The organism is Nostoc sp. NMS8, from assembly GCF_017115045.1.
Lineage (GTDB): Bacteria > Cyanobacteriota > Cyanobacteriia > Cyanobacteriales > Nostocaceae > Nostoc.
In genome coordinates, this window is record NZ_JABXKK010000050.1 from 173,015 (window position 1) to 230,685 (window position 57,671).

42 protein-coding genes and 1 riboswitch (2 of these 43 running past the window's edge) are annotated in these 57,671 nt (G+C 42.3%); of the genes, 19 read left to right on the forward strand and 23 right to left on the reverse strand.

What is annotated here, in order from left to right; all coding sequences use genetic code 11:
• From HWQ39_RS09565 to HWQ39_RS09585, 5 genes are all read left to right on the forward strand, one after another.
• Positions 1 to 1,020 carry the end of a methyl-accepting chemotaxis protein gene (locus HWQ39_RS09565; protein ID WP_292843669.1) on the forward strand. It extends 1,911 nt beyond the left edge of the window, so 1,020 of the gene's 2,931 nt are visible here — the last part of the coding sequence; its start codon lies beyond the left edge, outside the window; the stop codon is at positions 1,018 to 1,020.
• Positions 1,021 to 1,110: 90 nt separating this feature from the next.
• Positions 1,111 to 7,083: a response regulator gene (locus HWQ39_RS09570; protein WP_292843670.1), complete on the forward strand. Its 5,973-nt coding sequence runs from the start codon at positions 1,111 to 1,113 to the stop codon at positions 7,081 to 7,083.
• 600 nt (positions 7,084 to 7,683) lie between these two features.
• Positions 7,684 to 9,777 carry a prolyl oligopeptidase family serine peptidase gene (locus HWQ39_RS09575; protein ID WP_292843672.1) on the forward strand — a complete coding sequence of 698 codons (2,094 nt, stop codon included), beginning with the start codon at positions 7,684 to 7,686 and terminating at the stop codon, positions 9,775 to 9,777.
• Positions 9,778 to 9,982: 205 nt separating this feature from the next.
• Entirely contained in the window at positions 9,983 to 10,558 is a 576-nt protein-coding gene (locus tag HWQ39_RS09580; protein ID WP_292843761.1) for a TIGR04376 family protein, read from the forward strand.
• Between the two features lie 85 nt (positions 10,559 to 10,643).
• The gene (locus tag HWQ39_RS09585; protein WP_292843673.1) at positions 10,644 to 11,207 is read left to right on the forward strand and encodes a GNAT family N-acetyltransferase; all 564 of its coding nucleotides are present in this window, start codon (positions 10,644 to 10,646) and stop codon (positions 11,205 to 11,207) included.
• Positions 11,208 to 11,215: 8 nt separating this feature from the next.
• Here the strand turns inward: HWQ39_RS09585 and hisC are convergent, their stop codons facing one another.
• Positions 11,216 to 12,301: a histidinol-phosphate transaminase gene (gene hisC, locus HWQ39_RS09590; protein ID WP_292843674.1), complete on the reverse strand. Its 1,086-nt coding sequence runs from the start codon at positions 12,299 to 12,301 to the stop codon at positions 11,216 to 11,218.
• Between the two features lie 339 nt (positions 12,302 to 12,640).
• Between hisC and HWQ39_RS09595 the strand changes: the two genes are divergently transcribed.
• The 3 genes from HWQ39_RS09595 to HWQ39_RS09605 all read left to right on the forward strand — a co-directional run bounded on the left by HWQ39_RS09595 (position 12,641) and on the right by HWQ39_RS09605 (position 18,088).
• A complete protein-coding gene (locus tag HWQ39_RS09595; RefSeq protein WP_292843676.1) occupies positions 12,641 to 14,737 on the forward strand; it encodes a TonB-dependent receptor in 2,097 nt (698 codons plus the stop codon).
• Between the two features lie 428 nt (positions 14,738 to 15,165).
• A complete protein-coding gene (locus HWQ39_RS09600) occupies positions 15,166 to 15,729 on the forward strand; it encodes a type IV pilin-like G/H family protein (RefSeq protein WP_292843677.1) in 564 nt (187 codons plus the stop codon).
• Positions 15,730 to 15,868: 139 nt separating this feature from the next.
• Positions 15,869 to 18,088, forward strand: a complete 2,220-nt coding sequence (locus HWQ39_RS09605) for a tetratricopeptide repeat protein (protein WP_292843679.1) — start codon at positions 15,869 to 15,871, stop codon at positions 18,086 to 18,088.
• A gap of 496 nt (positions 18,089 to 18,584) precedes the next feature.
• Here the strand turns inward: HWQ39_RS09605 and HWQ39_RS09610 are convergent, their stop codons facing one another.
• From HWQ39_RS09610 to HWQ39_RS09645, 8 genes are all read right to left on the reverse strand, one after another.
• On the reverse strand, positions 18,585 to 19,031 hold the full coding sequence (locus tag HWQ39_RS09610) for a tellurite resistance TerB family protein (RefSeq protein WP_292843681.1): 447 nt from the start codon (positions 19,029 to 19,031) through the stop codon (positions 18,585 to 18,587).
• 179 nt (positions 19,032 to 19,210) lie between these two features.
• The gene (locus HWQ39_RS09615) at positions 19,211 to 19,348 is read right to left on the reverse strand and encodes a hypothetical protein (protein ID WP_292843682.1); all 138 of its coding nucleotides are present in this window, start codon (positions 19,346 to 19,348) and stop codon (positions 19,211 to 19,213) included.
• Between the two features lie 380 nt (positions 19,349 to 19,728).
• Positions 19,729 to 20,622 carry a bile acid:sodium symporter gene (locus HWQ39_RS09620; RefSeq protein WP_292843684.1) on the reverse strand — a complete coding sequence of 298 codons (894 nt, stop codon included), beginning with the start codon at positions 20,620 to 20,622 and terminating at the stop codon, positions 19,729 to 19,731.
• Between the two features lie 75 nt (positions 20,623 to 20,697).
• Complete coding sequence (locus HWQ39_RS09625; RefSeq protein ID WP_292843686.1) at positions 20,698 to 23,076, reverse strand: sulfatase-like hydrolase/transferase; 2,379 nt, start codon at positions 23,074 to 23,076, stop codon at positions 20,698 to 20,700.
• 134 nt (positions 23,077 to 23,210) lie between these two features.
• Complete coding sequence (locus tag HWQ39_RS09630; protein ID WP_292843688.1) at positions 23,211 to 24,146, reverse strand: formylglycine-generating enzyme family protein; 936 nt, start codon at positions 24,144 to 24,146, stop codon at positions 23,211 to 23,213.
• Positions 24,147 to 24,827: 681 nt separating this feature from the next.
• Positions 24,828 to 25,748 (reverse strand): histone deacetylase, encoded by a 921-nt coding sequence (locus HWQ39_RS09635; RefSeq protein WP_292843690.1) that lies wholly within the window; start codon positions 25,746 to 25,748, stop codon positions 24,828 to 24,830.
• A 251-nt stretch (positions 25,749 to 25,999) separates the two neighbouring features.
• Entirely contained in the window at positions 26,000 to 26,230 is a 231-nt protein-coding gene (locus HWQ39_RS09640; RefSeq protein WP_292843692.1) for a DUF6737 family protein, read from the reverse strand.
• Positions 26,231 to 26,292: 62 nt separating this feature from the next.
• Positions 26,293 to 27,912 carry a cyclic peptide export ABC transporter gene (locus tag HWQ39_RS09645; protein WP_292843693.1) on the reverse strand — a complete coding sequence of 540 codons (1,620 nt, stop codon included), beginning with the start codon at positions 27,910 to 27,912 and terminating at the stop codon, positions 26,293 to 26,295.
• Between the two features lie 339 nt (positions 27,913 to 28,251).
• On the opposite strand from HWQ39_RS09645, the gene HWQ39_RS09650 reads away from it, so the two are divergent.
• Positions 28,252 to 29,907 carry a B12-binding domain-containing radical SAM protein gene (locus HWQ39_RS09650; RefSeq protein ID WP_292843694.1) on the forward strand — a complete coding sequence of 552 codons (1,656 nt, stop codon included), beginning with the start codon at positions 28,252 to 28,254 and terminating at the stop codon, positions 29,905 to 29,907.
• Here the strand turns inward: HWQ39_RS09650 and HWQ39_RS09655 are convergent.
• The 3 genes from HWQ39_RS09655 to HWQ39_RS09665 all read right to left on the reverse strand — a co-directional run bounded on the left by HWQ39_RS09655 (position 29,904) and on the right by HWQ39_RS09665 (position 31,901).
• Positions 29,904 to 30,305, reverse strand: a complete 402-nt coding sequence (locus tag HWQ39_RS09655; RefSeq protein WP_292843695.1) for a DUF1636 domain-containing protein — start codon at positions 30,303 to 30,305, stop codon at positions 29,904 to 29,906. The genes HWQ39_RS09650 and HWQ39_RS09655 overlap by 4 nt on opposite strands.
• A gap of 154 nt (positions 30,306 to 30,459) precedes the next feature.
• Entirely contained in the window at positions 30,460 to 31,671 is a 1,212-nt protein-coding gene (locus tag HWQ39_RS09660; RefSeq protein ID WP_292843696.1) for a hypothetical protein, read from the reverse strand.
• A 38-nt stretch (positions 31,672 to 31,709) separates the two neighbouring features.
• Positions 31,710 to 31,901, reverse strand: a complete 192-nt coding sequence (locus tag HWQ39_RS09665) for a CbtB-domain containing protein (RefSeq protein WP_292843698.1) — start codon at positions 31,899 to 31,901, stop codon at positions 31,710 to 31,712.
• Between the two features lie 377 nt (positions 31,902 to 32,278).
• Here HWQ39_RS09665 and hpnJ point away from each other — a divergent pair, with 377 nt between their 5' ends.
• The 3 genes from hpnJ (at position 32,279) to hpnI (ending at position 36,171) form a co-directional block, all read left to right on the forward strand.
• Positions 32,279 to 33,733, forward strand: coding sequence for a hopanoid biosynthesis associated radical SAM protein HpnJ (hpnJ, locus tag HWQ39_RS09670; RefSeq protein ID WP_292843699.1), 1,455 nt, complete (start codon positions 32,279 to 32,281; stop codon positions 33,731 to 33,733).
• A gap of 77 nt (positions 33,734 to 33,810) precedes the next feature.
• The gene (hpnK, locus tag HWQ39_RS09675; RefSeq protein WP_292843700.1) at positions 33,811 to 34,719 is read left to right on the forward strand and encodes a hopanoid biosynthesis-associated protein HpnK; all 909 of its coding nucleotides are present in this window, start codon (positions 33,811 to 33,813) and stop codon (positions 34,717 to 34,719) included.
• Positions 34,720 to 34,959: 240 nt separating this feature from the next.
• Positions 34,960 to 36,171 carry a bacteriohopanetetrol glucosamine biosynthesis glycosyltransferase HpnI gene (gene hpnI / locus HWQ39_RS09680; RefSeq protein WP_292843701.1) on the forward strand — a complete coding sequence of 404 codons (1,212 nt, stop codon included), beginning with the start codon at positions 34,960 to 34,962 and terminating at the stop codon, positions 36,169 to 36,171.
• Positions 36,172 to 36,302: 131 nt separating this feature from the next.
• Here hpnI and HWQ39_RS09685 read toward each other — a convergent pair whose 3' ends face one another.
• The 10 genes from HWQ39_RS09685 to HWQ39_RS09730 all read right to left on the reverse strand — a co-directional run bounded on the left by HWQ39_RS09685 (position 36,303) and on the right by HWQ39_RS09730 (position 49,211).
• Positions 36,303 to 37,916 carry an iron uptake porin gene (locus tag HWQ39_RS09685; RefSeq protein WP_292843702.1) on the reverse strand — a complete coding sequence of 538 codons (1,614 nt, stop codon included), beginning with the start codon at positions 37,914 to 37,916 and terminating at the stop codon, positions 36,303 to 36,305.
• Positions 37,917 to 38,085: 169 nt separating this feature from the next.
• A complete protein-coding gene (locus tag HWQ39_RS09690; protein ID WP_292843703.1) occupies positions 38,086 to 39,132 on the reverse strand; it encodes a Gfo/Idh/MocA family oxidoreductase in 1,047 nt (348 codons plus the stop codon).
• A gap of 140 nt (positions 39,133 to 39,272) precedes the next feature.
• Entirely contained in the window at positions 39,273 to 40,673 is a 1,401-nt protein-coding gene (locus HWQ39_RS09695) for a sugar porter family MFS transporter (RefSeq protein WP_292843704.1), read from the reverse strand.
• Between the two features lie 116 nt (positions 40,674 to 40,789).
• Positions 40,790 to 41,788 (reverse strand): ribose ABC transporter permease, encoded by a 999-nt coding sequence (locus HWQ39_RS09700; RefSeq protein WP_292843705.1) that lies wholly within the window; start codon positions 41,786 to 41,788, stop codon positions 40,790 to 40,792.
• On the reverse strand, positions 41,785 to 43,341 hold the full coding sequence (locus HWQ39_RS09705) for a sugar ABC transporter ATP-binding protein (protein ID WP_292843706.1): 1,557 nt from the start codon (positions 43,339 to 43,341) through the stop codon (positions 41,785 to 41,787). The genes HWQ39_RS09700 and HWQ39_RS09705 overlap by 4 nt, the downstream gene beginning before the upstream one ends.
• Before the next feature lie 439 nt (positions 43,342 to 43,780).
• Positions 43,781 to 44,809 (reverse strand): ABC transporter substrate-binding protein, encoded by a 1,029-nt coding sequence (locus HWQ39_RS09710; protein WP_292843707.1) that lies wholly within the window; start codon positions 44,807 to 44,809, stop codon positions 43,781 to 43,783.
• A gap of 73 nt (positions 44,810 to 44,882) precedes the next feature.
• Positions 44,883 to 45,884: an ABC transporter substrate-binding protein gene (locus HWQ39_RS09715; RefSeq protein WP_292843708.1), complete on the reverse strand. Its 1,002-nt coding sequence runs from the start codon at positions 45,882 to 45,884 to the stop codon at positions 44,883 to 44,885.
• A 960-nt stretch (positions 45,885 to 46,844) separates the two neighbouring features.
• The gene (locus tag HWQ39_RS09720; protein ID WP_292843709.1) at positions 46,845 to 47,741 is read right to left on the reverse strand and encodes an inositol oxygenase family protein; all 897 of its coding nucleotides are present in this window, start codon (positions 47,739 to 47,741) and stop codon (positions 46,845 to 46,847) included.
• A gap of 498 nt (positions 47,742 to 48,239) precedes the next feature.
• Entirely contained in the window at positions 48,240 to 48,563 is a 324-nt protein-coding gene (locus tag HWQ39_RS09725) for a DUF1815 family protein (RefSeq protein WP_292843710.1), read from the reverse strand.
• Positions 48,564 to 48,701: 138 nt separating this feature from the next.
• Entirely contained in the window at positions 48,702 to 49,211 is a 510-nt protein-coding gene (locus tag HWQ39_RS09730; RefSeq protein ID WP_292843711.1) for a gluconokinase, read from the reverse strand.
• Positions 49,212 to 49,410: 199 nt separating this feature from the next.
• Between HWQ39_RS09730 and HWQ39_RS09735 the strand changes: the two genes are divergently transcribed.
• From HWQ39_RS09735 to tmk, 5 genes are all read left to right on the forward strand, one after another.
• Positions 49,411 to 50,442 (forward strand): LacI family DNA-binding transcriptional regulator, encoded by a 1,032-nt coding sequence (locus HWQ39_RS09735; RefSeq protein ID WP_292843713.1) that lies wholly within the window; start codon positions 49,411 to 49,413, stop codon positions 50,440 to 50,442.
• A gap of 26 nt (positions 50,443 to 50,468) precedes the next feature.
• The gene (gene uxaC / locus HWQ39_RS09740) at positions 50,469 to 51,899 is read left to right on the forward strand and encodes a glucuronate isomerase (RefSeq protein WP_292843714.1); all 1,431 of its coding nucleotides are present in this window, start codon (positions 50,469 to 50,471) and stop codon (positions 51,897 to 51,899) included.
• A gap of 71 nt (positions 51,900 to 51,970) precedes the next feature.
• Positions 51,971 to 52,792 (forward strand): SDR family oxidoreductase, encoded by an 822-nt coding sequence (locus HWQ39_RS09745; RefSeq protein ID WP_292843715.1) that lies wholly within the window; start codon positions 51,971 to 51,973, stop codon positions 52,790 to 52,792.
• A gap of 2 nt (positions 52,793 to 52,794) precedes the next feature.
• Positions 52,795 to 54,078: a lactate racemase domain-containing protein gene (locus tag HWQ39_RS09750; RefSeq protein ID WP_292843716.1), complete on the forward strand. Its 1,284-nt coding sequence runs from the start codon at positions 52,795 to 52,797 to the stop codon at positions 54,076 to 54,078.
• An 86-nt stretch (positions 54,079 to 54,164) separates the two neighbouring features.
• Positions 54,165 to 54,800 carry a dTMP kinase gene (gene tmk, locus HWQ39_RS09755; RefSeq protein ID WP_292843717.1) on the forward strand — a complete coding sequence of 212 codons (636 nt, stop codon included), beginning with the start codon at positions 54,165 to 54,167 and terminating at the stop codon, positions 54,798 to 54,800.
• 646 nt (positions 54,801 to 55,446) lie between these two features.
• Here the strand turns inward: tmk and HWQ39_RS09760 are convergent.
• Entirely contained in the window at positions 55,447 to 55,635 is a 189-nt protein-coding gene (locus HWQ39_RS09760; protein WP_094353117.1) for a hypothetical protein, read from the reverse strand.
• Positions 55,636 to 55,762: 127 nt separating this feature from the next.
• On the opposite strand from HWQ39_RS09760, the gene HWQ39_RS09765 reads away from it, so the two are divergent.
• Together HWQ39_RS09765 and cobG are read left to right on the forward strand one after the other, a co-directional pair.
• Positions 55,763 to 56,140: a hypothetical protein gene (locus HWQ39_RS09765; protein ID WP_292843718.1), complete on the forward strand. Its 378-nt coding sequence runs from the start codon at positions 55,763 to 55,765 to the stop codon at positions 56,138 to 56,140.
• 418 nt (positions 56,141 to 56,558) lie between these two features.
• Positions 56,559 to 56,690, forward strand: a riboswitch (cobalamin riboswitch).
• Positions 56,679 to 57,671, forward strand: partial view of a precorrin-3B synthase gene (gene cobG / locus HWQ39_RS09770; protein WP_292843719.1) — the 5' portion only. It continues 657 nt past the right edge of the window; 993 of the gene's 1,650 nt are visible here — the first part of the coding sequence; the start codon lies at positions 56,679 to 56,681; its stop codon lies off the right edge, out of view. (Overlaps the previous riboswitch by 12 nt.)

The following is a 57,671-nucleotide window of genomic DNA, read 5'->3' on the forward strand; positions in this document are numbered from 1 at the left end:
GAGGAAGCTAAAGAAAACCTGCAACGTCAGGTGATTCGCCTCTTGGATGATGTGGAAGGAGCTGCTAGAGGTGATTTAACCGTCCAAGCGGAAGTGACAGCCGACGTACTGGGAGCTGTCGCTGATGCCTTTAACCTGACAATTCAAAACTTGCGGGATATCGTGCAACAGGTAAAAGTGGCGGCGAAGGATGTAACAAAAGGTGCAACCAACTCTGAAACTTTTGCCAGAGCCTTATCTAGTGATGCTTTGCGGCAAGCAGAAGAGTTGGCTGTGACGTTGAATTCTGTACAGGTAATGACTGACTCGATTCAGCGGGTAGCAGAGGCGGCGCGGGAAGCTGAAACCGTTGCCCGTGATGCTAGTACGATCGCTCTCAAAGGTGGCGAAGCAGTAGAAAATACCGTAGCAGGGATTTTGGAAATTCGGGAAACTGTGGCCGAAACCACTCGCAAAGTGAAGCGGTTGGCGGAATCTTCCCAAGAAATTTCTAAAATTGTGGCGTTGATTTCCCAAATTGCTTCGAGAACAAACTTGCTAGCACTCAATGCTAGTATTGAGGCGGCAAGAGCCGGAGAAGCGGGACGCGGGTTTGCGATCGTAGCAGACGAAGTGCGCCAGCTAGCGGATAAATCTGCTAAATCCCTGAAGGAAATTGAACAGATTGTGATGCAAATCCAAAGCGAAACAGGCTCAGTAATGACCGCGATGGAAGAAGGCACACAACAAGTAATTAAAGGGACAAAATTGGCAGAAGAAGCCAAGCGATCGCTCGAAAACATTATTCAAGTGGCGAATCGCATCGATATTCTTGTGCGCTCCATTACCAGCGATACTGTGGAACAAACGGAAACCTCCCGCGCCGTCGCTCATGTAATGCAATCAGTAGAACTGACTGCCCAAGAAACCTCTCAAGAAGCACAGCGAGTTTCAGGTGCCCTACAACACTTAGTAGGTGTATCCCGCGACTTAATCGCCTCCGTTGAACGTTTCCGAGTAGAAACTATGGAAACCAGATAAATTGTCATTTGTCCTTTGTTATTTGCTAATGACCAATGACCAATGACTAGTGACTAATGACTGATGACCAATGACTAATGACTAAAAACTATGCTGCCGGAACAACAACAGCGGATTTTGGGTTACTTTATTGAAGAAGCCAGGGATCACCTGAATACCATTGAGCAAGGCTTACTGAATTTAGAGGGTACTCTGAACGACCCGGAAATGATCAGTGAAGTCTTCCGGGCGGCTCACTCCATCAAAGGAGGAGCGGCGATGCTTGGATTAACTAGCATCCAGCATACCTCCCACCGTCTGGAAGATTGTTTTAAAGTTCTTAAAGATAATCCGGTTCAGATTGACCAAAAGTTAGAGTCTTTATTTCTTGGTGTATCTGATACGTTAAAATCGCTGTTAGAGCATTTGAGTGGGCCTTATGGTCTTTCCGAAGATGCAGCTAATACTTTGATGTCAGAAACAGAGCCAGTTTTTAAATGGCTGTATGAGCATCTAGAACTACTTGTAGAACAAGCAAAGGATCGAGTAGTTACTAGCCCTGATGTGACAGAACTACATCCAACCTCTTTAGAAAATGTCTCCACACTTACAGAACTTTTCCTGCGGCGAGATATTCCCAGTTTGGCAGAAGACGCCCATCAGGAATCTCTAGACTCGGTAACAGCCCAGGAAGTGCGAGACACCCACGGACTCGCGCCAGTCACAGCTAAAGAAAATAACTGGGGCGAGTTTCAAGCCCAAGTGCTGCAAAGACTGCGGGAAATGTTGCAGCTATTTAAGCAAACCACAACCCCTTCAACTCGGCAAAACCTCCAGCAATGCTGTCACCAGTTAGTCAAACTTGGTGAGACTTGGAATTTGCCTAAGTGGTGCGGTTTGTGCCAAGCAGCAGCCAGTGCGATCGGTAATCCCGAAAATACTTATTTGACTTTAGCTAAAATTGTCATTACCGAAATCAAACAAGCTCAAGAATTAGTTCTGCAAGGTAGAGAAGCTGAAATTGCAATTAGTCAGCAACTAGAAGCACTTTTGAGCTTTGCAGAAATTGAGTTATTAGAAATTACGCCTGATTTATTTGATGATGAGTCTGCGGCTTTGACAGAATCAGAGCCAATTCTATCTGCTAACACCGAGTTGTTAACCCAGAAAATAGAAGAACTGAATTTAGAACAGGATAATAACGATCGCTCCTATATTCTCCAAGGGACACCACTAAACGCTGCAACTCATACCAGTCTTAGTTTCACCACACATGACGAAGCACATCCAATTAGTAACAATATTGACCCCCACGGGCCAGAGGTAGGAATAGCCGAGTTAAATACCCTTGCCGATTTATTTGAAGGTGAAACTCCCGAACTAGATGAAAGCTGGCATCAAGAAGAAACCTTAGATATTGTTGCTACCGATGATTTTGGAATTGATTTCAGCAGCACTGACGCTGACGCTGCTGATGGCGATTTATCCGATTTACTCTCCTTTGATCAAGACACAAGCAGCACGCAGCAACCAGCAACCACAACTGCGGCAGAAGATTTATCCCTGTTATTTGGCGACAATTTCCTAGAAAAAGATAATTCCGAACCGCAAAATCAACAAACAGCTGCTACGACTCTAGAGTTGAGTGATATTAACGTACTTGATATAAATTTAGACTCTTCTTCTCCCGAAAATTTACAAGAATTTATTGATATTCCTAGCGATATAAATCAAACTCCTGAAAATATTGACCAAAATAGTGTACTAGAAGATTTATTCACACTGGCACTAGATGAAGAAGAACTATTGCTAACAAGCGAAGTGACTCAACCCGAAACTGAGACCTTCGCCAGTGTGGAACTATCTAACAACCAACAAAACAGTTTTGATAACTTATTCTTAGAAACTAGAAATGCAAATTGGGTAGAAGAAATTACCCCTAGTGACTATATAGAATTACCCCAGCAAACAGGCTTGTCTTTGGACGACCTATTTGCAGATACGGAAGAACAGACACTACTGCCGACAAGTGAATCAGAAAGTGGTGATTTATTCGATACATCTCCAACAACGGCACCAGAGTTTTCTCAATCAGAAAACGATCTGAGCAACTTCTGGAGCCAGGAGACCACAGAGGAAAAAGACGAATTTGATTCCTTAATTGAGCAGAATGTGGAAAGGGCGTTAGATGAGAGTTTGTTTACTGCGGCGGCTGATGATATTTTTGCCGATAGTCAGCAATCCATACCTTCTCCAATAGCCAGTTTTGATCTAGAAGAAGATTTTGATATCAATTTCCAGCATCAAGAACAGCTAGATTTGATATTATCATCAAATTCTGGAGATGATTTATTTGATGAGTTAGCACCAATTGACTCAACTGCTTCCCCGATAATCAAAAAGGCCTCTACGACTGAAACACCGTCGTTCGCGCAGCATCCAGAGGAAGAAATTATCAGGCCGCAACAACCAGAAGCTTTAGATTTTGTTCCAGAATTTACTAATCAGCCCTCAGAGATATATGGTGTTGCTCTGGAAGCTAATTCATTAGATCCCTTCGATGAAAATCCGCAACTGCTGTTTGAAAATGTAGTTATAGATTCCACCTATATTCAGATGGAAACCACAGAATTATCTGTGGATGAACTATCAGAAACTATTAGTTTTGGCGAAACTTCAGATTCAGAATTAACCGAAGCACAGCCAGGTGATTTGTTCGGCTCCTTTGATGAAAATCCGCAACTGCTATTTGAAAATGTAGTTATAGATTCCACCTATATTCAGATGGAAACCACAGAATTGTCTGTGGATGAACTATCAGAAACTATTAGTTTTGGCGAAACTTCAGATTCAGAATTAACCGAAGCACAGCCAGGTGATTTGTTCGGCTCCTTTGATGAAAATCCGCAACTGCTATTTGAAAATGTAGTTATAGATTCCACCTATATTCAGATGGAAACCACAGAATTGTCTGTGGATGAACTATCAGAAACTATTAGTTTTGGCGAAACTTCAGATTCAGCATCAGCCGAAGCACAGCCAGGAGATTTGTTCAGTCCATTTGATGAAAATCCGCAACTACTGTTTGAAGATGTCGCCACAGACTCCACCTATATTCAGATTGAACCCACAGAATTGTCTGTGGTTGAACTATCAGAAACTATTAGGTTTGGTGAAACTTCAGATTCAGCATCAGCCGAAGCACAGCCAGGAGATTTGTTCAGTCCATTTGATGAAAATCCGCAACTACTGTTTGAAGATGTCGCCACAGACTCCACCTATATTCAGATTGAACCCACAGAATTGTCTGTGGTTGAACTATCAGAAACTATTAGGTTTGGTGAAACTTCAGATTCAGCATCAGCCGAAGCACAGCCAGGAGATTTGTTCAGTCCATTTGATGAAAATCCGCAACTGCTGTTTGAAGATGTAGTTACATCTACTTATATTCAGATGGAACCCACAGAATTATCTGTGGATGAACTATCAGAAACTATTAGTTTTGGTGAAACTTCAGATTCAGGGCAGACAAGCTCAGAAGTTTTAGAGACTGATGAGAATAATAATTTAGAAACAACCTTTGAATTCACAGAGAATACAGATTTTGAAAATGATTTATTGTTGACAGCAACGACTCTGATAGCAGCAGTAAATCAGGAAGAATTAGGAGAAAATACGACAAAAGTTGACTCAGAAGCTATCAATGATTTCACACAAACGGTTATTCAGGAAGATGTAGAAACCGATTTGTGGAATTTAGGAGAGATATCTGAAGTTGCAGAAAATCCTATCATTGCCCCGACTGACGAATTGGCAACTACAGAACCTATTGAAGAGATTGCTTCAGAAGATGAATTTGCAGACTTGGAAGCATTACTAGGAGAGGAATTAGAACCAATCTCCAAAACTAAGGAGATACCAGAAGTAGATTTTACTGCCCTGGAAGAATTGTTAGGTACAGATAGCGATCGCATCCAGCCCCAAGACATTCAACCAGTCTTGGCGAAAAATCCCATTCCATTAGCAGCGATCAAAGATGAATTTGGCGATTTGGAGAAGTTGCTGGCAGAAGCAGATCAAACAATATCCCATTCCCCTGTAGTTAAATATAACACCAGCAAAGCTACCCGTCCCTCTACTCGTCGGGCTGCGAGATTTGAAGAAACGATGAAGGTTCCAGTGAAACAACTGGACGATATGAGTAATTTAGTCGGAGAGTTGGTGGTAAATCGCAATACCTTAGAGCAGGATCATGAACGGCTGCGGCAGTCATTAGATAACTTGCTGATTCAGGTACAACAACTCTCGGATGTCGGCGCTAGGATGCAGGAATTGTACGAGCGATCGCTTCTAGAAGCCTCTCTGTTAGCTGGACGCAAAAAGAAAGACCCAGGCTTTCAAGCGCCAGATTCCAACGCTGATAGGGGTTTTAGCGAGTTAGAAATGGATCGTTTTACTCCTTTCCATACACTCTCACAACAGATGATTGAGCGCATTGTGCGAGTGCGTGAGTCGGCTAGTGACATTGATTTTGTTACCGAAGAAACCGAGCGAGTCGCAAGGCAGTTCCGCCAAGTAACCACCCAGTTACAAGAGGGATTAACTAGAGCGCGAATGGTGCCTTTTGCCCAAACAATCGATCGCTGGCGGCGAGGAGTGCGTGACAACGCTATTAAGTGTGGCAAACAAGTAGAGTTAGTGATCGAAGGTGGTGAGACGTTAATTGACAAGATGATTTTAGATCATCTGACCGATCCGCTGACTCACATGCTGAATAATGCGATCGCTCACGGTATTGAAACCCCAGAAGAGAGGCAAGCTGTTGGAAAACCACCTGTGGGAATTATTACTATCCGTGCCTTCCACCAAGGTAATCAAACGATCATTTCTGTAGGTGATGATGGCGCAGGTATTGACTCTGCAAAGGTTAAGGCTAAGGCGGTGAAGATTGGTATGCTTACAGAAGCACAGGCAAAAGCCATGTCTCGCCTGGAAGTCTACGATCTGCTGTTCCAGTCTGGTTTTACGATTAAAGACCAAGCCGATGAAATTTCCGGTCGTGGTGTGGGTATGGACGTAGTGCGCTCCGAGATTAGCGAAATTCGGGGAACAGTAAACACCGATTCTGCTATTGGCAAGGGAACCACCTTCACCATTCGTTTACCACTAACTCTAAGTATTTGTAAAGCCCTCTGCTGCGTCTCCGATCGCTCCAGGATTGCCTTCCCGATGGATGGTGTAGAAGATACGCTGGATATACCAGTCAAAAATATTCAACATGATGCCAATGGGCAATCATTTATTTCCTGGCGTGATACAGTGCTGCCATTCCGACCTTTGAAGGAACTTTTAACCTTCAATCGCCAAATCAGTCGCGGTAATGTCTATGGCGGCACCAGAGATGATGATATGGTTTCTGTGGTTGTGGTGCGATCGGCAAATACCCTGATTGCTCTACAGATTGACCTGGTGTTGAGCGAACAAGAAATTGTAATTAAGCAATTTGAAGGGCCAGCGCCCAAACCCATCGGTGTCGCTGGTGCTACAGTCCTGGGTGATGGTCGGATTATGCCCATTGCTGACGTGCTGGAAATAATTGACATTTTCCAGGGACGGATTTCTACACAAACTGGTGGCAATTCTTGGCAACAAAAAGCTACTCAAGATACCTCTCCAGCGAAGATTGACCCGACAGTGCTAATTGTCGATGACTCGATTACAGTCCGAGAGTTGCTGTCCTTAACCTTTAATAAGGCAGGTTATCGCGTAGAACAGGCGCGTGACGGTCAGGAAGCTTGGGATAAACTCCGCTCCGGTCTACCTTGCGATATCGTATTTTGCGACATCGAAATGCCCCGTTGCGATGGACTGGAATTACTCTCTCGCATTCAGAAAGACTCTAACCTCAATCACTTACCGATCGCCATGCTCACCTCGCGGGGTGCAGACAAGCACAGACAAATTGCGTCTCAACTTGGTGCTAGTGGCTACTTTACCAAGCCTTATCTCGAAGAAGCTCTTCTCGAAGCCGCAGCGCGGATGCTGAAAGGGGAGAAACTTATTACCACTACAAGTAATGCTTAGTTTCACAATTTTGATAAACACCTTGTAGGGCTGCTGTCAAGGCGAAAGACTGATTATTGTAGAGAGGGCGATTCATCGCGTCTCTTGTCTTAACCCAAGCGTATTGGGTTAAGGCCTAATACTGTAGGACTTACGCACTGTAAAAAAAACTATCTTGTGTATTAACGTAAATACGTTGTTTAAGGCTTTTGGCGGTCACTTTTGATTGCTGGCGATCGCCAAAATATGACTGAAAAACCTACCTAGAAGCCTTGAAAACTATACCTCTTATTTTGGCTTTTCTGTCAATGCGTAAGTCCTATGCTGTTAAGTTAAGGCTAAAATCCTTTTTTTAACGAACCGCAAAGGAAGAGAAGCTTAGCTGAACTGTATTGAGTTAAGGCCTACTAGCAACAATTTTGGGTTTTCGAGACGCGATGAATCGCCGTCTCTACAAGTGTTTGGCTTGACGAGAGTCAGAATCTCTCAGAATACGTTCCCAGCCTGGAGGCTGGGAACGAGTTCAGGAGTGCTGTTTCGGTGACACCTCTCTCTGTTTCTATACTCCACGTCTTGGGTCTATCTTTGTAGTATGTAAAGAAGCAATTTTGATCTAAGACTATGCCTGATTCTGAAAAACCTCTTACCTACCCATCCAGCCACAAGAGTAATCAAGTCGATGATTACCACGGTACTTTAGTCGCAGATCCTTACCGTTGGTTAGAAGATCCTGACTCTGAAAAAACAAAGGCTTGGATTGAGGCACAAAATCAAGTTACTTTTGGCTACCTGAGTGAAATTCCTGCTAGGGAAAAAATTAAACAACGCCTTACCAAACTTTGGGATTACGAAAAATATGGTATCCCTTTTAAAGAAGGCGAATCTCTGCGAGACGGTTCCACCGAACGCTACTTTTATTTTAAAAATGACGGGCTGCAAAATCAAAGTGTCCTTTACACTCTGAAAACCCTCGACGATCAACCCAAAGTTTTACTCGACTCGAATAAACTCTCAGGAGATGGCACTATTGCTCTTTCGGGATTATCTATTAGTGAGGATGGTAGACTTTTAGCTTATGGTCTATCGTCTTCTGGTTCTGATTGGCAAGAGTGGAAAGTACGCGATGTTGAAACTGGTGAAGACCTCCATGATCACCTGAAATGGATTAAATTTTCGGGTGCATCTTGGACACACGATAATCAAGGTTTTTTCTACAGTTGCTACGATGAGCCAAATGAAAAAACTCAATTAGAAGATGTTAACTATTATCAAAAGCTCTACTATCATCAATTAGGTAAACCTCAATCAGAAGATGTTTTAATTTACTATCGCCCTGACCAAAAGGAATGGGGTTTTAGTGGTGGTGTTACTGAAGATGGACGCTATTTAATAATTTCAATTTCGCTGGGTACTGACTCCAAAAATTTAGTTTTCTCCAAAGATTTGACTAACCCTAATGCGGAAGTCATAGAACTAATTAACCAGTTTGAGGCAGATTACAGCTTTATTGACAATGATGATAGCGTCTTTTATTTCCGCACAGATTTAAATGCACCACGGGGAAAAGTGATTGCCATTGATACGAAAAACTCTGCATCAGAAAATTGGCGAGAAATCATTCCCCAATCTGCGGAGACTTTGGAAAGTGTCGGTATACTTAATAATCAATTTGTTGCTGATTACCTCAAAGATGCTCACAGCCAAATCAAAATTTTTGACCTAAAAGGTGAGTTTATTCGAGAGGTAGAACTACCGGGACTAGGTTCAGCCGGAGGCTTTGGTGGTAAGCGTTATGATACTGAAACTTTTTATAGTTTTACTAGCTTTACCATCCCAGGCACTATTTATCGCTACAACTTGGTGACAGGAAAAAGCGAGGTTTTTCGCCAACCACAGGTAGATTTTAATCCCGATGATTACGAGACAAAACAAGTCTTTTATCAGAGCCAAGATGGTACTAGAGTACCAATGTTTATTACCCACAAAAAGGGTATCAAATTAGATGGAAATAATCCTACTTATCTCTATGCTTATGGCGGTTTTAATGCCTCAATGACACCTAGCTTTTCTGTGAGTCTGTTGGTGTGGATGGAGATGGGTGGTGTCTATGCAATGCCTAATATCCGCGGTGGTGGAGAATACGGTGAAGAATGGCATCAAGCAGGAATAAAAGATAAAAAGCAGAATGTCTTTGATGACTTTATTGGCGCTGCTGAGTGGTTGATTGCTAACAAGTATACTAAGACAGAGAAGCTAGCGATCGCAGGTGGTAGTAACGGCGGTTTATTAGTGGGTGCTTGCATAACCCAACGTCCCGATTTATTTGGTGCAGCTTTACCCGCTGTTGGCGTCATGGATATGTTGCGGTTCCACAAATTTACCATCGGTTGGGCTTGGACTTCCGAATATGGTTCAGCAGATAACCTAGAAGAGTTTCCAGCGCTGTATGCTTATTCGCCATTACACAACATCAAACAAAATACAGCTTACCCAGCAACCTTGATTACCACAGCCGATCATGACGATCGCGTTGTCCCTGCTCATAGTTTCAAATTTGCCGCAGCTTTGCAAGCGGCTCACACAGGGAATACACCAACCTTAATTAGAATTGAGACTAAAGCCGGACATGGTGCGGGTAAACCCACAGCTAAAATTATCGAAGAAGCCGCAGATAAATGGGCTTTTTTGGTGCGTACTTTAGATGTGAAATTTTAGCAATTTAGTGGGGAGGGCAATGCCTACCCCACTAAATCGTAGATTTAGTGGTCTTCTCCTTTTGGGAGACGCCAAAGGCAAATAATAAGTGGTGGATTCAGACCCGCCACTTATTTATTCTGACTTCTGAATTCATATTGTCTCGACAATGTACGAGTTTCAATACAATAAAATAGTCACGCACCCAATTTATGGAGTTTTAGCAGTGGGCTTATTTGATGATTTGAGTCGGTTTCTAGAAAACCGTTTAGAAGAATTCTTGCGTAGCAATCCACATTTGGAGCTAGAGGCGCTGCTAGAACAGCTGCGTGAGCAAGAAGAAGACACATTAAAGCTGATCGCAGATTTACAAGTACAAGAGAAGCGATCGCAAGAAGAAATTCTGTCCACCGCTCAAGAAATTCAGCGTTGGCATATCCGTATTCAAAAAGCTAAAAACGCTAGTAGAGAAGATTTGGCGGCGGCGGCGGGTGAGCGAGAAGCAGCCTTGTTGCGCGAAGGAAATCAGCGTTGGGGACAGATGCAAGGGCTGAAAGAACGCATTCAGCAATCTCAGGAACTACTGCAAAAAATTCAGCAGCGGCGACAAGAGGTGCAAGCTAAAGCCGCTGAAGCACAGACAGCCCGTGCTAAAGCGCAAACCCAGCAGCGTTTTGAAACCGTTGGCTGGTCGAATCAAACTAGCAGTTATTCTAGTAGTTTTGATGACTTAGAAGATAAGTTTCGTAGCTGGGAAACTCAGGATGAATTAGAACAAATGAAGCGGAATCTGCAAAAGTAAAATATTTTACTTTCAGTCTCAAGTTGCGATCGCTTGACAGAAAAAATCAAGATAAACTAGACAATGGCTAAATGAGGATTCACTAATGATATTGGAAACTCAACGCCTATTCTTGCGGGAAATGACGCCTTCTGACCTCGACGCGCTACTACTTGTTCTCGGCGATGCAGAATCGATGCGCTACTACCCAAAGCCGTTTGACCGCGAGATGGTGCGAAATTGGATTGACCGGCATCGCCGCAGCTACGTGCAGCATGGTCTCGGCTTATGGGCGATGGTTCTCAAAACCACAGGTGAGCTAATCGGCGACTGCGGATTGATTTGGCAAGAAGTCGAAGGACACCAAGAACTCGAAATCGGTTATCATGTCCGCCGTGACCAACAAATGCAGGGTTACGCAACTGAAGCTGCATCTGCTTGCCAGGACTATGCCTTTAACATCCTGGGTTGCGATCATCGCGTCATTTCCCTGATTCGCCCAGAGAACATTTCCTCTCAGCGTGTAGCCCAGAAGAATGGCCTCAAGGTCGTTCAGGAAACACTCTGGCGTGACATACCGCACTATATATATGCTGTGCAACGCTCACAAAGTAAATTTTTTACAATAAGCAATTTCTCAGAAGTAGAGAAGTCAAAATTCCAGGTGTAGCCGAGGTTTTAGATTCTCTTTTCCCCATCTTTTTTGTCCCCAGTCTTTAATAAATCAATTAGTGCCTCCACTAGAGCCTGATTTTGCTCATCAGTGCCAACAGTAATACGTAATTTATCATCTAGTCCAGGTTGCTTAAAGTAGCGGATTAAAATTCCTCCTTCCTTCAGTTTTTGATAAAGATATTCTGCATTGTCTTCTCTTGGCTGTGCCAACAAAAAGTTAGTTTGGGAATCCCAAATATGAAAACCCAATTGTTTCAAGTCTGTTGCTAACTTAGTCCGTGATGCCTTAATCTTTGCTACACAAGCATTTTTATAAGCTTGATCGGTAATAGCAGCTGTACCAATTGCACAAGCGATCGCATCAATGTTATAGCTATCTTTCACCTTAAACAATCCCTGCAACAGTTGGGGATTCGCCACCCCAAAACCCAGGCGTAATCCTGCCAATGAGTACCCCTTAGAAAGTGTCCGAATCACGATGACGTTTTCGTATTCCTTTACCAAAGCCAAGGCATTCTCTTCGGTAAAATCTACATAAGCTTCATCAATCACCAAAACCCCAGATAACTGGCTGGCTAATTTTCGCAAGTCATTTGTTGCCACCACATGCCCTGATGGACTATTGGGCGACGCAATAAATGTCACAGAACCATTGGCGGCAACCAGTTCTTCTAAAGGTAAGCTGTAGTCCTCGCTGTAGGAAATTTCAATAATTTCCGCCGCTTGCATTTCTGCCAACGTGCGATATAGCACATAAGTTGGCATCGGGTAAACAACCTTCTTCCCAGGTTCTACACAGGCTCGAATGATTACGCTCAATAATTCATCACTACCATTTCCGACGATAATCCAATCACTAGGAACTTCTAAAACTTTACTTGCAGCTTGCCGGAACTCTCTACCGAAAGGCTCTGGATACCGCCGTAACCACTCACCATCGATATTCCGTAGCACAGCTAATGCGGCAGGAGAAGGAGGATAGGGGTTTTCATTGCTGTTAAGTTTAATGATCTGTGTACCACGTTGAGGCTGCTCACCGGGAACGTAGCTAGCCATTGCATCAACATTGGAGCGAAAGTAGTTAATCATAGGGCATTAGGCATTGGGGAAATTTCAACCCACAATTTCTGACAATATCGTTTTTTGTCGTTTACATCAAAAAATACGGCATTATAAATCAATACAGTTCAGAATGAGCAAAAAATACTTGTAGAGACGGCGATTTATCGCGTCTCGAAAACTCGAAAACCCAAAAATGTTGTCATTAGCCCTTAACCCAAGCGTATTGCATTATAAATTACGAATTACGAATTACGATAACAGTTTCATCTGAACCATAGAAATATGACAGCGTGTCTTTTGACACGATTTTACTATTACAGCCACAATGCTACGTAGTAACTGTTTTTACTTGGTGTGAAAGAGAACGTGAAAAAGGATTTTTTGTTGCTAACAGTTGCTTTACCGAGTTTACTGATAGCATTTCCTAGTTATGCTGCTGAGAGTGAAATTGAGCAGAGAAATAATCATAAATCGACCGAAATCATTTCAGATATTCCGAGTTTGAGTGAAATTGAGCTACCCGCTACTAATGCCGAATTATTATCTCAACAATCTGTACCGATTCAAGTTAATCCAGAAGAAACTCAGCCAGAAACAGAGCCAACTCCCAGTGATGATGTAGACATTTCTATAGAAGCGATCGCAGAACCAGATAATCTACCTCAATCTACTCCAACTTACGTAATTGATCGAGAAGAAATTAAAAAGCAGGGTGCTGCAAGTTTAGCCGATATTTTGAAAAGAATGCCTGGTTTTGCAATCAATGATGTCGGTCATGGTGCAGATATTCACACAGGTACATACTATCGAGGAGCCTCAATTAATCAGTCTGTATTTCTGATTAATAGCAAACCAATTAACAATAACGTCAACACTTATCATGGTGGTACTGATTTAAATAGTATTCCTGTAGAGGCAATTGAACGAGTGGAATTATATAGCGGTACAGCCTCCGCTTTATTTGGTTCTTCAGCCTTTGGGGGAGTTGTGAATATCATCACCAAAGAAGGTTATGGCAAACCTAAATTGAGTGGAAGTGCGGAATTTGGCTCATTGAGTTTAAATAATCAACAAGTGGCTTATGGTGGTTCATCTGATAAAGTCAAGTACAACTTTAGCTTTGAAAGATTCTTTACAGATAACCGTTACCGCGTCCCTGTAGGTGCAGCTAATCGTGATAGTCAGGGGTTTTTATCAAATGCAGACACAGCGACAAGTACTTATTTTGGTAGCATTGGACTAGATTTAGATCAGAAAAACTCATTGAATTTAGATGTTACTAAACTCAGTAGTCGTCGCGGCTTAATTTATTTTGGCTTTCCTCTCCAAAGAGATAGATTAGACCACGATGGTTTAAACCTTGGCTTATCTTGGAAAACTCGACTAGGTAATGGCGAAAGCTCTAATTTGACAACTTCAATTGGTTATAACCAAGATTATTTCAGCACTTATGGCCCTACAGGAGCATTTTACCGTACAGGAGCTTTAGATACACAACAACTCACAGCTAGGGTAGATCATGAATGGAAAATTACTGCCAATAATAAATTGCGTTGGGGATTAGATTTGAAAAACACCGACTTAATCGGTGATGTTTTGAGTACAAATCCTAGTAGTATTGCCAAAAATGAAACTGAAGATCGGAGTTTGTTCAATACAGCTTTATTTGCTGTGAATACTTGGAATATTAACGATAATTTTTTGATAGATTTAGGCTTAAGACAAAGCTTTGACAGCCAATTTGGAAATTATCTTAACCCTAGTGTTGGGTTGCGTTATGCCGTCACACCAATAGTAGCAGTGCGTGGAAGTTGGGCAGGAGGACAACGCAATCCTGGGTTAGATCAGTTGTATGTTTATGATACAGTTCATGGTTGGGAACCCAATCCTGATTTAAGACCGGAAACGGGTTCTACTTGGACTGCGGGAGTGGATGTTAATTTTTCTCAAAATCTGATTGGACAGTTTACTTACTTTGGTAGTAGTATAGGCGATCGCTTGGGAGTCATCGCCGGAAAATGGGCAAACATTGGACTAGTAGAAACCAATGGTTTAGAGGCTGCATTGCAATTTTTAATTGCAAATAGCTGGTCAACTTTCCTCAACTATACTTATACAGATGCTCAAATCAAAACAGGAACAGAGGAAGGTTTGCAGTTAGGTTTGATTCCCTACTCTATATTGCAAACTGGCGTGGGTTATCAAAATTCAGGTTGGCAGGCTAATTTGTATGTTACCTACAATAGTGGCGCTCGTAGATCCATCTTCGCTAACCCCAGTGACAAGCCTACAGATTTTGCACCGTCTTTCGTGAATTTAGATTTGAGCGGTCGTATACCTCTAACTAGCAATTTAGGATTGACAGTTTACTTAGAAAATCTACTTGGTGAGCAATATGAGCGAGTTAATCGCATATATAGCCCTGGATTTACTTTCCGTGTGGGTTTAAGCGCCAATTTTTAGATATTACAGCAGTTTTCATGTATTTAAACCACATCTGTCGTAAGGGCACAGCATGTGCCCCTACTGCGTGGTCTATTTACCTGAAAATAGCTGTCAATGTAGAGATTGTGCAATGAAAAAATCTCTGCTTCTGGCGTAGGGTTTCTCTTACCGTATATAGAAGAGGACGACTTGGAAATAAGAAATCTGCGATCGCCTGACGTGTTGACTAAACCAAGCTCCATTGCTGATACGGAATGGGGACACGCTCACCGAAACAGTGCTGAGTAAGGAGTGCTGAGTAAAAAGTAATAGTTGCACTGGCTCAACTAACAGCACTCCTGAAACATTTAGCCAAACTTTTTTTCTGAAGGTGATAGGAAAGTGATCGCAAGTGGGTAAGTTACATCTAGAACACGCAACCACTTCCTACACCAGGGAAAACACTTATGAAAACCGAACTAAAAGCCAAATTTATCCAACACATCCTCAACAAAAAGAAGGAAAACGAAGGTTTCACACTTATTGAATTATTAGTAGTAATTATCATCATCGGGATTTTGTCTGCGATCGCTCTACCTTCTTTCTTGAACCAAGCTAACAAAGCCAAGCAGTCTGAAGCTAAAACTTATGTAGGTTCCATGAACCGCGCCCAACAAGCTTATTACTTAGAAAATACTACATTTACAAATTCAATTGGTGCTTTAGGTCTTGGTATAGCAACACAAACCGTAAATTACCAATACTCGGCTGCCATTTTAACGGGCGGTAGTGTAGTAAGCAACCTAGCACAAGTAATACTTGCCACTGCGCCTCTCAAAAGCTATGTAGGTATTGTAGAGGTAACAACCCAACAAGCTACCAGTGAAGCTACTACCGTGGCTGTTTTGTGTGAATCTAAAAATGCTATGGTTAACGGTGGTGTGAATGCAAGTACCGCTACAATTGCCTACACCGCTGGAGCACCTGTTTGTCCCAACGCGGGCACCGACTTCGTATCTTTAGCTAAGTAACTAACCAATGACAAACGGTATATAAATTGTCTGTCAACTAAATGTTTTCCAAAGTGGGTAGATGCTTCTATCCACTTTATTTCTGTTATGTAAGTTGTTCACAAGTATATTTCTCATAAAACTTTCTCAGAGAATTACAATGATTACTGATATATATAATTGGCAAAACCAAGCTGAACAATACTTGATTCAAGAAAAATATTCGGAAGCAGCACAGTTATATGAACAAGCAATAGAAATAGAACCAAATGCTATTTCTTATTATTGGCATTTAGGGTTAATATTGCTATTACAAGGGCAAGAAGCAGAAGCTCAAATGACTTGGATGATGCCAATAACAGAGGCAGATGAGGAACAGTTAGCAATTTGGACAAATGAATTATTTCAAGTTTTACAAATAGAAGCTGAAAGGCGTGAAACACTAGCAGAATATTCTGTAGCTTGGTTAATTCGCCAACATATACGAGAAATTAATCCTATTAATATCAATAATTTGCTTCAAATTCTTCTCCTTTCTATCAAATTAGAAAAAGTTGAAGAAATTGATGATTTGAATGAGTGGGGATTAATTGAAAGTTTAAACGAGAAAGAAAATATAGAAATTGATGCCGAATTATTAATCCAACTTTTAAAAGAAATTTTAAATGCTGTTCCCTTACATCCAATTAATCTAAATTTAATAGAAGCTAGTCTTCCTTATTTCTCTGATGCTCATCAATGCTTTTGTATATTGCTTCCTGTTGCTATCCAACTTGGTCATACTTTGCGACAGCCTTTACTAGCAGCATCCGTGCTAAAACTGCATTTACAATTAGAACCAGATAATGTAGAAATTTTGCGGCACTTAGCGACTTTTTATCAAGATGCTCGTAATTATTCTCAAGGGATAGAGACAGCTAAGTTATGTTATTCCCTATCAGAAAGTTTAGCTGATAAAATTTTTGCGCTCCATCTGATGTTAAGAGGTTTAATGTCAGCAGGGGGATATTGGCAAGAGATATGTACAACTTGCCAAGAATTAGAAACTGTATATAAACAGTTTATTGAAGCTCAACCAATTCTTTTAGAAGAAGGAAGAATATTACGGTTGCTTACGCCAGCTTTTGCGATACCTCATATTAAAGATGCTCCTTCTGAATTTCGAGTTATTCATAATAAGATAGCTGAAATTTTTAATAATGATATTCAAGCTCTTGCACAATCACAAGAAAAAAACTATCATCATAAACTTATTAATAACCGATATTTAACACCCCATGCAAAGAAATTAAAAATTGGTTATATATCTTACGCTTTGAGAAATCACTCTGTTGGTTGGCTAGCTCGCTGGTTATTTGAACATCATGACCGAGATAAATTTGATATTCATACCTATTTTGTGAATTATAAATTAGTAGATGATTTTCTCCGAGATTGGTATGTACAGAATGCAGGTAATGCTCATAAATTAGGCATAAATGGTCTAGAAATTGCTGACCAGATATATCAAGATGAAATTGATATTTTGATTGACCTTGATAGCATCACTCTAGATATTACTAGTGAAGTGATGGCACTCAAACCAGCCCCAATTCAAGTTACTTGGCTGGGGTGGGATGCATCAGGTATACCTGCAATTGATTACTTTATTGCAGATCCTTATGTGTTGCCAAATGATGCCCAAAATTACTATACAGAAAAAATTTGGCGATTACCTCAAACTTACATAGCAGTAGATGGTTTTGAAGTTGGTGTCCCAACTCTCCGCCGCGATGACTTGGATATTCCTATGGATGCCGTTGTCTATCTCAGCGCCCAAAGAGGATATAAACGCCATCCAGAAACGACAAAATGGCAAATGCAAATTATCAAACAAGTACCTAACAGCTATTTTTTGATTAAAGGGCCGGCTGAGGAGGAAACAATTAAACGCTTCTTTTACCAAATTGCCGAAGAAGAGGGTGTAGATTGTTCTCGGTTACGATTTTTACCACAAGTTTATTTAGAGTCAGTTCATCGTGCTAATTTAGCCATTGCTGATATTGTATTAGATACATTTCCCTACAACGGAGCAACAACAACCCTAGAAACCCTCTGGATGGGTATCCCTTTAGTGACAAGAGTCGGTGAACAATTTGCGGCTCGTAATAGCTACACCATGATGATGAATGTAGGTGTGACAGAAGGTATCGCTTGGACAGATGAAGAATATATAGAATGGGGTGTGCGCTTGGGTAAAGATGAAGCTTTACGCCAGCAGGTTACTTTGAAACTGAAAGCATCTCGACAAACAGCACCCCTTTGGAATGGTAAGCAGTTTACTCGTGAGATGGAGAAGGCTTATCAGCAAATGTGGCAGAGGTATATTGAGAAAAAATAAGCTCGTAGTTCAGGAGTCAGAATTCAAAATACTTTATCCATGTGCCCTTACAGAGAAGCGGGAGCATCCCAAATGTAGTAAAACATAATTTGTCATTGCGTACTCCTTCAGAGAACCCGTAGGGTACGGAACGCAGTGAAGCAAAGCAATCGCAACATCTGTAGTTTGCGATTGCTTTATTTTGCAACTCTTGGAGACCTACCGCGTAGCAATATCCCCGTAGGGGTACGCTTCATTCGCAATGACAAGTAACGGTTTTGGTAAATTTACAAAATTGGGATGTTCCCCAGAGAAGCGATTTGACTTCTGAGTTCTTCTTGATAAAAAACTCCACGCCACTTGCGGGATGGAGTTTCCCGTCGCTTTCAATAAATAATTTTGAACAGCAAAAAATAGTGGCAAGGAAGTTTAGCTTCTTTGCCACACTTTGGTTATAAGCTACTCATACAGTTTAATCAGGTAGGTACAATAGGCATAACAAGTTACGTTCCACATCCTATGCGCGATTTTTAATCAAGATTACTTGCACAATTTGTATTGCTATCTCACTAGAAACCCCTAAAGCTTGATATAGATCATTTAAAAAGTTTTTTTCTTCTTCAAGTACAATACCTTCAGCTAGGACTAAATCGCTCGCTACTGCAAAGGCTGCTTCTCGCAAGTCTTGAGATAAAGAATCTTTTGCTGCATTAAACAAAGCATTAAAGCCATCACCCTGGAGAATGCCCAAGATTTTGTCAAACAATCTGTCCATCATTTCGTGGGGATAACTTTTAAAAAGTTTCATCCGAGACAACACAGAAATGATAGAATTTGCTTGCTCAACAGAAAGATAACCGTCCGAAGCGGTTGCCGTCAATATAATGACTGCAAAAGCCTCGGCTGGATTGAGTGCTGCTTGGGTTTGGCTTTCTGTGCCCAACACAGCGTCGAATAGACCCATTGTAGTAGCTCCTTGGTTAGAGTCCCAATAGCGCTATAGCTACCTGTGTGTTTGGTAGATTTACAGGCAAGACTGTAACGCTATAAGACTTTCATATCTTAGTGTTCCCAGGATTCATTCAAGGCGAACACTTGCACCCAATGGTTTTTTGGCAGGAACTACATTGCCATTTGTAAACTTTAGCGTTCTCCTGCCTTTTCTATTGTCTCGATTACCGCCAAACCTATACTAGAAGCTGCTATTAACAGCACTATTGATATCAAATAGGCATTTGTCAGTATCCTCAGGGCTTCATCGAAAAAAATATAGGTGGTCATTGCTTCACCTTTTGAACTTTGTGCTGCTAGTACTTTTTATTTCTCCACACCCTGATAGGTGTATTTCGCTGAGAAACTGCTAGCAATTGCATCTTAACAAAACTTTAGCTCTTTCAGAACACTGCTTAAAATTTTTCTTTCTGAAGATTTGATGAAGTAGGGGATTGGGGACTTACCATAAGCGCAGTCGTACTCCTCCGGGGAAGCTACGCGTAGCGTCCCGTAGGAAAGTGAGTCGAAGTATTGGGAATTGTGGACTGGGCACAAGAGCCGGAGGAGTGCGGCGGAAAGACTTACTCCAACTTCCCCTCTAGCCCCCATGCTTTCCCTAGTCCCTAGTCCCCAATCCCCAGTCCTCAATTCCCAGTCCCCAGTCGCCATTACAAAACCTTTACCTGGTCTATTTCTAAAATTTTTTCTTCTTGAATTTCTGTAAACTTTTGTCCGGCGATAAGAACTATGACCAACATGAGTAAACTCGTCACCATAATGATGCTCACGACGTTGGGATCGTCGAAATTGCTTGTACCCACTAATAATGCTGCGGCAAAATTGCGTTGAGCGGTTCCTACTCCTAGTACTCGTTGGGTATCGATACCAGGGCCGCCCAAAAGATAACCTACGGAAAAGGAAAATACAATGAAAACCGCACAAACTAGGATTGCACCTGTTTGCAATAAAGTGATAATTTCGTAGAAATGTACAGCCAGCCTCACTGCTAGACCTAAAAATAATCCAGCACTAGATATTTTCGAGACAATCGGCTGGAAACTAGAGGCGATCGCAGCAAACTTGGCTTTGATAAATAACCCTATGGCTAATGGGCTTAACATCAAAAACAGCAAGGGTTTGGCAATGTCCCAAGAGTTAACTTGTACTCCTTGCAAAACTAAGGGCAGTACGATGGGCATGTATATAATTGTGCCGAACATCAGCAACATCATCAGTCCTGTAGAGAAAGCCACATTACCTTTGACTATTTGAGCAAGTTTGGGTAAAGCTGGAGGGCCTGCTGCTATTGCCATGATGATAAAACCATCTTTGATTGGTTCACTCAGAGGCACTATTTGCAACAGCAAATACACAAAAAGAGGTACCAAAATAAAATTTGCTACCAAAGATAAAACGATTAAACGAATATTGCGGAGTGGTTCCCAAATCTGCTGTACGGTTAGACGTAAACCAGTACTCAGCATAGTGGCAACAATAAATGTGAGAAATGCGAGCTTGTCGATTAGTGGAAAGATGTCAATTAGTGAAAAGATATCGCTCATAATTTTTGATTTCACCCAAAGAAAAGTTATAGGGGCAATTGAAGAATTGTCCCTACCTGAAAATAAGGGTTTCGGCTATTGTTTGCGTAAGCCTTGTTCTATTTGAGGTTGTGCTGACTTGATATCAAGAGTGACTTGCTGTAAGTTGCCTGTGAATGCAAAGGGGACTTTGTAGGTTTCAACTACAGGTGTACCTGTATCGCGACCGACATCAAAGGTTTCGTCAAGGGCCCAACGAAAAGCGATAGTTTTGGCAATTCGACCCTCGGCTACCTGTTTATCGTTGATGAATAGTTTGCCAGTTCCACCAGTCCCAAGAGCGCCACCGTCGTAGTCAAAATTGAATCGCAGTGTAGATTTACCTGTGGGTACTGTTTCTGTAGATTGAATAATGTAGCGTTCAGCATTGACGAAATTGTAGGCATAAGTCGGTTTGCCATCCTCAAGGAAGAAACTCCAACCAGAAAAGCGTCCGCCTTGTGTCAATAGAATGCCTTCTGCACCGCTTTCGGGAATATCCACATTTGCAGTGATGCTGAAGGAGCGATTTTTGATGTTGGGGGCACTACCTTCTGGAATTCCGAATGTGCCCGGATAGTAAGTAAAGCTGGTGCGTCCTGTGAGTAAGCTGGGGCGGAGTTGGATATCAAACCGTTCAAAAGCGCGATCGTCTAATGGTAATACTTGGTATTTCTTGGCTTCAGACAAAAACAACTTCTGGAGTTTTTGCAGCTTTTCGGGATTTTGATCGGCTAAGTTGTTCGCTTCACTAAAATCTTTCTCAATATTGTATAGTTCCCACGGATCTCGATCAAAGTCAGCTTTGATAGTAGCTTGCCAAGGCAAACGAGGATGACGAGCCGCCGCAATCCAGCCTTGATCGTAAATGGCTCGATTACCAAGCATCTCGAAATACTGAGTTTTACGATGGGAAGGAGCATCGGCATCATCAAAGGTATAGGCAAGGCTAGTACCTTCAATCGGTTGTTGTTTGACTCCATTAACTTTAGTTGGGGCAGTAATTCCTGTAGCTTCTAAAATGGTGGGCGCAATATCAATTACATGATGGAATTGGCTGCGGAGTCCTCCTGGATTTTTGATGCGATCGCCCCAAGAAATGACCAAGGGATTCCGAGTCCCACCAAAGTGAGAGGCGATTTGTTTTGTCCATTGAAAGGGAGTATTCACCGCCCATGCCCAACCCGCAGGAAAATGGTTGAATGTCTTAGGACTACCCAATTCATCAATTGAGGCTAGTAGTTGTTCTGGGTTTTCGGGTACGCCATTGAAGACTTTTAACTCATTGACACTACCTGTTAAACCACCTTCGGCACTAGCACCGTTGTCCCCGACTATGTAAATTACTAAGGTGTTATCTAGTTCGCCAAGTTGATCTATGCCATCAATCAACCGTCCCACTTCATAGTCTGTATGTGCCAAAAATCCGGCAAACACTTCTACCATGTGGCTATAAAGTTTCTGCTGTTCTGCTGATAGGGAATCCCAAGCAGGTAGTTCTTTCGGACGGGGAGTTAGCTGGGCATTTTCTGGAATCACACCCAGTTGTTTTTGACGAGCAAAGGTTTCTTCCCGCAATTTATCCCACCCTTGGTTAAACTTGCCTTGATATTTATCAATCCAGGCTTTGGGCGCGTGGTGGGGTGCGTGGGTAGCACCAGTAGCAAGATAAGTAAAGAAAGGTTTGTCAGGGGCAATAGATTGTTGAGAGCGAATCCAGGCGATCGCATGATCTACTAAATCTGGGGTCAAGTGATAATCTGGGTTATCGCTAGGTTTGTCCACCCGCTTGGTATTTTCTACCAAAGCCGGAGACCACTGGTTAGTATCACCACCCAAGAAACCGTAAAAATACTCAAATCCTAACCCTGTCGGCCAGCGGTCAAAAGGGCCGGCAGCACTGGTTTCATAGTCGGGCGTGTTATGCCACTTACCGAAAGCAGCCGTGTTATAGCCATTTTGACGCAGTACTTCTGCCACAGTGGCAGCACTCTGAGGCAAAATCGCCGTGTAACCTGGATAACCTGTAGCTAACTCTGTGACTACACCTGTACTTACTGAGTGATGGTTCCGCCCAGTTAACAATGCTGCCCGTGTCGGTGAACAGAGGGCTGTAGTGTGGAATTGGTTATAGCGTAATCCTCTTTCGGCCAAGCGAGTCAAATTAGGAGTTTCGACTGGGCCGCCAAAGGTGCTTGCTTGTCCAAAGCCCACATCATCTAGCAGTATTAGCAGCACATTGGGAGCTTGTGCCGGAGCAGTGATTGATGACGGAAAATCCGGTTTTGAATCTTTGTAGGTAATGCCGATTTTGCCTTTGAACGACTCTTCAGGAATCGGCAGAACCTTTGATGTCGCTGCTAGGGCAGGGCCAGTGAATGTGAACAAGACGATGAGGAAAGAGAGGGCGAGCGATCGCCAAAGTAAACGTGACATGTATTTAATCCTTTGAATCATTAGGCATGGGGAATAGGGATTGGGGACTGGGGAATAGATGGGAAGTTGGAGTAAGTCTTTACCCTTCGCCCTTATGGCTTTTGTGCCCAATACCCAATACCCAATCCCTCGACTTACTTCAAGTTCTTCACCAAGCGAAAGCCGATATGCGTTGTTCCGGTGTCGGGGGCTTGAGACTCGCGTGCTGCTGGGCGGTAGCGGCTGCAATAGTTGGGCGCACACAAATAAGAGCCTCCTTTAATTACGTGTAGGGCAATCTCTGTGGGTTTGTTGGGGTCAAAACTCTGCTTTGGGCCTGTGGGGTTCATACTATGAGTTTTGCTGTTATGTCCTAAAGCAAACCAGTCAATGGTCAATTCCCAAACGTTACCAGCCATGTCATAAAGACCATAACCATTGGGTTCAAAGGAGCCGACTGGAGCTGTGCCCAGATAACCATCACTTGTAATGTTGAAAAAAGGGAATATTCCTTGCCAGGTGTTAGCTTTTTTCTCAGAATACTGATTGCCCCAAATGTAGGTTGTGTTGTCTAATCCACCACGGGCGGCATATTCCCACTGAGCTTCTGTGGGTAATGATTTTCCTGCCCATTTGGCGTAGGCTGCGGCATCTTCGTAGGCGATATGAACGACTGGATGATTTTCTTTTGCAGCGATTGCACTGTCGGGGCCAAAGGGATGTTGCCAATTGGCTCCAGTTGTCCAATGCCACCAACTCAAAAAGCTCTCACCTGGCTTTGCGATCTGGAACACGAGGGAACCTGGCGATCGCTGCTCATCAGGTAGATCGGGAAACTCTTCTTTAGATAAAGGGCGTTCTGCAACTGTCACATATCCAGTTGCTTGGACAAACTGAGTAAATTGAGCGTTTGTGACTTCGTATTTGTCAATGCAGAAGGAAGTGACTGTTACATTCTCTGCCGATTGCTCTTCGACAAAACTAGAATTATCTGACCCTATTTTGAAACTACCTTCGGGAATTAGCGCCATCTCTTGAGGACAGTTGCTTTGTGTGGTGTCAATCGTGGCTGCAAATGCAGTTGAGTTCATCAAGAGAATAAACAGTAACGTTAAAAAAGTGAGAAAACAACAATTTTTCCCTGGCTTTGACATTGTAGAAATTAACCCCCTACCGCAGGGCGGAATTAAAAATTAAAAATTAAAAATCAATACAGCGTAAACGTTTCATTGATTGGGCATGAGTGGTTTATTTCCGCCGTTTTTTACTAGATTGGGCGGTTGCAGTTCATAAACAAAATAGTAAAATTTTCTCCAGCCTTGATAAATCTGAAAAAAGCTGATGCTGACTTCAACAACAACTCTAAACCTCATATTTATTCTGAATAAGGCTTTATTATCTGGAGTTTGCAATAATTACTCTACCGATTAAAAACTTATATTTATTGACATGAAATTGAAAAGAGATTATTCAGTTTTTCAATTGAAAATTTGCTTACATTGATATATAAAAAATCTTGTTTTTATTAAAACTACTGTGAATTTATTGATTTACCGTAGTTATGTCTTAATATTGATAAATTACATCTTATCAAAAGATAAGTCAAGAACTTTTTCTGACCGAAGCATTGCCGAGGAATAACTGAGAATCCCCACTCAGCGAGAAATTAGGAATCGCGTACTAGAAGGCTTGCCACAATCATCAAAACTTCTCCCAATGGGAGAGGCCAAGAGCGATCGCAGGCTCGAAATTCAGCACGGAGACGAGAAAGCCTAGACCAAACAACGTTCAATCGTTGCTACAACTGATTGAGAAAGAGTATCAAAGTCGTAGCCACCTTCTAAGCCAAACAGAATTTTACGAGTTACACCTAGACAATAATCAGTAAATAAAGCGTAGTTTTCTGGCTGCAAATTTATACTTGCCAAAGGATCTTCTGCATTAGCATCGTAACCAGCACTGACAATTAGTAAATCTGGCTGAAAGTTGGCTAAAAACGGTACTACCTTATTTTCAAATAGTGGCTGATATGCTGTAATATCGCTACCTGGAGGTATAGGCAAGTTGATGACATTATTGTGAAAGCCCCGTTCTGTAGCTCTCCCAGTACCGGGATAACAAGGGTACTGATGTAACGAACAATAAGCAATTTGGGGATAAATTTCTACAATAGACTGAGTACCATTACCGTGATGTACATCCCAATCGAGGATGGCGACGCGGTTAACACCGGGTTGTTCGAGGGCAAATAAAGCGGCGATCGCAGCATTAGAAAATAGACAAAAGCCCATCCCCGCATCACTTTCTGCGTGATGTCCTGGGGGACGCGCTAGTACAAAAGCTGGATTAGCCGACTTTAACACAAGCTCAACTCCATCCAACCATGCACTGACTGCCAACAATGCCACATCATAACTGCGCGCGGAAACTGGCGTATCTCCATCCAAAGGGCCGCCGCCACTAGAGGCGATTTGCCAAAGTTTTTTGATGTAGGCTGGGCTATGCGCTTGAACCAAAGAAGACATTAGTGAAGGCTGTTCGGATGCTGGTGTAGGCGATCGCCAGGTAATTTGATCTGCAAATGTAGCTTCTTTGAGGGCATTTGCGATCGCTATCAAGCGTTCTGGTTTTTCAGGATGGTATTTTCCAGTCTTGTGATCTAAAAATTCGTCAGAATAGATGACTGGCAGCATAGAGTTTTTGTATCCTCACTGACAAACAGTTTTTACTTCGCTTGACTTTATCCATTTTCTATGAACGCGATACTCCTGTGGAGTCGTTGCGTGATCGCTCAGGCTGAAACCTTTATGAGACTGTCATTTTACCTTTTCAAGTTTATCGAGAATCAATGGAAAAAGTTTTTGCCAAAAAGCTAGGGTTTTTAACGTATAAAGACAACCAAATTCTGAATTTTGGATTGAGTCTAACCTGAAGTAAGCTCGAATTACTCTTTATAGGACTCCAAAATACCACTGCGAATCATTAGTTGAGGCCAATACAACACAAAAAATCCCATCCATATTACTACAGGGATGGAAACGAGAATTGTTAGCCAGATAGTTTTAAATAGTAACCAGCTACCACCAATCAGTGTTACACCTGTGAGAACTATAGACCAAGGCTGACACCACCAAGGTTTGTAGTTCCAGGGACTTATGGGCTTTTGTTCAGACATTGGTTTTATTTAGTAAAACTCCAAATATTCCTTCATTAACAATTATGAATTGTTTTGACAATTTAAGTTTTGTCATACTCGATTTTTCCATAGTAAAGTTTGATAATTCGGTCTGCTAAATGAAAATAGCGATCGTCATGGCTAATCACCAGCACTGTTTTACCCCGCGATCGCAGTTCTGGTAGAAGTTGAGTGTAGAATATTTCCTTGAATACCGGATCTTGATCGGCTGCCCACTCATCAAATAGATAAATTGGTCGATCTTCCAAGTAGGCTGTGAGCAAAGCTAATCGTTTACGTTGTCCTTGAGAAAGAGCAGTGGTAGAAAGTTGGCCGTTTTCAACTTTCACTTTATGGTCTAGTTGCAGTTGTTTTAAATATTTTTTAGCTTGCTCGTCCAAGTCAGAATTTTTTAATCCTAAAAGTTCTTCAAATAAATAAAAGTCGGAAAATACCACGGAAAAATGCTGGCGATACCATTCTCGATTCTGTTCGCTAATTAGATCGTCATCAAACAAAATTTCGCCGTTTTCTGGGATGTAAAGTCCGGTAATTAGTTTAGCTAATGTAGATTTTCCGCTACCATTACCGCCGACAATGAAGACTAATTCTTGAGGATAGAGTGTCAAGTCTATGGGGCCAAAAATAAAGCTATTGTCTTCTTTGTCTGTATAGTAAGTGTGGGTAACACTTTTAAATTTTAACCTGTGCCAGTCAGATTTTAGGGCAGGCGGAACAGTGGATATTTCCGTTCGACTTGCTAGAGATAAACCGAGGGATTCGATTTTCTGTAAAGCAATACTGGCTTTGCTTAATAGAGGAAGTTTGCTGATGATGTTATCCATTGGTAACACCAAGTAAGTGAAGGTCAAAATGTAACCAGAGAGAGTTTCGGGATTGATGGTAAGCAGATTAGGTAGCACAAACAGTACAAAACCGAGGGCAAAAAAGAATATGAGTTGACCCCAACTTGAAGTTATGGCAAAAAGGGTTAGACCATGAACGTTGTGATGACGGAACTCGTTAGCAGTCGATTGCAGTTTTTCTGCTAAAAAGTCTTCACGCCGCCGATAGTTTAGTTTGAGTTCCTTGACTCCTTCGGTAATGGTGCGAAAATGTTTAAACAGATGATCTTCATCTTCACGAGCTAGGGTCAGCAATTGCCCGCCTCGGTTGAGTAGCCACTGACAACTCGCGATCGCAACTACTGAAATTCCACAAACCATCAGCAATACTAACCAAGAGAGCCAGGTTATATATGTTATACAACCCAGGACGATCGCTAAATTAATAAAAATGAAAGGCATCTGATAAACAGCATCAGCAACCGCCTGAATATCTTCTGTGAGAGTTGCCAATAATCGAGGATTCCCTAAGCGTTCCAGATGACTCAACTCGGAAGCGAGAATCTGGCGACTTAAACGCATCCGCAATTGCAAGACTGCATTTTGAGAAAGACGAACTAGCATCACTTGAGAAATGATACTGGTAATTAGTGCAACTATTGCCAGCCCCGCAAACCCCCAAATTATCGATGTGAGCCGGGAAGCACTACCAGTACTAGCAGTATGGCTAATTAAGGCAATCAAGCCAGCACTACTACCGCCACTCAAAAATCCGGTAGCGATCGCGATCGCCACCATCCCCCACGAAGAACGCAAAAGAAAGTAAATCAAATTCATGACAGAGGCCTATACCCAGTTGGATACAACAAAAAATGAAAATCTCTCTTTTTATATCCCATGCGCGATTTCCATAATTGTTGTTTGCCAACCAATTAAATTTGCATTGCTAGGCGAGATTTTATATTTTACCAGTTAAACACCCCTTCAAATATCATGATAAAGCAGGCAGAAGGCAAGATTGGGCGATTTAGAATCGCTAGAACTTTTATTTGAGCAAAAATACATTTCTAATCCCTTCTGCCTTCTACCTTTCTTTGGTAAGCTAGTTGGAATTACAGCTAATTATGTCAATAAACTGTCAAATTACCTGCTCAGTTTTCCAGGGTGAAATTTGCAATGACTGTAAATCTAAAGTCTTCAGAGAAACAAATTAATGTCGCGGTCGATTCCAAAACCGCTCCTGTCACTCAAGGAAGCCGCTACGTTCCTTTGCACCATCGACGCATTCTGTGTATCTTTCCCAAATACAGCCGCTCCTTTGGTACTTTTCATCACGCTTACCCACTTATGGGTAAAGTTCGGGCTTTTATGCCACCCCAAGGTATTTTAATTGTGGCTGCCTACTTACCGAAACAATGGGAAGTGCGCTTTATTGATGAGAACGTCAAATCAGCAACGAGGGGCGATTACCAATGGGCTGATGTGGTGATTGTGAGTGGAATGCACATCCAGAAACCACAGATTAATCAAATTAACGAACTTGCCCATCGAGCGGGGAAAATCACCGTTGTGGGTGGGCCTTCGGTATCTGGGTGTCCAGAATATTATCCTGAATTTGATATTTTAAATTTGGGTGAATTGGGAGATGGAAGCGATCGCATGATCGAATATCTAGACCAAAATCTGGAACGTCCCCAACAGCAAATTCGCTTTGAAAGCAAGGAACGTTTACCCTTAACAGAGTTCCCAACTCCAGCTTATCATTTGCTGAATATCAATGATTATTTCCTGGCAAATGTCCAGTTTTCTAGTGGTTGCCCTTATCACTGCGAGTTTTGTGATATTCCCGAACTCTATGGCAACAGTCCCCGGATGAAAACACCAGAGCAAGTAGTCGCGGAGTTAGACGCAATGCGACAATCTGGCAATTTGGGGGCAGTGTATTTTGTTGATGATAACTTTGTTGGCGATCGCCGCGCCGCTATGAAGTTACTTCCTCATCTAATTGAGTGGCAAAAACGCAATGGCTACCCTATCCAGTTTGCCTGTGAAGCAACGCTGAATTTAGCTCAAAGTCCAAAATTGCTAGAAATGATGCGCGAAGCTTATTTTTGCACAATCTTTTGCGGCATCGAAACACCAGAACCAAATGCCCTCCATGCGATTTCCAAAGACCAAAATCTGAGTATGCCGATTTTAAAAGCAATTCAGGTTTTAAATAGCTATGGGATGGAAGTAGTTTCAGGAATCATCATTGGGTTAGATACAGATACACCAGAAACAGCAGACCGAATTATCGAATTTATTCGGGCATCGCAAATTCCCATGTTGACAATTAACCTACTTCATGCATTACCTAGAACTCCATTATGGCGGAGATTAGAAGCAGAAGGACGACTTCTCTTTGATGAAAGCCGCGAATCAAATGTTGAATTTTTGATGCCCTACGAGCAAGTTATTGAGATGTGGCGACGTTGCATCACAACTGCTTATGAGCCAGAATTTCTATATGAGCGGTTCGCCTACAATATGGAACACACCTATCCAAATCGCATCGAAATTCCTAACAGCCCATCTCGCGCTTCTGCGGCTAATATTCGCAAAGGTTTAACTTATTTAAGCAATATTTTGCTGCGGGTAGGCTTATTTAGTAACTATCGTCAGACTTTCTGGAAAATGGCCAAGCCAGCACTAAAAGCAGGTAATATTGAAAACTTGATTCACGTTGGACTTGTCGGACATCATTTGATTAAGTTTGCCCAAGATTGCGCCAAAAACGAAGAATCAGCTTCGTTTTATTCCCAAAAAATCCTCACCAAAGTCCGTAGCTAATGACACGGCGGCAGAGGTGGAATCCGGGCGATCGCTCCGGCTTTGAGTAGTTCCGGGCGCTTGGCGTAGGCGAGCAAGCCATCCGGCTTGGCGTGATACTGAGTAGCACAGTCAAGTATGGCAGTTGCTGTCTGCTCTACACGTTCAGCATCAGCAGATAGATCGCCGAATAAGTAGGTGTGTTTGTTAGGAGAGACGAAAGCAATTGCACAAACCTGCTCGCAAACACCCATACATTCAACAGGTTGAATCGAGAACTCATTTTGTAACGCCCAGTCATGATATAGGGTTTGTAATTTCTCTAGCAGCCGTTCACCGTCGCTTTTCGCAACATCCTGTTTTGTCTGATGACTACTTCCACAGATTGTGCAGACAAATATAATGTGTTGTTGATTCATAGATAAATTGCAGGGTTCAATTTCTCATCCTGTGTCTATAAAAATTCATGTCGAACACTCAATGTATCCGACATGAATTTTAGGCAATCAGCCTGTTTGGTCATTGGTGAAGAAACTCAGGGCAAATGTATTTACAACCGAGGTCGATACTGACTTACGAAACACTACGCTTCCAAGTCAACCCGGTGCGCGGAGTCTGCCTGTGTCGCAGCCACAGTCCTAGCAACAAACCAATTACCACAATTCCGGTGAAATAAGTCAGCGAAATCAACCGAACAGCCATCGGCGGAGCGACACCTTCAACTGGAATATTCTCTGCTACTTGGAATGGCTGAAATTGCTCTTTTGCGTTTGCTTGCGGCGCGACCTCGACAACAACGCTATGGGGGGCACCGTCAAAAAATTCCTGCTCCCACGCTAATTTTCCGTTGCTGTCTGGAGTCCCCTGATAAGCAAATGCCACCCAATTATTTTCGAGTTGGGTGGTTGTTACCTTCAACACTACATCTGTTACAGGTTGGCTGGTTTTAGGATCGCTGACGCTAACCTGCAATTTGGCAGGTTGACCCACCGTTGCACTTTTGTCACCCGATAATTGCATATAAAGTCCTTGAGACTGCAATTTAGCGGGTTTACCAGAGGACGGAATTTCTTCTCCCATACCTGGCATCGACATGTGCGATTCGGCAAGTTCAGCGCTGATATTGACGAATAGGAGTGCAGCGATCGCTACTACAATTAATCCACTCAACAATAATCGCACCCGTTGCGGGGCAATTTCTCCCGGTTGAATCGCTTGTTTGCCCCCAATTACCCAACCTCCTAGTAGTCCAACTGCCAGCAAAATTACAACCAGTATCCCAAAGTAGCGAAACTTTAAGGGATTTTCCGGCAGTGTCAGCGTCAGAGTTTGCTGAATCGGCTCAAACGCATTGGCAACAAGCGGAGTAACTGCTAGCTGGAGTTGATACGTTCCCCGGATCGGCAGGGTTTGTTGAACCTGCAACTGCCCTGTTGGGGCATTGCCCTCAATGTCCAGCAACTTTGTCCCTTCGACGATCGGAAAATCTGTTGTGAACCAGGGGTTTTTACCAGGGGTGAACAATTGCAAGTGGATTTTGGCATCCTTTAAAGATTGCCCTTGAGCATCGAAGGCTTGGAGCATCAGCTGCACTGGCGGATTGTAATGCCCCGATCCCAACACTGTAGTGGCTTCAGCCTCAAGAGGTCGAACCTGATTAATCGGTGGATTAGTTGTTAGCCGCACCGATGGTTGAGGGGATTGGGCAAGTCCGATCCAACCATACAGGATAATTCCGATCGCGCAAATCGCACCGATCGGCTTAGACCACTTAAATAAGGTCATTTGATTTCTTCACTCCTGCTAATCATTGACTCAATCAACTAATGGCAACTCACCATCAATGTGTGGTGACGCAGAGTATGAGTTGTGTCATGGATAGCGGGGTATGTAGTGAAATAAATTGTCCACAGAGTCAAAGAACACAGTGCAATATAGAGCGCAGATTGTACAGGCACTGATAGCACTTGACTGGTGACTTTTTGCTGGATCGAACTAGAAGATTGAACTGTCATTTTGTACCTCGCATTAATGGTTGATTCGGCAAGCATTCTGACTTTTACACTCAGCAGTGAACGGTAAATGACTGAAAACAGATGAATAAGACTCTGTATGAGCCGTCTTAGCATACTGAGCCAGCTATTTCGTTTTCACTCATGAAAATTACTTATATTGACATAGACGTAAGGTTTAGTAAAACCTATCTAAATGACAAGGGTATTGCAATCTCATGTCAAAAGTGTGACTAACTGGACGGTCGCACTCAGAAAGAATTCCCTAGACAAGCCAATTAGGGATTAGCAAAAAAATTTAGGACTGGGATCGCATCTGCTGCCCTTTAGGTTTTATCCTAAAAAAGTGTTAGCTAAAACCTGCAAAAGGAAATCTACCTGTGAAGAAAACTTTGTTTCTCAGTCCTCCTTCCTTTGATGGATTTGATGGTGGCGCAGGTTCTCGATACCAAGCCAAGCGTGAAATTACCTCTTTCTGGTATCCGACATGGCTGGCACAACCCGCAGCCCTTGTACCTGGTAGCAAGCTGATTGATGCACCCCCACACGAGCAAACAGTTGAAGATGTCATCGAAATTGCTCAAGATTACGAGCTAATTATCATGCACACCAGTACGCCTTCACTGCTTAATGATGTAAAGTGTGCCGAGACAATTAAAGCTCAAAACCCTGATGTTAAGATTGGCTTGATTGGAGCGCACGTAGCAGTCTTACCAGAACAGACGTTGCTGGAAAACCCAATCATTGACTTTGTGTGTCGTCACGAATTTGACTATACCTGCAAAGAAATCGCAGAGGGTAAATCTTGGGAAGAAATCACAGGTTTAAGCTACCGCGATCGCCAGGGTAATATACGTCATAATGAAGACCGCCCCTTGATTCACGATTGGGATTCGATGCCTAGTGTCTTGCCGATTTATCACCGTAATTTAGATATTACTAAATACTTTATTGGCTACTTGCTGCATCCATACATTTCCTTTTACACTGGGCGGGGTTGTCCAGCAAAATGTACCTTCTGCCTTTGGCCGCAAACAATTGGTGGACATTTATACCGTACTAAAAGCCCCGAAGCAGTTGGGCGCGAGATGGAAGAAGCCAAAGCCATCTTCGGCGACAAGGTGCGAGAATACATGTTTGATGACGATACTTTTACTATAGACAAACAGCGTGCGATCGCAATTAGCGAACATCTGCGGCGACTCAAACTGACTTGGAGTTGTAACGCCCGTGCAAATCTGGATTATGACACCCTCAAAAAACTACGCGATAACGGCTTACGCCTACTTTTGGTAGGATTTGAATCTGGCAATCAGCAAATTTTAGATGGCATTAAGAAAGGAATCAAGCTGGAAGTAGCGCGCAAGTTTATGGAAAATTGTCATAAACTTGGCATTACCGTACATGGCACATTTATCATTGGTTTACCCGACGAAACGCCACAAACAATTGAAGAAACAGTCCGGTTTGCTTGCGAGATTAGTCCTCATACAATTCAGGTTTCGATTGCCGCTCCCTATCCTGGAACAGAACTTTATCGTCAAGCACAAGAAAATAATTGGTTTAGCAACAGTTCCTTAGTTGCTAGTTCAGGAATTCAAATGTCTACGCTGCAATATCCAAATCTCTCCAGTGCTGAGATTGAAGATGCAGTTGAGAAGATGTATCGTAAGTTTTACTTCCGTCCCAGAGCGATTATCCCAATTGTTGGTGAAATGCTCATCGATCCTCAAATGTTAGTACGCCGCTTGCGTGAAGGGCGGGAATTTTTCTCATACTTGAAAGACCGTCGCACTCAAGCAACAGCGAAAGCAGAATCAGTAGTTGTTGGTTAGTTGTTCATTTTGAATTTTGGATTGGATCAGCGTCAGTCTAACTCAATACCTCAATTATCAGAAAAAATATAGAATATATGCCAGCACAACGTTTCGCCATCATCAATGGTGATGACTTTGGTTTTTCTGAAGGAGTTAATCAAGCAATTATCAAAGCACACAAAGAAGGAGTGCTAACTAGTACCAGCCTGATGGTGAGCGCTGATGCTGCAAAAGAGGCTATCAACTTGGCAAAGTCCAATCCAAATTTGGCTGTTGGACTACATCTTGTGTTGATATGTGGACGTTCTGTTTTACCGCCAGAGCAAATTCCCCATTTAGTTGACAAACAAGGTAACTTTTCCAATAGTCCATTTTTCGCCGGGTTGCGCTATCAATTTGTTAAGGAAGCCCGTCAAGAACTGCGACAAGAAATTCGCGCTCAGTTACAAAAATACCGTTCTACTGGTTTGCCTCTTTCTCATGTGGATGGACATTTGCATTTACATGTCCATCCGGTTGTCTTGCGTATTTTAGTTGACTTGGCACCAGAATTTGATATTAAAGTTATTCGTCTTCCCAGTGAGGAATTGGGGATGACCTTGAGAGTTAATCGCAGTCATCTATTGACAAAGCTAGTTTGGTCAGGAGTATTTGGCAGACTACGCCGCTATGGTGAGAAGCTGCTTGAGTCTCAAGGTATTAGTTTTACTCAAAGAGTTTATGGCTTATTGCAAACTGGTGGCATTACAGAGGAATATTTACTTGGGTTGATACCCCAAATTCAGGCAAATTTGGTAGAGATTTACTCTCATCCAGCGATGCCTACGGCGAGCAACTCTTGGAGAGGCAACGCCAACGCAATTAACGGCGATTCTTTAAATGAAGAACTAGGGACGGGTGAAGCAGAACTTGCTGCCTTGTTAAGTAGTAAGGTACGCGAAGCGCTGCTGAATAATGGCTTTGAAATTACCAACCACCATTTTCTATCCGAACGCACCATCTAAATTTGATTTTCCAAAATCTTTAATTAATGATAATTAATCCTAAAACTGTCTGTGCTTCATTCAGATAGTTTCGGAAATAATTAAGCCAGCTAAAAATATTTCGTGAAAATTTAAAAGTAAAATTTCTCTAAAGTAATCACTTTGTCATCCCAATTTCATTTAACCTACATAAAAAAATCTTAAACTTATCGGCAAGGAATCTGGAAAATGCTAATGTTACCCGCCTGCTAATCAATGTTTATGTTTGTATCTACCTTCGTAACAAATATTCACCTGGTTTTCATTGATTTATTACTAGTTTTATGCGTTTCATCGGTCTGGTTTTATTGCTATGCAATTTATGCAGCAATCACTTTTTTTGCTGCTCCCCAGCCAATTGATCTAGATTTCCACCCACCTGTTAGTATCCTCAAACCCATTTGTGGACTTGATAGTGATACTTATAAAAACCTAGCCTCATTTTGTCAGCAGGACTATCCAGAATATCAAATTATCTTTGCAGTACAAAACTCTCAAGATCCTTGCATAGAGGTTGTAGAGAAAATCATCCACAATTTTTCAGATTTGGATATTTTGCTGATTGTAAGCGATCGCGTCATTGGTACAAACCTCAAAGTTAGCAACTTGGCCAATGCCGCAGACAAAGCTAAATACGAAATTCTAGTCCTTGCTGATAGCGACATCAGAGTTGGAAGAGACTATTTGCAAAGAGTTGTCCAACCGTTGCAAGACGAAAGCGTGGGTGTAGTCACTTGTATGTATCGCTCCTCAGCTAAAGGATGGATATCGACATTAGAGGCTATTATTACTACGACTGAGTTTCATGCTGGAGTTTTTGTCAGTAATCTTAAGGAAAATGGTGTAAAATATGCTTTTGGTTCCACCATTGTCATCCCTAAAAAAGTACTAGAAGCCATCGGTGGATTTGAAGCGATCGCTGATTATCTGGCAGATGATTTCCAACTCGGCTATCTACCTGTACAAGCAGGTTACAAAGTTGTGCTTTCCGACTACATAGTTGAACATGTACAGATAAGCAACAATTTAGTTGATGCTCTCAGGCGACAGATTCGTTGGGCGCGTGGTAAACGAGTTTCTCGTCCTTGGGGTTATTTAGGACTCATTTTTACCTATGGTGTCGTTACCAGCTTGCTGCTACTGATTACTACTGATGCTTCAATAGTAGGATGGTTAGGACTATGTATCTGTTGGGCAACAAGATTACTGATGGCTTGGATCGTTGGTACTATTAGTTTGAAAGATCCAATAGTCAAAAAATTTCTGTGGCTCGTTCCTGGGTGCGACTTGTTAAGCTTTGTTATTTGGTGTTTTGGCTTTATTGGCAACACTATAGAGTGGCGTGGGCAGCACCTAAAGCTAACTAAAGATGGAAAACTATTATTACAAGAAGATAAAAGTTATCAATTATCAATTAAGGTTTTGACTAGTTAGTTATAGCAGTTCCATTCAGATGTGCATATCGCGATGTGTAAGGGCACGGCATTGCCGTGCCCTTACGAATGTACTCACGCACATTCATCCCACGCTCCGTCTAGTGAGGCGTGGGACTTCTGCTATTAGAGTTAAAAATCGAAGGTTGTACGAAGTACACCCACATACTGCGTATCATTTCTGCTGTCATTTTCTGGGTTGAGAATCACCCAAAAGCCAGGAGTAACTGAAATATTGTCGTTCAGACGGTAACGATAAAATGCTTCGATATGATAAGCGTTGTTTCGTTCTTGACGGACATCACTGTTAGAGACATGCGGTGGTATACCAAAGAGAATTCCTGGCAGATTGCCTCTACCACCCACATCGGGAAACGACACACCAATCGCCCCAAACCAGACATTGGCATTGTCACCATTGTTCACAAATAGAGAATCTGTTCCACCCCTACCATTAGAAATATCACTCACACCAGAACTCTTGGCATTTGCCCAAATATATCCACCCCAAGCGTGGACTTGGAAATTTGGGGAGAAGCGATAGTATCCCTGTGTGCCGACAATATCGTTGGAAGTAGCAATGTTGTTGCCAAAGGGAGCGTTTGACAAGACGCTACCTGTCCCAGCGGAGAGATCGATTACTCCAGCAGGGGTATAGCCATGAGAATAGGCAACACCTATCGCTCCTTGCTTACCGTAATAGGCTAAATGCGCTAGGGCATTGTAGCCACCATCAAACAAGCCGTTGCTCCCCGATGGCACATTGGGATTGTTTGCTAAATAGCCTAAGGTGAGAACCAAGTCTTTGGTGATGTTCCAGTTAGCGGCTGCACCACCACCACCTCGCCGGAATAAGGGACTGTATGATCCAAAAAGTGAGGGAACCCCATTGCCGTCGTCAGCAATTGTGGGGGGAGTGACGGTGGTTGAAATGTCGGTGTAACCAATGCCTGTAGGCCCAACAACGAAGTTAAGGGATTCACTGACTGGGAAGTAATAACGGATGTGGGGGACAATAAGTGTCTCGTTGCTGTCATAATCGAAGTTCAGGCGTGTCATCCCTGTGCCTGTGGCTGCGGCAATTTGGCTTGCACCATTGGAATTCGCAAAGTTGCCAAACTCTAGCCGGACTCGCAATAAATCTTTGCCAGTGAAACTGCTCTCAAAGTTGAGACGACCCCGATTTGCAAAGTAGATGCGGGATTCATCATCTTCGCCACCTACTCTATTACCAAAGCTATCACTAATGGCGGTAATAATTTGAGCATTCAACCTAGTAGTAGTGGAAAACTGCTGCGCCTCCAATGTTGCTGTATGCGCCTCTACGGTATCTACTCGTCCACGCAGAGTTGTTAGTTCTGTGGCAAAGTCTTGCTGCAACTTTTGCAGCACTGCCAAATCTTGCTTATTAACTAAATCGCTAGTAGCTGTGGCAATTAACTCATTAATCCGATCCAAACAAGCATTTAAACCTGCGGCAAACTCATAACGGCTTAAAGCACGGTTCCCGCGATAGGTAGAATTGGGATAACCTGCAATACAGCCGTAGCGTTCCACCAGCGATTGCAATGCACCAAATGCCCAATCGGTTGGTTGTACATCAGAAAACTGAGAAACAGAAGTGACTTGTCCCTGCAAACTCCTATTAGCATCTGCTGCATTCGGATCGTCTTCTGGAGGTGCTGCCCAAACTGCTGGAATTGCCAAAAATAGAAGAGAAAAGCTATAAAAAAGAGTTTTGATCATTGGTTTATTAGTTGAAAATGGTTTAAATCTGACTTTGTAACGAAAGAGTACAAGAACCCCACCCCCAACCCCCTCCCCGCAAGCGAGGAAGGGGCTAAGATGTACCTTGTATGATTAGGAAACGCTATATGAGCTAATCTACATATTTTGATTTGGGGTTTTAGGTCACTTAAAGCAACGCTATGAGTTTTTGCTCATTGCTGCTTTTGATAGCCGCTTCTATAATTCGCATTACATTAATTCCGTCTTCGGCGGTAACAGCAATTGGCTGATTATTAACAATAGATTTATACACAGCATCGTAATAGCCTAAATAGCTACCCTGTGAACTTTTGACTTTTTCTCGAATTACTTTTGGGTCTTTTTCTGTATGCAGCAAGCCATATTCACTTTCCGGCTCTGTATACCAATCAAGTGTGTTGGGCTTCATACCCGCCACTAAATACTCTTCTTGCTTATCGGCTCTGCTTTTAAGAAAAGAACCCTTCGTGCCATGTATGATATAGGCTGGCGCAGGTTCACGCACAAGGAAGCTTGCTTTTAATTTGACGCGCAGTTTGTCGTAGTATAGTATCAACTCAAAATAATCATCTACCTGCGATCGCATCCTAGTTATGCGGATGTCTGCAAAAATAGCATTAGGCATTCCAAATAGATGCAAAGCTTGGTCTATTAAGTGCGGCCCTAAATTATTTAATGTTCCTGCCCCCGGACTTGGAGCTTCTACGTGTTGTTTATGGCTGAGGGTTGGTTTATATCTTTGAAACTGAAATTCTGCTTCAATAATATCACCTAATAAGCCTTCTTGAACAATTTTTTTGACTGTTTTAAAATCACTATCCCACCTCCGGTTTTGATATACAGATAATTTCTTTCCCTGTTTTTGTGCCAATTCTTTCAGGTTTTGTGCTTCTGCTACTGTTGTAGTAAATGCTTTTTCTACCACTACATGTTTATCTGCAAGCAATGCCTGTTTAGCATAATCGTAATGGGTATAAGTGGGTGTATTTACGACCACCAACATTACTTCTTTGTCTGCTAGCAACGCTTCTAAAGAAGGATAGCTTTTGACATCGGGATAATGTTCTTTTATCAGCTTTTTGCTTCTTTCCCAAGAACCTGCTAATTTAAATCCTGGATGCAAATCAATAAACGGCGCATGAAATACCATGCCGGATAAACCAGAAGAACAAAGAGCCGTATTGATAGTTTCCATCTTTTTCGTGATTGACTGAAGCGAGAGTTTTTATTTAGTTGTTGTCTAATATTTGTTTCCTGGATATATGATCGCAGGAGAGAGCAAGGGGAGAGAAAATACCTCTCCTCCTCTACAATTTACGAATTACGAATTACGAATTACATATCTTCTAACTCAATTCCTTTGGTTTCTTTAATAAAGAAGAGAATGAAAAAGAATGAGGTAGCTGCTGCAATTGTATAGAGTCCATAGGCAGAACCTAGACCGAAATATTGCAGTATGGGAGGAAATGTTGTGGAAATCACGAAATTCGCAACCCATTGTATGGCAGCTGCAATCGAAAGTGCGGCGGCTCGAATTTTGTTATTAAACATTTCTCCCAACAGCACCCAAACCACTGGCCCCCAAGAGAAACCGAAGCAAAATACATAGAGGTTGGCTGCAATGAGAGCCATAGTCCCAGCGCTGCCGGTAAGATTGGGGTTTCCAGTAGCATCGAGGGGAGCATGGCCAAAAAGATAAGCCATCGTCCCCAAGGTGAAGGTCATGCCAATCGACCCTACTATAAGTAAGGGCTTGCGACCAAATTTATCTACGAAGGCGATCGCAATTAGTGTTGTAATAATGTTGACGGCTCCTGTAATCACCGTGATTGATAGGGAATCTTTTTCGGAAAAGCCGACAGCCCGCCACAAAACGCTGCTGTAGTAGAAGATTACATTAATCCCAACAAATTGCTGTAATACAGATAAGCCTATTCCTACCCAAACAATGGGGAGGAGTCCGCCACTTCTGCTTAAGAGGTCAGAAAATCTGGGTTGGCGTTCACGAAGCACTGTCTGCCGAATTTCTTCGATTTTTGGCAGTACGTCGCCCCCTAAAATCTTGGTCAGAACGTTAGCGGCTTCTGATTCTCGTCCTTTGGCAACCAAATAACGGGGAGATTCAGGAATTGTTAAAGCTACCATCCCGTAGAATACTGCTGGTGGGACTGCTGTCCAAAACATCCAGCGCCAAGCTGCAACCCCAAACAAAAATGGCGAGTCTGCTGAACCTGCTGATGTAGCGATAAAGTAGTCGCTCAATAAGGCAACGAAAATTCCCACTACGATCGCTAATTGTTGCAGAGATCCTAATCTTCCTCGCAAATGGGTGGGAGAACATTCGGCAATGTAAGCTGGGGCGATGACGCTAGCAACACCGATGCCAATCCCACCCAATACTCGCCAAAAGATAAAATCCCAGATAGTAAAGGCAAGTCCAGAGCCAATGGCACTGATAGTAAACAACACCGAAGCGACGACCATTGCGTTGACTCGACCATAACGGTCTGCAATTTGTCCAGCAAAGAAGGCTCCTAGCGCAGATCCCAGTAAGGCTAGGGACACAGCCAGCCCTGTCACCCAACTACTGGTGTTAAAAGCTCTTGCTAAAGATAAAACCGCGCCATTGATTACAGCAGTGTCAAAACCGAATAAAAACCCGCCGAGGGCAGCGGCACCAGCTATCAAAATGACATAAAACGTGTTGGCTTTACGACGAATAGTAGTAGAAGACATAGTTTATATATTATTGGGAATTGGGTATAGGAGGCAGAGGGGCAGAGGGGCAGAGGGGAAAGACTTACTGCAACTTCTCCTCTGCTCCTCTGCTCCCCTGCTCCCCTGCCTCTTTTTTACCGTCTAGAACGTCTGCGTAACCGATCGATCATTACTGCCAAAATAATTACTAGTCCTTTGACAACTAGTTGCCAGAAGTAAGAGAGGTTCAACAAGGTTAAACCGTTGTTGAGAATCGCAATAATCAATGCACCTATAAGTGTACCGCCAATGGTACCAATACCACCCGTAAAGCTGGTTCCACCTAAAATAACAGCTGCGATCGCATCTAATTCATAACCCTGACCTAATACGCCACTGGCACTATAAAGACGGCTGGCGCTCATGATTCCTCCTAAGCCTGCCAGCAATCCGCTAATACCATAGACGAATAGCAACACCCGATTAACTTTAATCCCTGTTAATCTAGCTGCCCGCTCGTTACCACCAACGGCATATATCTGCACTCCTAAGACAGTCTGCCGCAGCACAAACCAGCTAGCTATCACAGTCAGTAGCGCAATTATCACTAGCCAAGGAATGGGGCCGACGTATGTATTACCCACCCAAGCAAAATTGATGTCCCGGTTAATCAGGGTTGTCCCCTTGGCAATCAAGAAGCCCACACCCCGTAAGGCGGTAAGTGAACCCAAGGTGACAATAAAAGGTGGTACATCCAAGAAGGTAATGAGCGCACCGTTAAGTAAACCTAAGAGCAATCCTGCCAGCAAGGCAGCAGGTACAGCCGCCCAACTTAAAGCCGGTAGTAGCGATACCAGCAATGCAACTACAGCAGAAACAGCCAATATTGACCCAACTGAAAGGTCAATACCGCCGGTAAGAATTACAAAGGTCATTCCTGTCGCCAGCACAATATTGATTGATGCCTGACGCAAGATATTGACGATGTTACCGCCGGTGAGGAAGTTGGGAGAAAGGAATGCAAATAAGATGCAGATAATTACTAGAATTGGCAAAATACCCGCAACTTCCAACAGAGTGCTGATTGATTTCCGGTTGCGATCTGCGGGATTGTTGGCTGATTTATTGATAGGCGGTCTGACTGTCTGACTCATAATGCTGATACCTCCGATGCTCCAGTTGCGTAGTGCATAATCTTTTCTTGGGTGATTTCTTTGCCAAGACTGCCATCCAGTTCGCCTACCAGCTGTCCTTCTCGCATCACCAAGACGCGATCGCTCATACCAACAATCTCTGATAGTTCGCTGGAAACCATTAAAATAGCAACACCTTGCGCTGCTAATTCGCTCATTATTCGGTAAATTTCACTTTTAGCACCGATATCTACGCCGCGTGTCGGTTCATCTAACATCAACACTCTCGGTTTAATGGCTAACCAACGCGCTAGCAGTAGCTTCTGTTGATTACCACCAGAAAGATCCAATGCTCTAATTTCCAAATTGGCTAGACGGATATTAAAATTTTCCACCGCGTCTGTTGATAGCCGATTCACTGAAGGCCAGTTAACAATCCCAGCCCTTGCATCTTGTTTGAGTGTGTTGATAGCAATATTCTTGCGGGCGCTCATCTCCAGAAATAAACCTTGGTCTTTGCGGTCTTCGGGGACGTAGCCAATTCCCACAGCGATCGCATCACTGGGCGTATTAATGTCCAGTTTTTTGCCATTCAAGAATACTTCACCACTAGCTTTACGGTCTGCACCAAAAATCAGCCGGGATAGTTCTGTGCGTCCGGCACCAACCAGCCCAGCTAAACCCAGAATTTCTCCAGCATGAAGTTCAAAACTAGCCGGCTCAATCTTCTTGCGGGCGTCGCTCATATTTCTGACTGACAGCACCACTGGGCCAGGATTCATTTGCCGTTGATGTTCGTAAAAGTCTTGCATGGAGCGACCGACCATCATCTGCACCAATCGCTGGGGAGAAATTTCACTGCGTGTCAGACTGCCAATATATTGACCATCACGCAACACGCTAATCCGGTCAGCTAGGGCATATATTTCTTCCATCCGATGGCTGATGTAAATAATAGCAATGCCATCACGCCGCAGTTTGCGAATGACCTCAAATAAATGGTCGCTCTCGCGGTCAGACAATGCTGCTGTTGGTTCATCCATCACCAAAACGCGGCTTTTATCTTTCAGCGCTCTGGCAATTTCCACTTGTTGCTGTTCGGCGATGGACAAAGTACCAACTATAGTCTGGGAGGTAAAATTAGCTCCCAGGCTCTCCAGTACTTCTTCTGCTTCCAGTTGCATCGCTTTGCGGTCTAAAAGCTGACCTCGCCGCAACTCGCTACCCATGAACATATTTTCGGTAACGGTTAAATTCGGTGCAACATTCAGTTCTTGATAAATCAGATTAATACCCGATTTGCGTGCCGTCGCCGGATCGGTAATTTTCAAGGGTTGACCATTGATGCGAATTTCTCCTTCGTCGGCAATGTAAGCCCCTGCCAGGATTTTCATCAATGTGCTTTTGCCCGCTCCGTTTTCACCCATGAGGGCGTGAACTTCTCCTGGGTAAATCGTGAGATTAACATTTTGAAGCGCAGATACACCATGAAATCGTTTTGTAATTCCTTGCATTTCTAACACTGGGGTGCTAGTTGGTGTATCAGAAAGTGAGGTTTCAATATTTGTTGTCATGAGCAAAACCTGTAAAAACTAATTAAAATTAGCGATTGTGAATTAGAAACTAATAAACTCATATTTAATTGATCGCAAAATCATATTTTAAAAGCTGACTACTAGTTTGAAAATAGGGAATTGGGAAGAGATATTTTCATACTTGGTTGTTAACGTTACTTAATAGAAATTGTTGAGAAAATTTGAGTGCTATAAATAAATAGACACTCAGATTTCCCCCTGATGCACATACATAGCGGTTCTCAATTGGGTGCAGCAGAGTTTTAACCTCTTTCTAAACCCATCTTTTTATTAAAGAAAATACAGGAAAAAAGATGAGGTTTGGTATTAATTTAAGTGAAAACCGCCAGACATTTTAGGTATGTGCAAAAACTTTACAAATACGCCAAAGGATTGATATCAAAAGGCATATTTTTCAATTGCAAATTCACAATTTCTATTACTTCCAGCCTTTTTCTGTGCTGACGTTATCTTTTGTGATCAACTTAACTGGAATCAAAATGGTGGAACTGCTAGGTTTTTTCCCATTTAAGATGTCGTTGCCAACTTGAACTGCTTTTTCAGCCATCCCTCGCGGATTTTGAGTAGCAGTTGCTGCATATATACCATCTTTCGCTGCGATCGCAGTTATTGCTTCTGGCGCACCATCAACCCCAACAATAAAGAAATCTTTACGTTGTGCTTGGTTCGCTGCTAGTTCTGCGCCGACTCCACTCGGATCGTTAATAGCAAAAACCGCATCAATCTTGGGAAAGGTTGTCAGCAAATCAGTCATAACTCTGAGTCCTCCATCCCGACTACCCTCTGCATTTTGGTTTTTGGAGAGGATTTTGATATCAGGATATTTAGACAATACATTCTCGCAGCCAGTAACTCGCTGAATCACCGAGTCCACAGGCGGCCCGTTAACTATGACAACATTGCCTTTACCTTTGAGGCGGTCAGCAATATACTTGCAACTAACTTCTCCAGCTTGGACATTATTAGTCGTAATGGTGGCATCTACACCTCCTTCCGCACCTGTATCTACCGCAATGACAATTCTACCTGCTTGTTTAGCTTTTTCAATTGCTGGTTTAATACCACTTTTATCAGCAGCATTGACGATAATGATGTCAGTATTGGAAGCCGTGAAATTTTCAATTTGATTGCTTTGTTGGTTGAGGTCATAGGCACTGGAAACTACGGTAACATTGACATCCTTACCGCCGATTTTCTTTGCTTCTGCCTCAGTTGCTTGTCCCATGAGGACGAAGAAGGGATTACTTAAATCACCAACGGTAAAGGCAACTGATTTTAATTTTCCATTGCCAGTGGCAGTTTGAGTCTCTGCACTGGTATTGGTAGCAGGTTTAGTATCAGTGTTAGTAGCTGTGTTGCCATCGGGAGAACCATTTGTACAGCCGACAAGACTACCACTGATGATACCTAGTAAGCTAGCTGCGATCGCAATCTTTTTCACATTCATATATCTCCTACAAGTCATTCTGACTTACACAAAATTTGGAATCGATGTATTTAAAAAAACGGGGAATTACAAATTACCAGCCTTGATAGCTGCTAAGATTCTCTCTAGTAACCAACTTGACTGGAATCAGAATATTTGATGACTCAGGTTTTTTACCCTCGATGATATCGTTGCCAATCTGAACCGCTTTTTGAGCCATCCCTGCGGGATTTTGAGCAGCAGTTGCAGCAAATACACCATCCTTATCTTCCATTGCTTTGGTTGCATCTGGCGATCCGTCAACCCCAACAATAAAAAATTCTTTGCGTCTTGCTTGTTTAGCTGCTAAATCTGCGCCGACACCGCTTTGGTCGTTAGTGGCAAAAACAGCATCAATTTTGGGAAAGGTTGTCAGCAAATCGCTCATAACTCTCAGTCCTCCATCCCTTGTCCCTTCAGCGTTTTGCTCTTTAGAGATGAGTTTAATATTCGGATATTTAGACAATGATTTCTCACAGCCACTCACTCGCTGATTGATTGAGTCCATCGGAGTACCATTGAGGATGACTACATTACCTTGACCTTTGAGGCGATCGGCAATATATTGACAAGCAACCTCACCAGCTTGGGTATTGTTGGAACTAATCATTGCATCTACATCTGCATCAACGGCTGAATCTACTGCAATCACAACCCTACCTGCAAGCCTTGCTTGGTCAATAACTGGTTTAACTCCTTTTTTATCAACAGCGCTGAGGATAATAAGGTCAGTATTCGCAGCCGTAAAATTTTCGATTTGGTTGGTTTGTTGGTTTAGATCAAAGGCACTAGAAACCGCATTAACTCTGATATTACCTCCGATTTTCTGAGCTTCTGTCTCAGCCCCCTTCTGCACTGCATTATAGAATGGATTGCCTAAATCACCTAAAGCTACGCCGATTGTTTGCAATTTTTTATTTGGAGTACTAAGACTCTCTACACTTATATTAGTAGCCTTGTTAGTATTACTAATAGCAGTGTCGCTATTTTGAGCGCCATTTGTGCAACCAACAACCGCGAAACCTAATATGCCAACTATCAGCGTAATTCTCTTCATATATATCTATTTCTAACAACGGATTTAAATTTGAGAAAGGTTAGCAGAATATAAATCTGTAGAGTGATCACAATATATAGGTCTGAAAACTTTAGACCTGGTTAGTGATGTTACTAGCTTTTGGAATTTCAACTCCAAAGGTGTTCTAATTTCGATACGGTTCGTTAAGGGCTACTGGCAACAATTTTTGCTTTTCGAGACGCGATAAATCCCCGTCTCTACAAGTATTTTGTTGCTCATTCTGAACTGTATTGCTTTTAATCTGACCCAATTGGAGTTATTACTGTTAGTTTCACGAAACTAGATGTTTTGTTTTTAAAGCAAAGCTGTGAATATTACACTACTTCAAATAATCACATTATTTTCTGGTGAAAATAATTCAATAGTGCGTAGTCTAAAAACAGCTTTTACATGAAACTTCCAAAAATTAGTTTTATTAAACTTGTAAATCTTTATTTGTTTTGACTTGTTTCATTTTATATCGCTACAGTGAAAAAATTAATTTTGTTTATTGAACTTTACAAACAAAAAAGAGTTGAAATCTCTTTATATAACCTCAATTATTCATTGCAAAGCATCTGCATAAATTCGCCTATTTAACATTTTTTTCAATGTTAAAGTTTTTAACATTTCTCAATCAATCTCCTTCAGAAAAGATACTGTTATAGCAGGGAAAACTTTGATTATGAATGCCAGATTTTGATAAATGTAAACATCCTTTAGTTATATTTTTTTACTTAACTCAAATCTGCTTGGCAAAACTGCCCTCTGCCTTTCTTCGGTAAACAAGATGCTTTTTAAACCTGATTAGGGATAAAGAATATCTGCATATCTGTTTTATTTTGTTACAGATGTGTTGGGTTAAGCAAAGTGTATTGCTTCTTACTCTATCCCTTCATAGATAGAGGATTCTGAATTGTGACTCCTAAATTCGGAATTCGGAATTATTGTTCAAGCAGTTTAAAACTTTAATGTTGCAGGTAAATATTTAGCCACCAAATCTTCATAGTATGGTTTTAATTTTTGCCAATCAGGAAGAATAGGGTTTTTTGAATACAAATCGTAGGGATTGAATAAATTCACCCATTTAAACATTTCTTTATCATGTTTATCCATCAAATGCTCATAAGCATTTTCACGATGTTGAGGATAAAATGAGTGATAGCGAAGCATATACAATGCAGGTTCGGGCAAATAGTTTTTCATCATTTGATAAAAATACTCATCATGCCCCCATGATATATGTACATTACTCAATCCACAGTTAGGCTCATAAATGCCATATTTAGTGTTGTAGTCGGGGTTATTATAATCAGGATTTTCCTTAAAGAATTCTGAGAAAACAATCTTATCAGAAAATTCACAACCTACAGGATAAGTATCGCCTACGGTAGCCCATTGAGGTTCACCAAACAGACAAAGCACTTTCCCCATATCGTGAAAAAAGCCAGTAAGTACCATCCAGTCAGGATGACCATCAGTGCGAATGGCTTCTGATGTTTGCAATAGATGCTGTAATTGATCCATGTCTGTATCAGGATCGGAATCATCAACCAATTGATTCAAAAATTCGACCGCATTCCAAACAGACATTTCTTTTTTATCAAACTTCAAAAATTCTTTTTCTTTGTGAAGTACAAAATCATAAGTTTGATTAATATGATTTAACCGATAAAACTCTTTTACTGTATCTCTAATAGTCGTTTCGTAATTTCTGTACTCTTCAGTGCTTTTACCTTCTTTAACTATGTTTTCTGGATCGGGATAGCGATTTAGTAAGTCTTCTTCCCATTCTTCTAAAGAATATAAGGGATTGTTTTGAGCTTGAGTAAATACATGATTTAGAGTTTGCGACATATTTTCCTACTTGTTGATTTGTTAAATAATACTTTTACATTCCTTTTTATGCACACCTGTGCAAAAGATTCATTAGACTTATTTTTTAATTTTTGCACACGTGTGCAAAAATGTATGTTAAGTTTCTTTTCGTCTTTGGATACCTGTGTATGATTGACTGGTGAGAGTTGTCTGTCACCCCTTCATCTACAAATACATGGGTAGAGGGGCATCGCTGATTGCGGCATGAAAAATAATTTTGCATTATTTCAAAATCCTTGTAGAGACGTTGCAATGCAACGTCTCTACATCCAAATTCTATACCTCGATTCAGCAACACTGGGTAGAGGCGTACAATTATACGTCTCCTCTATGTTAGATTTTTGAAAATGGTATGATTATCAGTTTATACACACGTGTGCATAAGACTGTGTTAGATATTAGTTTATCTTTTGTTTTAAACACGTGTGCATAAACTATGTTAATTTTTTTATCAAATTCAGCCAAGGGAATCGTTAATTATTTTATTAGTTGCATGGCAGTGGAATACTTGACAATATTAGCTAACTCTTGCAGTTGGCTTATCGCTTCTGCACCTTCCAACTTCATTAATTCGCGATCGTCCCACAATTCCATCCAAGTAATCCCGTAATCAGAGACTAAAAATCGAATCAGGTGCTTTTCTCTGAGGCTAACCATAAATGAAGCACTCTTCATTTGGTCGCCGCATGTATAACATGACGCAGTGTAACCACGCCGCTCAAGTATAATTGTCAAGGCTTGCAGGCTCATTACCAAGTCTTGAACAAATTCTCGATGTTGTTGTGCTAATCTTAAAAACACTAGTTTTCTCCTACCACTTTAAGCTCTGTGGTTAATTTGATATCTCTTTAGACTTACATCTGATGTGATTTAGTTGCCAAAAGTTCATGTTTTCGTATATACGTGATTAATCTTAATATTACGGTTGTCACTAATAAGCTAAATTTTCAAAGTCGTTCTAATATTTTCGACAATTATCTGGGGTGGCTGTTCAACATCAATACATAGAGCGTCTAATGGTTCTTCAAGAGTATAAAACTGGCTATCGAGCAGTTTTTCACTCATGTAATGGTTGCTACGCTCTTGTAACCGCATTTGAATCAACTCATAAGACCCTTTGAGGTAAACTAGCTTGATGCGATCGCCCTTGGCATTGGCGATGCGATCGCTATCCAATACCAAAAATTTCCGATAGCTATCTTTTAAAGCCGAACACGCCAGCACCACATTTTTATGATCTTGCAGCCAATGTTTTATGGCGGTTTGCAAATCTTGTAACCAAGGCATTCTGTCATCTTCACTCAGAGGGATACCGCGCCGCATTTTCTCAACATTCTCTGGCGAGTGGAAAGCATCAGCGTCGCTAAATTCCCATTCTAAGGAGTCTGCTAGTAGTTTTCCGATAGTGGTTTTTCCAGAACCAGACACACCCATTACGAAAATAATCATTTTTTTCTTAATAAAAGTTAAACTAATTCGGAATTGGTAATTTGTAACTTGCAATCATTGACGGAGGTAAAAGTGAGGACTTTTAACTCCTTGCTATACAAAATGTGAGTTGTATTAAAATCTCTTGACAAATCACGATTATTTTCTATAATACATACAATTGCACACGTGTGCAATATTTAAAAGCTAAGATAAAATAATGAATAAACGAAGAATTTCAATTGAAGATATTGCCCGCAGAGCAGGCGTTTCTCATTCTACAGTTTCACGCGCTTTGCGAGATAACGCTCTCATTAGTCCGAAAGTGCGAGAAGAAATTAAGCGACTGGCAGAGGAGATGAGCTATGTGCCGAATGCTATTGCTCAAAGCTTGCAAAATAAACGTACTAATACGATTGGTGTAGTAGTAACTTCAATTTCAGATCCCTTTTTTGCAGAGGTAGTAGAGGGAATCGAGAAGATAGCTAGACCAGCGGGTTTGAGTGTTTTATTGAGTGCTTCACACCGAGATTTTGATCAGGAAATGGCAGCTATTGATACTTTTCATCGCCGTAGGGTGGATGGGATCTTAGTAGCCGACTCACGAATTAGTAAGCAGCATATCAAGCAACTCACACAAATTGCTGTGCCAACGGTTCTGATTAATAGCCAGACGGAAGATCAATCGGAAATATTTCACTCAGTAGAAATAGACGATCGCTTAGGTGCTAAATTAGCCACAGAGCATTTAATCAGTTTAGGACATACTGCCATTGGTTATCTGGGTGTAGGCGATCGCAGCAGATCGAACCAGCAACGCCTAGAAGGATATCAAATAGCCCTTGCTGAAGCTGGTATCCCACAAAATACTGATTGGGTTTCAATTAGTGATGAATATGATATCAGAAGAAGCGATGTTGCCACTGGGCAAAATATGCTTGCTAAACTATTGGCGGCGGAAGTTACAGGCATCTTTTGTTACAACGATATGGTAGCAGTTGGCGCTCTGTTAGCTTGCCAAGAATTAGGTATTTTAGTACCGCGAAATTTAAGTCTGGTCGGATTTGATGGTATTGCTTTGGGCAATTACGTTACGCCAGCGCTGACTACAGTTAGTCAGCCAATGTTAGAAATTGGTGGCTATGCTATGCAAATGTTACTCGATTTAATAGAAGAAAAAACAGTGGAAAACCGCGTTTTATCTCCTTTTCTATTAAAGCGTGGTAGTAGTGCAGCATTATTAACAATTTAAAACTCAAAACAATTTATACAAAAATTATGTTAACTAAAAGACCGAGTTTATCTCCCGATCGCTGTTTTTCTCCAGAACCAGTTCAAAGACGACTGGCACATCAATTTTTTGATAGCATATCTGCGTTACCTCTAGTTTGCCCACACGGACACGTAGATCCAGCTTTGTTAGCTAATCCCGCAGCCCGTTTTGGTTCGCCGACGGAATTACTAATTATTCCTGACCACTACCTTTTACGGATGCTATACAGTCAGGGTGTATCTCTGCAAGCTTTGGGCATACCTACTAATGATGGTTCTCCTGTAGAAACCGACCACCGCAAAATTTGGCAATTGTTCGCCGACAATTTTTATCTATTCCAGGGTACTCCATCCGGGTTGTGGCTGAAAGAGGAACTAACTAACGTCTTTGGGGTGGATGAACCTTTAAATTCTCGTAACGCAAGATATATCTATGATTGTCTAGAAGGGTTGTTAGCCTTACCTGAGTTTTCCCCTCGTGCTTTATTCAAACGCTTTAATATCGAAGTGCTTTGTACTACCGATGCCGCCAGTGATAACCTAGAGAATCAGCGATCGCTCCATGAAGAAGGTTTTACTCAAATTAGACCAACTTTTCGCCCAGATGCAGTGGTTAATCTGGATGCTCCTGGTTGGCGGGAAAATCTTACCAAGTTGGAAAGCACTATTGGTAGAGAAATTAACACTTACGCCAATTTTGTGCAAGCTCTCGAAGAACGTCGAGCTTTCTTTAAAAAAATGGGCGCGACAGCTACCGATCAAGGTGCAGCTACACCTTATACCACACGCCTTTCTGAGCAAGAAGCTGAAGCTATCTTTGCGAGAGCATTAATCGGCAAGCTGAATCCAGGTGATGTAGAAAACTTTACCGGTCATATCTTCATGGAAATGGCGCGGATGAGTGTGGAAGATGGGTTGGTGATGCAAATGCATTGTGGTGTGATGCGTAACCATAATCCGGCTATATTTGAGAGATTTGGAGCTGATAAAGGTGCTGATATTCCCATAAAAATAGAGTGGACTCAAAATCTGCGTCCGTTGTTGTCAGCTTATGGCAACGATCCACGCTTCCATCTAATCATTTTTGGTATGGATGAAAGCACTTATAGCCGCGAGATGGCTCCGTTAGCTGGTCATTATCCCAGTGTATTGCTCGGCCCGCCTTGGTGGTTTCATGACAGCGTAAATGGTATGGAGCGTTATTTCAATCAGGTAATGGAAACTGCGGGAATTTATAATACTGCTGGATTTAATGATGATACACGGGCTTTTATTTCGATTCCGGCTCGTCATAATGTCTGGAGGCGGGTAGCTTGTAATTGGTTGGCTGGATTGGTTGCGCGGGGGTTGGTTGAGGAGGAGGAAGGGTATGGTATGGCTCGTGCTTTGGCTTATGACCTCGCTAAGGTTGCTTATAAGTTTGAGAGGGGAATTTAAACGCAAAGGGGCGCGGAGGGAAGCGCAGAGGTACGCAGAGAATTTTACTAAGTGGGGGAATCATTTTGATTTTGAGTAAACTTTTTAGCTTGACGGGGCGGTTAGCTGTAGTTACTGGTGGTTCTGGTGTGCTTGGTGGGGCTATGGCAAAGGGTTTGGCTCTGGCTGGAGCGCGAGTGGTCGTTTTGGGTCGTAATGAAGTCAGGGCGGGGGCGGTGGTGGCCGAGATTACTGCTAACGGTGGAGAAAGTATGGCTGTGGTTGCAGATGTTAGCGATCGCTCCCAATTAGAAATCGCTAGAGATGTTATTATACAGCATTGGGGTGAAATAGATATCTTGGTAAATATGGCTGGCGGTAATATTCCGGCTGCCACAATTACTGCTGATGCGACTATTTTTGATATGCCACATACAGCCTTTGAGGAAGTAGTTAGCCTCAATTTAGTTGGCACTTTACTGCCTTGTCAGGTTTTTGGTCAAGCAATGGTAGAAAGAAGTCAACCCCACGGTTGCATTGTCAATATTTCTTCTATGTCTGCTATTCGGGTGATTAGCCGGGTGGTCGGCTACTCCGCGGCGAAAGCGGGGATAGATAACTTTACTCGCTGGTTAGCTGTAGAACTCGCCCAAAAATATGGTGATGGAATGCGAGTAAATGCGATCGCACCAGGGTTTTTTATTGGCGAACAAAATCGAGATTTACTCCTAAATGCAGATGGCAGTTTGACCGAACGTGGGCAAAAAATTATTGACCATACTCCCGCCGGACGTTTCGGAAAACCAGATGAATTACTCAGCACCTTGATTTGGTTGTGTAGTTCTGGTTCTAGTTTTGTTAACGGGGTAGTTGTCCCGGTAGATGGTGGATTTAGTATCTACAGTGGAGTCTAATCATGTATTCACTAGCCGTAAATAACGGGACGCTTTCAGATGAGCAAGTTTCTGGGCTAGTTCATCAAGCTTTCGCAGACCAGAAGTTAGATGGACAGCGCATCTTGGTGTTAATTCCAGATAGTACCCGCACTGCTCCCATCCCTCAAATGTTTCGATTGCTTCATCAGGAGTTGAGTCAAAGAGTAGCGGCTTTGGATTTTTTAATTGCTCTGGGTACACATAATCCTATGAGTGAAGAACAAATCAATCACTTGGTAGGAGTGACATCAGAGGAGCGAGAAACCACTTTTAAAAAAGTTCGCATATTTAACCACCTTTGGAATGAGCCGGATACTTTTATTTCTTGTGGAGTAATTTCGGCAGACGAGATAGCAGAAATTAGTAGTGGAATGCTGCATCAGTCAGTTGATGTGCAGATTAATAAGCTGGTAACAGAATACGATTTAATCGTGATTTGCGGCCCAGTTTTTCCCCACGAAGTTGTCGGTTTTTCTGGTGGAAATAAATATTTTTTCCCTGGTATTGGTGGTCAAGAAGTAATTAATCTCTCGCACTGGTTAGGTGCTTTAATTACTTGTTACGAAATTATTGGTACGCTAGGAATCACACCAGTCCGGCGTTTGATTAACCGAGCCGCTAACCTGATTTTTACCCCAAAACTTTGTTTGGCGATGGTAGTCGCACCCAAAACAAATCAGCTAGCTGGACTTTATATAGATCGACCAGAGTCAGCCTGGGAAGATGCTGCAAAATTATCAGCTAAACTGCATATTAAATATGTAGATCGGCCTTTTAAACAAGTGCTTTCAGTCATGCCCCAAATGTATGATGACATTTGGACAGCAGCTAAAGGAATGTACAAGTTAGAGCCAGTAGTAGCTGACGGAGGCGAAGTAATTATATATGCGCCTCACATTACCGAGTTTAGCTATACACACGGCGAAGTTTTATCCGAAGTTGGCTATCATGTCCGTGATTACTTTCTCAAACAGTGGCATAAATTTCAAGAATATCCTGCTGGAGTGCTGGCCCATAGTACTCACTTAAAAGGGATGGGTACTTTTGATCCGATAAAAGGAGAAGAAGCGCGGATTCGTGTTACTTTAGCAACTGGCATTTCTGCTGAACGTTGTGCTGCTCATAACTTAAACTATCGCGATCCGGCTACTATTCAACCCACAGAATGGGCGAATCGAGAGGATGAAGGCATATTGCTTGTGCCGAAGGCTGGCGAGATATTATACCGTCTAAATGACAGTAATTTTCAGGAAACTAAATCGTAGACTGCGATCGCAGTTTAATATTTTACACTTCGCGCTATTCTTGATCAAACGTCAGGGAATCAGTTTATTGCAGCGAACAAAAAAGCATGGGTGGGAAATTAATTGTATTTGAAGGGGTGGAAGGCTGTGGCAAAACCAGCCAAATGCAGCTTTGTTCTAAGTGGTTGGAAAGTCTCGGTGTTTCTGTAGTGGTAACTCGTGAACCAGGGGGAACAGAGTTAGGTTTACATCTTCGCCGCTTGCTACTAGAAAAGTCAGAAGATAAACCAGTAGCAGAAGTGACAGAACTCTTATTGTATGCTGCTGACCGATCGCAACACGTTGAACAAGAACTCAAACCAAATCTCGCAGCTGGGAAATATATTTTATGCGATCGCTACACTGACTCTACCATTGCCTACCAAGGATATGGTCGCGGTCTGAACATCAGTTTAATCAATCAGCTGAACAATATTGCTACTGGTGGTTTAGAAAGCGATCTAACTATTTGGCTAGATGTCGATGTCGAAGTCGGACTTTCCCGCAAACGGGGAGATGGAGTAGGATTAGACCGCATTGAACAAGAGACAATCGCTTTTCATCGCCGCGTTCAGCAAGGATACGCACATTTAGCAGCATCCCATCCCTCACGAATTGTTCGGGTAGACGGTAGCTTCAGTAAAGAAGCTGTACAAAAAGTAATTCAAGGAATTTTGCGCGTACATCTGCACTTGGCAAAGTAGGGCAAAAATAAACCTAAAAGTTTTTAATGAGAGTTTGGGCAAACTAGATATGGAAAAAGGTTTAGTTAATACAAAGCAGTAGTAAGAAATGATGGATTGTAGTCGTCTGGATTATATCAAAAGTGTTACTGACAAAGGTGATGACACACAGTGGGCGTATCCTGAATATCCTATTGGAGCTTACTTTCGGTTGAACTTTAAAAGACGTGAAAGTACAACAGTAGTAGAATCTCACGCGCGTGAACTACAAAAAAAGGATCTCTTATCATCCTTTCTCAAGTACCGCATGAGTGCAAAGACAACACCACAGGAGAGCAGAAAAAAATACCAGATGGGTGCAAAAAGAGATACCTGACGCACGTAGTTGAACTGGTTAATGAGGCAAGTGAGGATGAACCTCAATGGGGAGAAGAAGTGTGGGGGATTTTTCGATGGGTTAAGGTTCATTGGATTGCTGACTTCAGTAATTGCCGGAGTATACCTGTTGAGTTAGATGTAATTAAAGTCAAGTGGAGTCGTCGTAACACTTATGCTATATCGTTGGAAAGTAAAACACTGAAAGCTCACTGGAATGATGTCCATGAATTAAGAAAGCACTTAAAAAAAGAATTGAATTTGTGTTGCACTAAAGTCCAATAACGCGGCACTACTTCCCTTTTTTCTCATCCAGTGCTTTCTGAATAGCTTCTCTGCAAAACTCAGGAGGGTCGTCTTGTGCTTTTACCTCTTCCTTCATTTTTTCGGTGACACGAAAATTAAGATTTTGTGTTAGCGGTTCTTCTCTATCAGACTTAAGTGGTTTTAAATTTTCTGGATTACCTTTAGGGTTAGGCATTGTTGAGAGATGTAAATATAGCTTGAACGATACGTGAACATATAGATAAAGTTCTAATCGGTGGTGTTCACGTCTGTCAAAACAGTTCACCACCGATACCACTTTTACAAATGGGTAATTCTATTTTATGTTCACAAGGTCAGAACTCGAAATCAAAACCACTGCTGAGTTGAGAGACTTGTGTAGGCGTTACGGATTAAAGCCTACCGGGAATGGAGGGTACAAGACTAGTTGGATTGTCACCTTGATGGCATTCCCACAGATAGCACTCTCTCAATTAAGACAGGGTAGAGGGTTGAAGTCACCAGGTTTTAGTGTTATTCAATTCCTTGAAGGAGTCGTAGATGAGATGAACTCCCCCACTGATGAACAAGCGGCACTAATTCGGATAACTTTAGAAGGCAAGGCTATGAGCTATCCTGACCGATACGACCAAGAGAGTTTATTGAACTTGCACAAAGCTAAAATGCACCTTGAGATGGCTATCGGACTGCTAAATCAGTAAATCAATTTACGAGCCGAAAGTAGTTAGTCTCTAGCAACCTAAAGCTGGGGACTTTTTCTACGTCCTACATAGCCAAAGGGTTTGCTGTAGGCATCGCCTGAAATGATCCTTGCCTTTTAGATGAACTCGTGGGAAAGTACTTTTTAAAACCTCGTTTCCAGCCTCCGGCTGGAAATGCTGCTCTTGGTGGCTCTGCCGCCAGCAAGCGAGGCGGAGCCTCAACGACGAGCATTCCCAGTCTTCGACTGGGAACGAGTTGAAGGAGGATTATAAATTGTTTTAAATTTTTTACCCCTCACGGGGATGGAAACTCTAAATCCGCACGATCGCACTAGCCTTAACACAGCAGTAGATAAGCTCAGGTAAAATTATGTGGCTATAGTAATGTAATATGATTATCTGGATGATGTGTGGTTGATATCTATAACCTAAACAAAATCTAAATTACCAAAGCTGAGAATTGGGAAACTCCGGTGAAATTCCGGGACTGTGCCGCAGCTGTGATGGGATCGCCCAAGTCAGAATGCCAACTCTCAGGATGTCCTCAAGACACACTCACCGTCTACTCCCTGCGTTGCACGGGGAAGGAGTTCTAAGTTTGCTTTCTGGATTTGCCACTTGTCCTGGCTTGTTTTATGGTACACCCGCCGCAGATGGTATATTATCTCGCGTTAGAATACCAGGTGGAATTATTAGTAGTCAGCAGTGCCGTGCGATCGCAGATATAGCAGATCGGCATGGTGGCGGCTATATAGACATAACCAATCGAGCTAACCTGCAAATTCGTGAAATCCGCACGGGGATAAATGCTGAGGTTCTAAAGTACCTACAGCTGATGGGATTGGGTTCTAGCAATACTCTTGTAGACCACATCCGCAACATTATGACCAGTCCAACTGCTGGTATCGATCCCCAAGAATTAATCGACACTCGCCCTTTTGTCCAAGGTTGGGATGATTATATTGCAGCACATCCGGCGCTTTCGAGACTGTCGGCAAAATTTAGCGTTTGCTTTGATGGTGGTGGGATAATTCGGGTGTGCGATCGCTTGAATGATATCACCTTTGCAGCTGTCTTAGTTGATGGTAACGTTTATTTTCGCCTCTATCTCAGTGTTGGCGAGAAGGGTCAACCGCCCAGCAATACGGGAATTTTCTTATCACCAGAGCAATGTTTGCCCGTCTTGGCAGCTTTAACGGAAGTCTATCTAGCTCATAGTCATACTACGAGTAAGCGGCGGCTACGTCTCTTAGAGTTATTGAACACCTTAGGTTGTGAAAATTATCTCCAAGAAGTTCAACAGCTTTTACCTTTCCTGCTTTTATACAGTGAAAAAAGAAAAGACCTAACCCCCCAACCCCTGCCAGGGAAGGAGGAGAAATTCTCTACTCTTTTGCAAAGAGAGGGGAATTATCAGCATATTGGCATCCATCCCCAACGTCAGCCAGGCTTATTTTACCTTGGTGTCGTCTTGCCCCTTGGGCGATTGGAGAGTAGACAGATGCGGGGTTTAGCAGATTTAGCAGCAAAA

Bases quoted from the DNA above. Each gene is read 5' to 3' on its own strand.
- HWQ39_RS09570 (WP_292843670.1), top strand. From the start codon at position 1,111: ATGCTGCCGGAACAACAACAGCGGATTTTGGGTTACTTTATTGAAGAA.
- HWQ39_RS09575 (WP_292843672.1), top strand. From the start codon at position 7,684: ATGCCTGATTCTGAAAAACCTCTTACCTACCCATCCAGCCACAAGAGT.
- HWQ39_RS09585 (WP_292843673.1), top strand. From the start codon at position 10,644: ATGATATTGGAAACTCAACGCCTATTCTTGCGGGAAATGACGCCTTCT.
- hisC (WP_292843674.1), bottom strand. From the start codon at position 12,301: ATGATTAACTACTTTCGCTCCAATGTTGATGCAATGGCTAGCTACGTT.
- HWQ39_RS09600 (WP_292843677.1), top strand. From the start codon at position 15,166: ATGAAAACCGAACTAAAAGCCAAATTTATCCAACACATCCTCAACAAA.
- HWQ39_RS09605 (WP_292843679.1), top strand. From the start codon at position 15,869: ATGATTACTGATATATATAATTGGCAAAACCAAGCTGAACAATACTTG.
- HWQ39_RS09610 (WP_292843681.1), bottom strand. From the start codon at position 19,031: ATGGGTCTATTCGACGCTGTGTTGGGCACAGAAAGCCAAACCCAAGCA.
- HWQ39_RS09615 (WP_292843682.1), bottom strand. From the start codon at position 19,348: ATGACCACCTATATTTTTTTCGATGAAGCCCTGAGGATACTGACAAAT.
- HWQ39_RS09620 (WP_292843684.1), bottom strand. From the start codon at position 20,622: ATGAGCGATATCTTTTCACTAATTGACATCTTTCCACTAATCGACAAG.
- HWQ39_RS09625 (WP_292843686.1), bottom strand. From the start codon at position 23,076: ATGTCACGTTTACTTTGGCGATCGCTCGCCCTCTCTTTCCTCATCGTC.
- HWQ39_RS09630 (WP_292843688.1), bottom strand. From the start codon at position 24,146: ATGAACTCAACTGCATTTGCAGCCACGATTGACACCACACAAAGCAAC.
- HWQ39_RS09635 (WP_292843690.1), bottom strand. From the start codon at position 25,748: ATGCTGCCAGTCATCTATTCTGACGAATTTTTAGATCACAAGACTGGA.
- HWQ39_RS09640 (WP_292843692.1), bottom strand. From the start codon at position 26,230: ATGTCTGAACAAAAGCCCATAAGTCCCTGGAACTACAAACCTTGGTGG.
- HWQ39_RS09645 (WP_292843693.1), bottom strand. From the start codon at position 27,912: ATGAATTTGATTTACTTTCTTTTGCGTTCTTCGTGGGGGATGGTGGCG.
- HWQ39_RS09650 (WP_292843694.1), top strand. From the start codon at position 28,252: ATGACTGTAAATCTAAAGTCTTCAGAGAAACAAATTAATGTCGCGGTC.
- HWQ39_RS09655 (WP_292843695.1), bottom strand. From the start codon at position 30,305: ATGAATCAACAACACATTATATTTGTCTGCACAATCTGTGGAAGTAGT.
- HWQ39_RS09660 (WP_292843696.1), bottom strand. From the start codon at position 31,671: ATGACCTTATTTAAGTGGTCTAAGCCGATCGGTGCGATTTGCGCGATC.
- HWQ39_RS09665 (WP_292843698.1), bottom strand. From the start codon at position 31,901: ATGACAGTTCAATCTTCTAGTTCGATCCAGCAAAAAGTCACCAGTCAA.
- hpnK (WP_292843700.1), top strand. From the start codon at position 33,811: ATGCCAGCACAACGTTTCGCCATCATCAATGGTGATGACTTTGGTTTT.
- hpnI (WP_292843701.1), top strand. From the start codon at position 34,960: ATGTTTGTATCTACCTTCGTAACAAATATTCACCTGGTTTTCATTGAT.
- HWQ39_RS09685 (WP_292843702.1), bottom strand. From the start codon at position 37,916: ATGATCAAAACTCTTTTTTATAGCTTTTCTCTTCTATTTTTGGCAATT.
- HWQ39_RS09690 (WP_292843703.1), bottom strand. From the start codon at position 39,132: ATGGAAACTATCAATACGGCTCTTTGTTCTTCTGGTTTATCCGGCATG.
- HWQ39_RS09695 (WP_292843704.1), bottom strand. From the start codon at position 40,673: ATGTCTTCTACTACTATTCGTCGTAAAGCCAACACGTTTTATGTCATT.
- HWQ39_RS09700 (WP_292843705.1), bottom strand. From the start codon at position 41,788: ATGAGTCAGACAGTCAGACCGCCTATCAATAAATCAGCCAACAATCCC.
- HWQ39_RS09705 (WP_292843706.1), bottom strand. From the start codon at position 43,341: ATGACAACAAATATTGAAACCTCACTTTCTGATACACCAACTAGCACC.
- HWQ39_RS09710 (WP_292843707.1), bottom strand. From the start codon at position 44,809: ATGAATGTGAAAAAGATTGCGATCGCAGCTAGCTTACTAGGTATCATC.
- HWQ39_RS09715 (WP_292843708.1), bottom strand. From the start codon at position 45,884: ATGAAGAGAATTACGCTGATAGTTGGCATATTAGGTTTCGCGGTTGTT.
- HWQ39_RS09720 (WP_292843709.1), bottom strand. From the start codon at position 47,741: ATGTCGCAAACTCTAAATCATGTATTTACTCAAGCTCAAAACAATCCC.
- HWQ39_RS09730 (WP_292843711.1), bottom strand. From the start codon at position 49,211: ATGATTATTTTCGTAATGGGTGTGTCTGGTTCTGGAAAAACCACTATC.
- HWQ39_RS09735 (WP_292843713.1), top strand. From the start codon at position 49,411: ATGAATAAACGAAGAATTTCAATTGAAGATATTGCCCGCAGAGCAGGC.
- uxaC (WP_292843714.1), top strand. From the start codon at position 50,469: ATGTTAACTAAAAGACCGAGTTTATCTCCCGATCGCTGTTTTTCTCCA.
- HWQ39_RS09750 (WP_292843716.1), top strand. From the start codon at position 52,795: ATGTATTCACTAGCCGTAAATAACGGGACGCTTTCAGATGAGCAAGTT.
- tmk (WP_292843717.1), top strand. From the start codon at position 54,165: ATGGGTGGGAAATTAATTGTATTTGAAGGGGTGGAAGGCTGTGGCAAA.
- HWQ39_RS09760 (WP_094353117.1), bottom strand. From the start codon at position 55,635: ATGCCTAACCCTAAAGGTAATCCAGAAAATTTAAAACCACTTAAGTCT.
- HWQ39_RS09765 (WP_292843718.1), top strand. From the start codon at position 55,763: ATGTTCACAAGGTCAGAACTCGAAATCAAAACCACTGCTGAGTTGAGA.